The organism is Wolbachia endosymbiont (group B) of Apotomis betuletana (assembly GCF_947250475.1).
Taxonomy (GTDB): domain Bacteria; phylum Pseudomonadota; class Alphaproteobacteria; order Rickettsiales; family Anaplasmataceae; genus Wolbachia.
The window spans coordinates 1-57,671 of record NZ_OX366320.1 but is presented as its reverse complement, the minus strand read 5'-3'; the positions used below and the strand labels follow the sequence as shown (position 1 = coordinate 57,671).

General features: G+C 34.2%; 47 protein-coding genes, 2 tRNA genes and 2 pseudogenes (1 of these 51 running past the window's edge). 19 read left to right on the top strand and 32 right to left on the bottom strand.

Going from position 1 to position 57,671, the window contains the following annotated elements; genetic code table 11:
- Positions 1–63 carry the 5' portion of an isocitrate dehydrogenase gene (icd, locus tag OOK82_RS00250; protein ID WP_264686630.1) on the bottom strand. 1,365 nt of this gene lie to the left of the window's left edge, so the window shows 63 of its 1,428 coding nt (coding positions 1–63); it begins with the start codon at positions 61–63; the stop codon falls past the left edge of the window.
- 137 nt (positions 64–200) lie between these two features.
- Between icd and OOK82_RS00245 the strand changes: the two genes are divergently transcribed.
- Entirely contained in the window at positions 201–692 is a 492-nt protein-coding gene (locus OOK82_RS00245) for an RDD family protein (protein ID WP_264704258.1), read from the top strand.
- 74 nt (positions 693–766) lie between these two features.
- Here OOK82_RS00245 and OOK82_RS07735 read toward each other — a convergent pair.
- From OOK82_RS07735 to serS, 3 genes and pseudogenes are all read right to left on the bottom strand, one after another.
- Positions 767–832, bottom strand: a pseudogene (locus OOK82_RS07735) (WPE palindromic element domain-containing protein); the annotation flags it as partial.
- A 183-nt stretch (positions 833–1,015) separates the two neighbouring features.
- The gene (purD, locus tag OOK82_RS00240) at positions 1,016–2,287 is read right to left on the bottom strand and encodes a phosphoribosylamine--glycine ligase (RefSeq protein ID WP_108784496.1); all 1,272 of its coding nucleotides are present in this window, start codon (positions 2,285–2,287) and stop codon (positions 1,016–1,018) included.
- Between the two features lie 31 nt (positions 2,288–2,318).
- On the bottom strand, positions 2,319–3,599 hold the full coding sequence (gene serS / locus OOK82_RS00235; RefSeq protein WP_064085932.1) for a serine--tRNA ligase: 1,281 nt from the start codon (positions 3,597–3,599) through the stop codon (positions 2,319–2,321).
- A 127-nt stretch (positions 3,600–3,726) separates the two neighbouring features.
- Here serS and OOK82_RS00230 point away from each other — a divergent pair, with 127 nt between their 5' ends.
- The gene (locus OOK82_RS00230) at positions 3,727–5,214 is read left to right on the top strand and encodes a hypothetical protein (RefSeq protein ID WP_264704257.1); all 1,488 of its coding nucleotides are present in this window, start codon (positions 3,727–3,729) and stop codon (positions 5,212–5,214) included.
- 12 nt (positions 5,215–5,226) lie between these two features.
- Positions 5,227–6,177, top strand: a complete 951-nt coding sequence (dusB, locus tag OOK82_RS00225) for a tRNA dihydrouridine synthase DusB (protein WP_010402373.1) — start codon at positions 5,227–5,229, stop codon at positions 6,175–6,177.
- A gap of 34 nt (positions 6,178–6,211) precedes the next feature.
- Here the strand turns inward: dusB and OOK82_RS00220 are convergent, their stop codons facing one another.
- From OOK82_RS00220 to rpsL, 12 genes are all read right to left on the bottom strand, one after another.
- The gene (locus OOK82_RS00220; RefSeq protein WP_264704256.1) at positions 6,212–14,731 is read right to left on the bottom strand and encodes a DNA-directed RNA polymerase subunit beta/beta'; all 8,520 of its coding nucleotides are present in this window, start codon (positions 14,729–14,731) and stop codon (positions 6,212–6,214) included.
- Positions 14,732–14,789: 58 nt separating this feature from the next.
- A complete protein-coding gene (rplL, locus tag OOK82_RS00215) occupies positions 14,790–15,191 on the bottom strand; it encodes a 50S ribosomal protein L7/L12 (protein WP_007301986.1) in 402 nt (133 codons plus the stop codon).
- A 26-nt stretch (positions 15,192–15,217) separates the two neighbouring features.
- A complete protein-coding gene (rplJ, locus tag OOK82_RS00210; protein WP_007301987.1) occupies positions 15,218–15,736 on the bottom strand; it encodes a 50S ribosomal protein L10 in 519 nt (172 codons plus the stop codon).
- 12 nt (positions 15,737–15,748) lie between these two features.
- Complete coding sequence (gene rplA, locus OOK82_RS00205; protein ID WP_019236646.1) at positions 15,749–16,402, bottom strand: 50S ribosomal protein L1; 654 nt, start codon at positions 16,400–16,402, stop codon at positions 15,749–15,751.
- A gap of 4 nt (positions 16,403–16,406) precedes the next feature.
- Positions 16,407–16,847 carry a 50S ribosomal protein L11 gene (locus OOK82_RS00200; protein ID WP_010406829.1) on the bottom strand — a complete coding sequence of 147 codons (441 nt, stop codon included), beginning with the start codon at positions 16,845–16,847 and terminating at the stop codon, positions 16,407–16,409.
- Positions 16,848–16,849: 2 nt separating this feature from the next.
- Positions 16,850–17,686, bottom strand: a complete 837-nt coding sequence (gene nusG / locus OOK82_RS00195; protein ID WP_010406831.1) for a transcription termination/antitermination protein NusG — start codon at positions 17,684–17,686, stop codon at positions 16,850–16,852.
- Entirely contained in the window at positions 17,676–17,876 is a 201-nt protein-coding gene (gene secE / locus OOK82_RS00190; RefSeq protein WP_007301991.1) for a preprotein translocase subunit SecE, read from the bottom strand. The genes nusG and secE overlap by 11 nt, the downstream gene beginning before the upstream one ends.
- 19 nt (positions 17,877–17,895) lie before the next feature.
- Positions 17,896–17,968, bottom strand: a tRNA-Trp gene (locus OOK82_RS00185).
- Positions 17,969–17,980: 12 nt separating this feature from the next.
- Positions 17,981–19,153: an elongation factor Tu gene (gene tuf / locus OOK82_RS00180; protein ID WP_264686636.1), complete on the bottom strand. Its 1,173-nt coding sequence runs from the start codon at positions 19,151–19,153 to the stop codon at positions 17,981–17,983.
- Between the two features lie 12 nt (positions 19,154–19,165).
- Positions 19,166–21,241 (bottom strand): elongation factor G, encoded by a 2,076-nt coding sequence (gene fusA / locus OOK82_RS00175; RefSeq protein ID WP_264704255.1) that lies wholly within the window; start codon positions 21,239–21,241, stop codon positions 19,166–19,168.
- A 21-nt stretch (positions 21,242–21,262) separates the two neighbouring features.
- The gene (gene rpsG / locus OOK82_RS00170; RefSeq protein WP_006014699.1) at positions 21,263–21,739 is read right to left on the bottom strand and encodes a 30S ribosomal protein S7; all 477 of its coding nucleotides are present in this window, start codon (positions 21,737–21,739) and stop codon (positions 21,263–21,265) included.
- Between the two features lie 5 nt (positions 21,740–21,744).
- Positions 21,745–22,119 carry a 30S ribosomal protein S12 gene (gene rpsL, locus OOK82_RS00165; protein WP_010406837.1) on the bottom strand — a complete coding sequence of 125 codons (375 nt, stop codon included), beginning with the start codon at positions 22,117–22,119 and terminating at the stop codon, positions 21,745–21,747.
- A 442-nt stretch (positions 22,120–22,561) separates the two neighbouring features.
- Between rpsL and prmC the strand changes: the two genes are divergently transcribed.
- Together prmC and OOK82_RS07645 are read left to right on the top strand one after the other, a co-directional pair.
- Complete coding sequence (prmC, locus tag OOK82_RS00160; protein ID WP_017532120.1) at positions 22,562–23,413, top strand: peptide chain release factor N(5)-glutamine methyltransferase; 852 nt, start codon at positions 22,562–22,564, stop codon at positions 23,411–23,413.
- 81 nt (positions 23,414–23,494) lie between these two features.
- Positions 23,495–23,918: pseudogene (locus tag OOK82_RS07645) on the top strand (transposase); the annotation flags it as partial.
- 211 nt (positions 23,919–24,129) lie between these two features.
- Here OOK82_RS07645 and OOK82_RS00150 read toward each other — a convergent pair.
- Complete coding sequence (locus tag OOK82_RS00150) at positions 24,130–24,729, bottom strand: BON domain-containing protein (RefSeq protein WP_010406846.1); 600 nt, start codon at positions 24,727–24,729, stop codon at positions 24,130–24,132.
- Positions 24,730–24,985: 256 nt separating this feature from the next.
- Between OOK82_RS00150 and OOK82_RS00145 the strand changes: the two genes are divergently transcribed.
- From OOK82_RS00145 to lon, 5 genes are all read left to right on the top strand, one after another.
- Positions 24,986–25,067, top strand: a tRNA-Leu gene (locus OOK82_RS00145).
- A gap of 155 nt (positions 25,068–25,222) precedes the next feature.
- Positions 25,223–26,566 (top strand): trigger factor, encoded by a 1,344-nt coding sequence (gene tig, locus OOK82_RS00140; protein ID WP_264704254.1) that lies wholly within the window; start codon positions 25,223–25,225, stop codon positions 26,564–26,566.
- Between the two features lie 11 nt (positions 26,567–26,577).
- Complete coding sequence (clpP, locus tag OOK82_RS00135) at positions 26,578–27,204, top strand: ATP-dependent Clp endopeptidase proteolytic subunit ClpP (RefSeq protein WP_139686893.1); 627 nt, start codon at positions 26,578–26,580, stop codon at positions 27,202–27,204.
- Positions 27,204–28,481, top strand: a complete 1,278-nt coding sequence (gene clpX, locus OOK82_RS00130; protein ID WP_264704253.1) for an ATP-dependent Clp protease ATP-binding subunit ClpX — start codon at positions 27,204–27,206, stop codon at positions 28,479–28,481. The genes clpP and clpX overlap by 1 nt, the downstream gene beginning before the upstream one ends.
- Before the next feature lie 15 nt (positions 28,482–28,496).
- Positions 28,497–30,953 carry an endopeptidase La gene (lon, locus tag OOK82_RS00125; RefSeq protein ID WP_264686639.1) on the top strand — a complete coding sequence of 819 codons (2,457 nt, stop codon included), beginning with the start codon at positions 28,497–28,499 and terminating at the stop codon, positions 30,951–30,953.
- 99 nt (positions 30,954–31,052) lie between these two features.
- On the opposite strand, the gene OOK82_RS00120 is transcribed toward lon, so the two are convergent.
- Together OOK82_RS00120 and OOK82_RS00115 are read right to left on the bottom strand one after the other, a co-directional pair.
- Positions 31,053–32,609, bottom strand: a complete 1,557-nt coding sequence (locus OOK82_RS00120; RefSeq protein ID WP_264686640.1) for a penicillin-binding transpeptidase domain-containing protein — start codon at positions 32,607–32,609, stop codon at positions 31,053–31,055.
- Positions 32,610–32,629: 20 nt separating this feature from the next.
- On the bottom strand, positions 32,630–33,400 hold the full coding sequence (locus tag OOK82_RS00115; RefSeq protein ID WP_264686641.1) for a polysaccharide deacetylase family protein: 771 nt from the start codon (positions 33,398–33,400) through the stop codon (positions 32,630–32,632).
- Positions 33,401–33,520: 120 nt separating this feature from the next.
- Here OOK82_RS00115 and OOK82_RS00110 point away from each other — a divergent pair, with 120 nt between their 5' ends.
- From OOK82_RS00110 to OOK82_RS00095, 4 genes are all read left to right on the top strand, one after another.
- The gene (locus tag OOK82_RS00110; RefSeq protein ID WP_264337643.1) at positions 33,521–33,643 is read left to right on the top strand and encodes a hypothetical protein; all 123 of its coding nucleotides are present in this window, start codon (positions 33,521–33,523) and stop codon (positions 33,641–33,643) included.
- Between the two features lie 84 nt (positions 33,644–33,727).
- Positions 33,728–34,387 carry a JAB domain-containing protein gene (locus tag OOK82_RS00105; RefSeq protein ID WP_012673223.1) on the top strand — a complete coding sequence of 220 codons (660 nt, stop codon included), beginning with the start codon at positions 33,728–33,730 and terminating at the stop codon, positions 34,385–34,387.
- A 103-nt stretch (positions 34,388–34,490) separates the two neighbouring features.
- Positions 34,491–34,823, top strand: coding sequence for a helix-turn-helix domain-containing protein (locus OOK82_RS00100; protein ID WP_041582615.1), 333 nt, complete (start codon positions 34,491–34,493; stop codon positions 34,821–34,823).
- Between the two features lie 34 nt (positions 34,824–34,857).
- Complete coding sequence (locus tag OOK82_RS00095; RefSeq protein ID WP_041582616.1) at positions 34,858–35,229, top strand: helix-turn-helix domain-containing protein; 372 nt, start codon at positions 34,858–34,860, stop codon at positions 35,227–35,229.
- A gap of 136 nt (positions 35,230–35,365) precedes the next feature.
- Here the strand turns inward: OOK82_RS00095 and OOK82_RS00090 are convergent, their stop codons facing one another.
- The 3 genes from OOK82_RS00090 to OOK82_RS00080 form a co-directional block, all read right to left on the bottom strand.
- On the bottom strand, positions 35,366–35,626 hold the full coding sequence (locus tag OOK82_RS00090) for a hypothetical protein (RefSeq protein WP_264686642.1): 261 nt from the start codon (positions 35,624–35,626) through the stop codon (positions 35,366–35,368).
- A 19-nt stretch (positions 35,627–35,645) separates the two neighbouring features.
- Complete coding sequence (locus OOK82_RS00085) at positions 35,646–37,331, bottom strand: recombinase family protein (RefSeq protein WP_264704252.1); 1,686 nt, start codon at positions 37,329–37,331, stop codon at positions 35,646–35,648.
- Between the two features lie 268 nt (positions 37,332–37,599).
- Positions 37,600–38,403, bottom strand: coding sequence for a hypothetical protein (locus OOK82_RS00080; protein WP_264704251.1), 804 nt, complete (start codon positions 38,401–38,403; stop codon positions 37,600–37,602).
- Positions 38,404–38,601: 198 nt separating this feature from the next.
- Here OOK82_RS00080 and OOK82_RS00075 point away from each other — a divergent pair, with 198 nt between their 5' ends.
- Genes OOK82_RS00075 through OOK82_RS00065 form a run of 3 tightly spaced genes read left to right on the top strand, consistent with a single transcriptional unit; the run spans position 38,602 to position 40,324 of the window.
- Entirely contained in the window at positions 38,602–39,534 is a 933-nt protein-coding gene (locus OOK82_RS00075; protein WP_264704250.1) for a hypothetical protein, read from the top strand.
- 51 nt (positions 39,535–39,585) lie between these two features.
- Positions 39,586–39,918: a helix-turn-helix domain-containing protein gene (locus tag OOK82_RS00070; RefSeq protein WP_264685158.1), complete on the top strand. Its 333-nt coding sequence runs from the start codon at positions 39,586–39,588 to the stop codon at positions 39,916–39,918.
- 40 nt (positions 39,919–39,958) lie between these two features.
- Positions 39,959–40,324 (top strand): helix-turn-helix domain-containing protein, encoded by a 366-nt coding sequence (locus tag OOK82_RS00065; protein WP_264685157.1) that lies wholly within the window; start codon positions 39,959–39,961, stop codon positions 40,322–40,324.
- Positions 40,325–40,643: 319 nt separating this feature from the next.
- On the opposite strand, the gene OOK82_RS00060 is transcribed toward OOK82_RS00065, so the two are convergent.
- The 3 genes from OOK82_RS00060 to OOK82_RS00050 form a co-directional block, all read right to left on the bottom strand.
- Positions 40,644–41,873 carry an IS256 family transposase gene (locus OOK82_RS00060; RefSeq protein ID WP_264704249.1) on the bottom strand — a complete coding sequence of 410 codons (1,230 nt, stop codon included), beginning with the start codon at positions 41,871–41,873 and terminating at the stop codon, positions 40,644–40,646.
- Positions 41,874–42,068: 195 nt separating this feature from the next.
- Positions 42,069–44,159: a PD-(D/E)XK nuclease domain-containing protein gene (locus OOK82_RS00055; protein ID WP_264704248.1), complete on the bottom strand. Its 2,091-nt coding sequence runs from the start codon at positions 44,157–44,159 to the stop codon at positions 42,069–42,071.
- Between the two features lie 8 nt (positions 44,160–44,167).
- The gene (locus tag OOK82_RS00050; protein WP_077188281.1) at positions 44,168–45,640 is read right to left on the bottom strand and encodes a hypothetical protein; all 1,473 of its coding nucleotides are present in this window, start codon (positions 45,638–45,640) and stop codon (positions 44,168–44,170) included.
- 408 nt (positions 45,641–46,048) lie between these two features.
- On the opposite strand from OOK82_RS00050, the gene OOK82_RS00045 reads away from it, so the two are divergent.
- Positions 46,049–46,948 (top strand): DMT family transporter, encoded by a 900-nt coding sequence (locus tag OOK82_RS00045; protein ID WP_264704247.1) that lies wholly within the window; start codon positions 46,049–46,051, stop codon positions 46,946–46,948.
- A 39-nt stretch (positions 46,949–46,987) separates the two neighbouring features.
- On the top strand, positions 46,988–48,295 hold the full coding sequence (locus OOK82_RS00040; RefSeq protein ID WP_264704246.1) for a UDP-glucose dehydrogenase family protein: 1,308 nt from the start codon (positions 46,988–46,990) through the stop codon (positions 48,293–48,295).
- Positions 48,296–48,312: 17 nt separating this feature from the next.
- Here OOK82_RS00040 and OOK82_RS00035 read toward each other — a convergent pair whose 3' ends face one another.
- From OOK82_RS00035 to OOK82_RS00005, 7 genes are all read right to left on the bottom strand, one after another.
- Positions 48,313–49,458: an MFS transporter gene (locus OOK82_RS00035; RefSeq protein WP_406721478.1), complete on the bottom strand. Its 1,146-nt coding sequence runs from the start codon at positions 49,456–49,458 to the stop codon at positions 48,313–48,315.
- A 140-nt stretch (positions 49,459–49,598) separates the two neighbouring features.
- On the bottom strand, positions 49,599–50,642 hold the full coding sequence (locus OOK82_RS00030; protein ID WP_264704244.1) for a threonine aldolase family protein: 1,044 nt from the start codon (positions 50,640–50,642) through the stop codon (positions 49,599–49,601).
- The gene (locus OOK82_RS00025) at positions 50,639–51,688 is read right to left on the bottom strand and encodes a threonine aldolase family protein (protein ID WP_264704650.1); all 1,050 of its coding nucleotides are present in this window, start codon (positions 51,686–51,688) and stop codon (positions 50,639–50,641) included. Before OOK82_RS00025 ends, OOK82_RS00030 begins: the two co-directional genes overlap by 4 nt.
- Position 51,689: 1 nt before the next feature.
- On the bottom strand, positions 51,690–53,465 hold the full coding sequence (locus tag OOK82_RS00020) for an ABC transporter ATP-binding protein (protein WP_264704243.1): 1,776 nt from the start codon (positions 53,463–53,465) through the stop codon (positions 51,690–51,692).
- A complete protein-coding gene (locus OOK82_RS00015; protein WP_264686622.1) occupies positions 53,466–54,455 on the bottom strand; it encodes a phytanoyl-CoA dioxygenase family protein in 990 nt (329 codons plus the stop codon).
- 4 nt (positions 54,456–54,459) lie between these two features.
- A complete protein-coding gene (locus OOK82_RS00010; RefSeq protein WP_264686621.1) occupies positions 54,460–56,136 on the bottom strand; it encodes a WG repeat-containing protein in 1,677 nt (558 codons plus the stop codon).
- Positions 56,097–57,671 (bottom strand): glycosyltransferase (locus OOK82_RS00005; RefSeq protein ID WP_264704242.1); only part of this gene is annotated, 1,575 nt, incomplete at its 5' end. The genes OOK82_RS00005 and OOK82_RS00010, both read right to left, overlap by 40 nt.

The window sequence follows — 57,671 nt, the reverse complement described above, 5'->3', positions numbered from 1 at the left end:
CACCGCTTCCATAATTTCTGGTCCGATACCATCACCATACGCAACTGTGACTGATGTTGACATAACTTCCTTAACTGTAAATGATTTAATGTTAATTCAAATAATATAGTGGCACAAGCAGCTAGTACTGTACAAGTTGACATATTTACAGTTATTTAATAACATGTTCTTATGTCAGTTAGTAATGCGGGTGGGGTTGTATGGATACTAAAATAAGCTATGCAAGAGTTACGAGACGCATTTTTGCATTTGCGTTTGATCATATTTTATTAACGGCGATAAAGTATTTTATTGGATTTAACGTTGGATGTACCTTAGGTTCTTTAACACCCAATGCGGTTAAAATAATTTCAGACAACGCAACAATTCTTAATGTAACAGCACTAATATTGGCATTAGCATTTTATGCATTTACGATAATAGAATTCGGCGGAACTCCGGGACAATTATTGCTTCGTATGCAGATAAAAGACAAAAATACACTTGAAAAAATCACTATAACACAAACAATAATCAGAACAGGAACTTTTGGAGTGTTATATTTTATAATTTTTTATACAATATTGAGTATTTCTAGTCTATTTATAATTTTACCAATTATTATAATATTGTTTGCAACATTTGATAAGCATAAACAGTTCCTTAATGACAAAATTGCAAAAACAGTAGTGATAGACTATAAACCTAGTTGATGTTTTTCTTTAGTTGTTATCACCAAGGGTGTTATTCCAGCGCGTGACCCACATCTGTACGAACATTGCAATTAGCAGGTAATTTGCATAATAGACGGTGTCATTCCAGTGCTTGACACTGGAATCCAGTTTTCCATATAATCTCATCGAAAACGTTGTAACCACTTTCTATGCTAGTGTGCTTTCATCAACCTGGATCCCAGTGTCAGCTACTTTCATGACAAGAAAAGAAGCACTGGTTTCACATGAATCTGAACAGATATCATGTTTTTCTTTAGTTTACTGCTTACAAAGTGACTTTTTTTGTTTCTGCATGAGCTAAATTAACTACCAATATCATACCTGAAGAACCCACCTGACCATTCTAGAAAATTTAACGCTGAGTACACTTTACTTTTAGCTTCTTCCACAGTATTTCCTTCTCCTACTATATTTAGCACCCTTCCGCCATCGGAAATCCAATTACCACTTTCATCCAACTTAGTACCAGCATGAAAAACTAGCACACCAGGAATGTTTTCAATTTTATCCAATCCTTTAATTACCTCTCCTTTTTGATAATCACCAGGATAGCCTTTACTTGCAACAACTACACAAACTGTAGTTTTGTGATTAAACTCCACCATTTTTGTATTTAACTTGCCTTCTGCAACTGACAACATCAACTTTAACAAATCACAATTTGGATCAAGTCTAGGTAAAATAGATTGTATTTCCGGATCCCCAAACCTAACATTATACTCAAGAAGCTTTGGACTATCTTTGCAAATCATTAAACCAGCAAAGAGTACGCCTTTATAGGATGTTCCCATGTTAGTCAGTGCTTGAATTGTAGGATATATTATTTTTTGGATAATTTTTTGCTCCATCTCCTTACTTATAATCGAAGGTGATGAGTATGACCCCATGCCTCCAGTATTTTGTCCCTCGTTATTTTCACCAACTCTCTTGTAATCTTTTGCACACCCAAGGGTTACTACCTTCAACCCATCAATAAGAGCAAAAAAACTTACTTCCTCTCCAATTAAAAACTCTTCTATGATTATTTCTTCACCTGACTCACCAAGATTTTTCTCCACTAGCATTGAATCTATTGCTGAAAAAGCTTCATTTTCTGTGTGGCATATTATGACGCCTTTCCCTGCTGCAATTCCATTTGCTTTAATTACAAGCGGAAATTTTATTTTATTACTACGGACAAAATTTTTAGCTAACCTTTCATCAATAAAACGCTCATACTTTGCAGTTGGTATACCATACTGTTTACATAGTTCCTTCGTAAAAGACTTTGATGCCTCAAGTTTTGCAGCTGCTTGACTTGGAGCAAAAACATTTATTCCCTCTGCAGCTAAATCATCAGCAAGTCCATTAATTATCGGTTGCTCTGGACCAATAATTACTAGCTCTATATTTTCTTTCTTGCAAAATTGTATAACATCCACTGAATCTTGAATATTTAGATTCACAAGAACTCCAAAATTTTCCATGGCCGGGCGACCAGGAGTAACATATAACTTAGTCAAGGTAGGAGACTTCTTTAAAGCCCAAAGTAAAGCATGCTCACGCCCACCAGAACCTATAACCAGAACCTTCATCTTTATTTCCTCGCTTTTCTATATGTCAAAATTATTGTTTGCTTATAACAGTATCATTACTCATGTATCTTTGCAACACGTTTGGTATTGTAACTGACCCATCGGAATTTTGATAGTTCTCCATTATGGCAACAATTGTTCTTCCTATGGCTAAAGCTGAGCCGTTTAAAGTGTGAACGTATTTTTTTGTTTTTCTGTCAGTTTCTAAGAAGTATTTAGTGTTCATTCTTCTTGCCTGGAACGTACCGCAATTTGAGCAGCTTGATATTTCTCTGTACTTATTTTGCTCAGGTAACCATACCTCTATATCATAAGTCTTTTGTGCAGCAAAGCCCATATCACCACTACAAAGCAGCATTATTCTATACGGTAGTTCTAATTTTTTTAATATTTCCTCAGCAGCATTTGTCATGCGTTCAAGCTCATCATTTGACTGGTCTTCAGTTGTGATGCTTACCAACTCCACTTTACCAAATTGGTGTTGCCTTATCATACCTCTTGTATCTCGTCCTGCGCTACCAGCTTCTTTACGAAAACATTCTGAATATGCAGTAAAACGAATAGGCAGTTCTTTTTCTTCTATTATTTTGTCAGCAACTAAATTTGTTAAAACTACTTCACTTGTGGGAATTAATCTTAATTTATCGGTAGTTAAATATGAATCATCAAAAAATTTTGGTAGTTGACCAACATTATACATCGCCCTATCCTTTACTAAAACTGGATGATGCACTTCAGTATAACCAAATTCATTAACATGTGTTTCCAGCATAAAATTTATTAATGCTCGTCCAAGCTTAGCTAACTGTCCTTTTAGTATTGTAAACCTTGATCCAGAAATTTTTGCTGCTTGTTCAAAATCCATCAAGCCTAACCTTTCTCCGAGTTCATAATGAAATTTTGGCATAAAACTAAATTGCCTTTTTTCTCCATATTTTCTGATTTCTACGTTGGAGCTCTCATCTTCACCTATTGGTACATTTTGTGCAGAAATATTTGGTAAGTTAGATAAAATATCCACTAACTTATTTTTTTCTGTTTGCTCCTTGAGGCTGATTGTCTCTATCTCACTTGTGATGCTTTTTGATAACTTTACTTGTTCTTCACATGGGCTTTTGTTCATTTTAAGCCTCTTTATTTCTTCCGTGACCTCGTTTCGTTGCTTATTTAAAGCTTGCAATTTAGTAGTCAGTGATCTTTTTTTATGGTCAATCTCTAATATTTCTTCTGTAGTAAATTCTTTCACCCCTCTGCTTTTTATTGCTTTTTCAAATCCTTTAGGGTTTTTGCGTATATGTTCTATATCATGCATATGTTGTGCTATTACTAACATCATTACTCTACTTCAAAAGCTTTGAATGCTCAATATTTTTACATATAAATGCTAATATTGATTTTACCTTCATAATTTGCTAGAATTGATAAACGTGAAATATAATATGTTAGCCATCATAGAAAGATACAATAAATCTAAAGAGAGTACTCACTTCACTAAACTTAAGGCTAGTGGAAGATTTGCTGTCTACGCTTTTTGTATATATTTGGCGACTACATTTACCATTGGCTGTTTGGGATTAATAATGGGATCTTTCCTCTTAACCTTACCACTTGCTATGCTCATCTCCAACCCTATAGCTTGGATCTTAATGGGAATAGTGCTTGCAGCGACATACAAGATGGTTATTGAACCTTTATTTTACTTGGTAAAAGGTTATGTTGATGAAAAAGGAACTGTAAAGGAAGAAAAGAGTCCAAAAGAGCAAAAATTCACAAGAAGTAAATCACTGGATAGTGGACTAGATACTATATCAAGACAAACAAATGATTCGGATAAGAGGGTACGTAGAAATTCCTATTCTCCATCTACAGATAGTGGTATTGTACCAGGAAGTGAACCTGCCTCAAGTAACAATAGTCGTAGAAATTCTAATGCTTCAGGAGATAGTGGTTTGGGTGGCAAAGAGTTTCATGAAAATTTACAAACTCTTATGCATCAGACAAATAGAGAAAATTACTATTACTGGCTACAAGAACATGATATTTCTCATATTGCAAGAGCTGTATATAACTATTCAGAAAATTCAAGTGGCAATGTAGTTTTTTGTATTCCTGGTGATGTGAGTACTTTAAACTCAAAACTGAAAGAGTATAAAATAGAACAAGGGAACACAAAAAAAATCTTTGCCTCGATTATTAATTTAGGAGGAAATCACTGGGTAACACTGATAGTCACATGTAATGGTAACAGACAATTTAGAGCTTATTATTGTGACTCATTTGGTAATAAATTACCAAATGAGGTTGAAGGAAAGGTAAAAGACGATATAAGTCTTGCTAATGAGATTGCTGAGAAGTGTCTAGTACCCTTAAGTAATGAGGTGGGAAGTTTAATACGGGAAAGAGAAAATAATCCAGATAATGCTAGCCTTAAAGAGAAAAAAGATGATGTTGAAAAAACATTAGGTCATGCAAGAGAAGATAGAAATAAGTTAGTTAGTAAGCCAATTGATACTAGTTATATAGTGGGCATATTGCAGGAAACCTTAGAGATAGGAAATGATAGCATAAAGAGTTCTGCGGTTGATCAGCAAAAAGATGGCTGTAATTGTGGAGTATTTGCTTTAGAAAATGCTCATAGGATTACGGAAATGCTCAACGAGGATAAATCATTTGATGAAATTGACAGAGAGTTATCAAAGTACAAGCCTAAGCCAGAAGAATTGCAAGAAAAAAGAAGAGAGTTCGCAAAAGCACTTATGGAGGATGAAGAGTGGAAAGAATCCATTGCTGAAGGTGGAATTTTACATGATGCTCTACAGCAGCTTAGTCTTGAAGATAGTAAGAAAGAGGAGGCACAATCTACCATAAGTTCGATTATTCAAAATGTTACTACAACGTGTGCAAGACGTTTGGGCTTAAGTAATTAATCTATAAAATCTATGTCCCTACAAATAGGAAGTTTGACGATTGATTCTCCAGTTATTTTAGCGCCAATGTCTGGAGTGACTGACTATCCATTTAGGAGTATTGTAAAGAAACTTGGTGCAAGTTTGCTAGTCTCAGAAATGATTGCAAGCAGAGCTATGATCATGCAAACTCGCCAGAGCATGCAAAAAGCAAAAGTCGATGAACTAACCGCTGTACAACTTGCTGGTTGTGAGCCTGATGTTATGGCGGAAGCTGCAAAGTTAAATGAGGGCATGGGTGCAAAAATCATAGATATAAATTTTGGTTGTCCAGTTAAAAAAGTTGTAAACGGTTACGCAGGGTCAGCACTTATGCGTGATGAAAAAAAGGCTGCTGAGATAATAGAAGCTGTAGTCAAGGCAGTGAGTGTGCCAGTTACAGTAAAAATGCGTACTGGATGGAATGACGAAAATCGTAATGCTCCGCGCTTGGCAAAAATTGCAGAAGATTTGGGAGCAAAGATGATTACTGTACATGGAAGGACAAGGGCACAGCTTTATAATGGTCAAGCAGATTGGAAATTCGTTAGAAATGTTAAAGAGCAGGTAAAAATTCCAGTTATAGTAAATGGAGATATTAAGAGTTTGAATGATGTTCAAAGTGCACTTAAAGAATCTGGGGCAGATGGAGTAATGATAGGTCGTGGTGCTTACGGCAAACCTTGGCTGATTAATCAAGCAATAAACTTTTTGAGTGGAAATAAAGTTTCTGAGCCAACAGCCTCAGAGAGATTAAGCATAATACTCAAGCATTATGACAGTATTCTTGAGTACTATGGAAGCGATACAGGAATAAAGATGGCCCGCAAACATATAGGATGGTACAGTAGCGGGCTTCAAAACTCATCTGAATTTCGTGTAAGAGTAAATAACATAATAGACAGCACAGAGGTGAAAGAAAATATAATTGATTTTTTTAGTTAAAAACAGATTAAACATACTACCTCATTAGATATATTCAATTTGACTGATCATAGTGCGATGCCACCACACTCTCTTCTTCATCAGAATGTAATTGATAACTATTATCACTCAGCAATTTTTCGTCATAAGTCTCAATATCAAAATATTTTTCATATTTATCTATATTTTCACAAAGCGAAAGTGCTTTCACCTTATTCATAATCAGACCCGTACCAGCAGGAATTAACCTTCCTACTATAACATTTTCTTTTAACCCACTCAAAGGATCACTCTTTCCGCAAAATGCTGCTTCCGTAAGTACTTTTGTTGTTTCTTGGAAAGAGGCAGCAGAAATAAAGGAATTAGTTTCAAGGCTTGCTCTAGTAATTCCCTGCAGAATAGGAAGATAATGAGCAGGTCGTTTTCCAGAGTTATTCATAGCATCATTTTCTCTATCAATTTCCAGCCTGTCGATATTTTCTCCAATTAAGTACATAGTATCACCAGGATCGGTAATTTCTACTTTTTGTAGCATTTGCTTTAAGATCACTTCTAAATGCTTGTTATCTATGCGCACACCTTGCAATCTATAAACTTGCTGTATTTCAGAAATCATATAGTGTGCTAACGCTTCTAACCCAAGCACACGTAGAATATCATGAAGATCAGGATCGCCATCCATCAATAAATCACCTTTACGCACAAAATCACCTTCATTGACTATTACATGCTTACTTCTTGATACTAAATACTCAACTTGAGAAGCTTGCTCATCTACAGGTTTAATTACTACACTGCGTTTTCCTCTACGGTCTTTTTCAGAGAACGTTACATAGCCATCTATTTCACTAACGATAGCATGCTCTTTAGGACGACGTGCTTCAAATAATTCTATAACCTTAGGCAAGCCACCAGTAATATCACGAGTTCTAACTGACTCTCTCGGCGTTCTTGTGATAACATCACCTGCATGAACCTTTTGGCCATCCTGTACATTAAGCACTGCACCAACTGGTATAAAGTAACATGCTTCCACACCACTTGAAAGTGTTATTACTTTTTCATTATCATCAAGCAGTGCAATACGAGGACGTAAATTAGCTACACCAGAGTGCAATTTCCAATCTTTTACTACTCTATTTGATATTCCTGTAGATTCATCCATCACTTCAGTGATTGAAATTCCATCTTTTAAATCCTGGTAAGATATTGTACCACTCTTTTCCGTAATAATAGGTAGTGTATACGGATCCCATTCCGCAACTTTATCACCAATTTTTACTAACTCACCCTCATTTACATAAAGTTTAGCACCATAAGGCACACTGTGCTTCAATTTTTCACTACCAAGGCTATCAATTAAAACGACTTCACAGGAACGGCTTATCACAATTTTATTTCCGTTTTTATCTATAATTATATTACTATTGTTTAGTTTTATTCTAGCATTAATAGAAGCTATAATATTTGAGGATTCAATACCTCTAGTCATTACCCCACCTATATGGAAAGTACGCATCGTTAACTGAGTACCTGGCTCTCCAACAGATTGAGCAGCGATAACACCAACTGCTTCACCTATTGAAACAATTTTACCAGTTGCAAGGTCTCTTCCATAACACAAAGAACACACACCAGGACTTATTTCACAAGTTAAAGGCGATCTAATTTTTATAGCATCAAGACCTGCAATGTTGATTTGCTTTACTTTACCTTCATCAATTAATTCCCCTGCTTTTAATAATAATTCTTTGGTTACTGGGTTATATATATCATTTGCAGCTGTTCTACCCAGTACAACACTCTCTAGAGATGCAACTATAGTACTACCTTCAACTATAGCTCTTACAATAAGGCCATTTTTCGTTTTACAGTCATGTTTTGTAACTATGCAATTTTGAGATACATCAACCAAGCGACGAGTTAAGTATCCAGAGTTTGCAGTTTTAAGTGCAGTATCAGCTAAACCTTTACGCGCACCGTGAGTAGAATTAAAGTATTCAAATACATTTAATCCTTCGCGAAAATTAGAAATTATAGGTGTTTCTATAATTTCACCAGAAGGTTTGGTCATTAACCCTCGCATTCCTGCTAACTGCTTCATCTGGGAAGTAGAACCTCTTGCACCTGAGCTAACCATCATATATATTGAATTGTACTTACTATTTTCATCATACACAGATATCGCTTTTAACATATCATTCGCTATTATATCTGTGCACTTAGACCACTCATCTATAACTTTATTATACCTCTCACTTTTAGTGATTAGTCCGTCTTGATACTGTGCAGAAAATTTCTTAATTTCACCCCTTGTATAATCAACGTGTGTAGCTTTAGTTTCAGGTATGACCATATCGCAACGACTAAAAGAAGTACCAGAAAATGTAGCATACTCAAAGCCAAGTGTCATCAATTTATCAGAAAATACCACTGTAGCACTTTGACCGCAGCTACGATATACTAAATCAACAATACTAGTTATTTCCTTAACTGTTAATACCTGATTTATTAAATCGAAGCTTAGATTCTCATGTTTAGGAAAAATCTGCCATAATATTAAACGTCCAGGAGTTGTACAAATAGTTTTATACTGAATGTTTCCATCGCTATTGATGTATTCCATTTTGTACTTTATATGAGAATGAATATGTAGAGTACCGTTGTTTAAGGAATGCTCAACTTCACAAAAAGAACAGAAAAGTAGTAAATCATCCTCCTTAAGTTGCTGTAAAGTTAGGTAGTATATACCAAGCACTATATCTTTACTAGGAACTATAATCGGTCTTCCATTAGAAGGACTTAAAACGTTATTAATTGACATCATCAACACTCTAGCTTCAAGTTGAGCTTCCAATGAAATTGGCACATGTACCGCCATTTGATCACCATCAAAGTCAGCGTTAAATGCTGTACAAACAAGTGGATGAAGCTGTATTGCTTTACCTTCAATAAGGACTGGCTCAAAAGCCTGAATACCAAGCCTATGTAGCGTAGGCGCTCTATTTAGCAAAACAGGATGCTCTTTTATTACTTCTTCAAGCATATCCCAGACTTCTGGCTTTTCTGCTCTTATTAACTTACTAGCAAATTTAATAGTTGGAGCCATTCCATATATTTTAAGCCTTGAGTAAACAAAAGGCTTGAATAACTCAAGAGCCATTCTTTTCGGTAATCCACACTGATTTAGTTTTAAAGTTGGACCAACAACTATTACAGAACGTCCAGAATAATCTACCCTTTTTCCTAAAAGATTCTGACGGAAACGACCTTGCTTTCCTTTCAGCATATCGCTAATAGACTTTTTATATCCAGTAGCGCCAGCTTTATTTACCAGAGCATTACGACGACTATTATCAAAAAGAGAATCAACTGCCTCTTGTAACATTCTTTTCTCATTACGAATCATAATCTCAGGAGGATTCAAACTTAACAATTTTCTCAATCTATTATTTCTATTAATAATAGTTCTATAATGATGATTTAAATCAGAAACTGCAGGTCGACCACTTTCAAGCGATACCAAGGGACGCAAGTCAGGTGGTAAAATAGGTATAGCTGTAAGTATCATCCACTCAGGTCTGTTTCCAGACTTGATAAAATTTTCAACAATACGTAATCTCTTTATAATTTTCTTTCTTCTCATTTCAGAAGCAACAGACTCTAACTCCTGTCTTAAATTCTTCCTAATTTCATGTAAATCAAGGCGTATTAGCAATTCTCTTATAGCTTCAACACCTTGCATAGCTATAAAGCTATCGACCCCATAGCTATCTTTAGCTTCATTATAAGCTTTCTCACTAATAATTTCACCTTTTTCAAAAGAGGAAACAAGAGGATCTATTACAACATAATTATCACTATATAAAATACTTTCGATATCTCTAAGAGACATATCTAATAATGCTCCAATTCTTGAAGGAAGTGACTTCAAAAACCATATATGAGCAACAGGAGATGCAAGCTCTATATGACCCATTCTTTCTCTTCTTACTTTAGAAGATGTAACTTCTACTCCACATTTTTCGCATATACGGCCCCTATGTCTTCTTTTTTTGTACTTTCCACATAAACATTCATCATCATTGACAGGACCAAAAATTTTAGGACAAAATAATCCACCTTTCTCAACTTTGAATGTACGGTAGTTTGCAGTTGAAACATCTGTTATCTCTCCATAAGACATACGTTTAATACTTTCAGGGCTAGCAATGGAAATGCTAACCTCATTAAAAGATTGTGCGATATTAGTGTGAGATATATCTTCAATTACTATGTCATTTTGCTTCAAATCCACATTAAAACACAAGGAACGCAACTCTTTTATCATGACATTAAAGGATTCAGGAATTCCACATTCAAAGTTACTGTCACCTTTTATTACCGATTCATAAATCTTAACCCTGCCATTAATGTCATCAGACTTCACAGTTAACATTTCCTGCAAAGTGTAAGCAGCACCGTAGGCTTGCAGTGCCCAACATTCCATTTCACCAAAACGCTGACCACCAAAATGAGACTTTCCTCCAAGAGGTTGTTGAGTAACCAAACTATAAGGTCCTACTGAACGCGCATGAATTTTACCATCTACTAAGTGATGCAACTTAAGCATGTACATGTAACCAACTGTAACTTTGCGATCAAACTTCTCACCCGAGCAACCATCATATAATACAACTTGCCCAGAGTTATCCAATCCAGCAAGTTCAAATAGCTTTACTATTTGTTCATCTTTTGGACCTTCAAATACAGGTGCAGTAACAGGAATGCCATCACGCAACTTATACGCAAATTCAATGAGGTGATTATCATTAATATCGCGAATGTTATTACAAATAGATAAATTACTGCCACAACTATAAACCTCAATCAGGAAGTGACGTAAACTACTGTGTGCATCTTTACAAGAGTTGAAATAATTCTCTACTAATGTAGTCAATTCATTATTTAATTCATCCTTATTAGGCGTATCTAAAATAGAAGCCGTTATTTCATCATCATTAATATCCTCAAATTTTTTATTATCAAGATATAATGCTGCAAATTTTTCAAAATCATCATCACTGAGAGATCTAATTGCCTCACAAAAAGCACGTTTGATTTTATTGATCTCATCAAGAATATTGCCTACTTTTTCTCCTAATTTTTTACAAGCCCAACCTACATGCGTTTCCAATATTTGACCTACATTCATTCGCGAAGGAACGCCAAGAGGGTTAAGAATAATATCAATAGGAGTACCATCTTCTAAATAAGGCATATCTTCTACTGGAACAACTCGAGAAATCACACCTTTATTTCCATGTCTACCAGCCATTTTATCCCCTGGCTGCAAACTATGTTTTACAGCAATAAAAACTTTTACTGACATCGACACACCTTGAGGCAGATCATAGCCTTCATGCAATTTTTCTACTTTTCGCTTAAAGTTTGCTATCGCATGTGATACTTTTTCATCAAAATCTTTTTTTAAGCTCTCAACTTGCTTAGAAATAGATTGGTTTTTCAATCCTATATCCCACCATCCCTCACGTTCAATAAAATTAATACTTTCTCGATCTTGCGAGCCAGAATTAATAAGAATTTTTCTTAATTCATCATAGAAATATTGATTAATAACATTGATTATATGGTCCCGCTCTTTCTCAAAATCATTTACCTCTTTTTGCTTAATAAGAAACGCCCTTTCGTTTTCTTCTTCCCCTCTGCGTGTAAAGACCTGCACATCAATCACTATCCCTTCAATATCTGGAGATGTATATAAAGAGGAATCCACACAATCAAATGACTTTTCACCAAAAATTGTCATTAACAATTTTGTCTCAGGAGGCAATGAAAGAGAATGCTTAGGTGTAACTTTCCCCACCAAAATATAACCTGGACCAACTCTTGTACCAACCTTTACTATACCACTATCATCCAAGTGATAAAGATTTTCTTCATTAACACCGGGTATGGCACGAGTTATTTTTTCCGACCCTAAAGGAGTGTCATGTACAACACATTCAAATTCTTCTATATGAATAGAAGTAAATAGATCTTTTTTAACAACTTCACTAGAAATAATGATTGAGTCTTCAAAATTATAACCTTGCCAAGACATAAAAGCGACTAGCAAATTTTGGCCAAGTGCCAATTCACCGTTATTAATAGCAGGACCATCAGCTATCACATCACCTTCCTTAACACAATCACCTACATGCACCAGTGGTTTCTGGTTAATACAAGTATTATGGTTAGAACGCTGAAATTTTCTTAGATGATAAATATCCACATCCAAGTAGTTAATTCCTCCTTTGTCAAAAGCACGTATAACTATAGAGTTACTATCTGAGCTGTCAACTATGCCACCACGTTTTGCTAAAACTACAGCACCAGAGCCAGAAGCTACGAAAGACTCCATGCCAGTAGCAACCAAAGGAGCAGTAGGCTTCAATAAAGGTACAGCTTGACGCTGCATATTTGAACCCATTAACGCTCTATTAGCATCATCATTTTCTAAAAATGGAATTAAAGAAGCAGCAACCGATATTACCTGCTTAGGAGATAAATCAATGTAACTTACTTGATTACTATTTACCATTACAAAGGTACCAGCATACCTACAGTATAACATATCATCAACAAAGCAGTTGTTCTCATCAAGCTTTGCGCTGGTATCGGCTATATAATATAAACCTTCATCTATAGCATACAGATACTCAATTTGATCAGTAACAACCTTATTAACTACTTTCCTATAAGGACTTTCAATGAACCCATATTTATTAATACGAGCGTATATAGCTAAGCTATTAATTAAGCCTATATTCTGCCCCTCAGGAGTTTCAATAGGGCAAATTCTTCCGTAATGAGTTGGATGAACATCACGCACTTCAAATCCCGCCCTCTCTCTTGTTAAACCACCAGGACCTAACGCTGACAACCTTCTTTTATGTGTTATTTCAGATAATGGATTAGTCTGATCCATAAATTGAGATAATTGGGAAGAGTTGAAAAAATCTCTTAAGACATTGGTTAACACTTTTGGATTTATAAAATCAGATGGAGAGACTTTATCTAAACTAGAAGTAGACATAGAATCAACTACTGCCCGTCCCAATTTTAATAATCCAGTTCTAAATTGATTTTCTATAAACTCTCCAACTGAACGGACTCTTCTATTTGCTAAATGATCAATATCATCTACAGATCCTTGACCATCACGTAACAATACTATTTTTCTTATAATTTCAATAATGTCTTCATGTGTTAAAGTAGTTAAATTTTCCTCATAATTTAACCCAAGGCAAGAGTTAAGTTTTAATCTACCAATGTTAGACAAATCATAATATTCCGAACTGAAGAAAAGATTACGAAAAAACTCCTCTACTATCTTTAAAACAGGAACTTCACCAGGACGCAAAACCTTATATATTTCATATAGAGCGTTCTCATAAGACATGTTTTCATCTAAGAAAAGTGTGTTTAATATGTAAGGTCCAACAGAAACATTATCTATGTTCAACACTGATATTTTATCTATAGATAATAATTCAAGCTTTTTTATATCCTCTAATTTTATAGATTCACCAGCAGATAAGACTTTTGTAGAACTAGCACTATCTATTAAATCTTCTGCAAGAAATAAACCACATATAGAATCATAAGGAATTAGATACTCTTTCAATCCGTTATCATATAGATTTTTAGCTAATTTTGAAGTAATACGAACATTAGCTTTAAGTAACACATTGCCTTCAACATTCTTTAAATCAAAAGGAAGCCTCACTCCCTTGAATTTATCAGGGGAAAAAGGTACTCTCCAGCCACTTTTATGTTTTATATACTCTATTTTTTCATAAAATTTATTAAGTATGTCATTATTTGATAAGCCCAAAGCCTTTAATAAAACTGATATTGGCAACTTTCTCTTTCTATCAATACGAAAATACAAATGATCTTTAACATCAAACTCAATATCAAGCCAAGAACCCCTATAAGGAATCACTCTAGCAGAATAGATCAATTTGCCAGAATTGTAAGTTTTTCCCTTATCACTATCAAAAAAGACTCCAGGAGATCTATGCATTTGTGAAACGATAACTTTCTCTACGCCATTGATGATGAAAGTACCTTTATCAGTCATCATAGGCAGTTCACAAAAGCGAACCTCCTGCTCTTCAGCAGATTTTATAACAGTTGCAAGCTTAGAATGATCATCATCTTCTTTAATCTCTTGATATTTTTCAAGAGAAACACCATCCTGCATAATAACAAGACGTATAGAAGCAATAACCTGAGCAGAAAAAGTTATACCACGTTTTATACATTCAGACTCACTATACTTAAGATCATCTACCCTACAATTCAAAAATTCGATAGTAGCCCTATGCAAAGGATCAGATATTGGAAAAATTGTATGAAAGATAGCTTCAAGTCTTTCATTACTCTCATTATTAGGAGTAAAGGAATTATATGACCCCTTTTGGACTTTAACCAAATCCAACAAAGAATCTTTTAAATCAATCGACCTGGAATAAGAAACTCTAGGAACAAAAGCACTAGAAGCACACATATAAGAAGAATCAACCATTAAAATACCTTCACTAATTAAAAGAGCTATATCAACATAAAATTAATATACTAACATTTTATTCAAGCTCAACTTTAGTTGCTCCTGCTTCAATAAGTTTTTGCTTTATTTTTTCTGCTTCGTCTTTAGAAACATTAGCAGTCAAATCTTTTGGTAAAGACTCAACTAATTCTTTCGCTTCTTTTAAATTCAATGTAGAATTAACTTCTCTAATAGCTTTAATCACTCCTATTTTTTTGCTTGCATCAATCTCTTTGATTACAACTTTATATTCAGCTTTTTCTTGAGCAACAGGAGCATTAGCATTATCACTAATAGGCACCCCAGCACCAACAGCTCCACCAAGAAAAGAACCACTAGGCAACCCTATTTTTTCTTCTAGAACTTTTACAAGTTCAGAAGCTTCTAATAGATTTAAAGATAATATTTTATCAACCAAATCACTTGTTACATTATTCATACTGACCACCTTATTTAACAACAAATTTATTTTTTAGAACTATAGTAATCCAAAACTCTCATAAGCCTCATAGAAGATGAATTAATAGACAATGCTAACCGAGCAGGAATATCATAAGATATTAAACGCATAATTTTAACACGCAATTCATCCAGAGAGGGAAGCTTAGCCAATTTGTTAACATCTTCCACTGTTAACAATTCATTTATATGAGCCGCACAAATCACAGACATTTTTTCTTTGTTAGCATTAATAAAATCAACTATTAACTTTGCAGCTTCTACTATAGCACTAGAATATATAATAGCAACAGAACCAGAAAATTTACCTGATAAATAAGAAAATTTACCAGTCCTTTCCAAAGCCAAGCAAGCTAGAGTATTTTTAACTACTAACATCCCACCCATTACAGATTTTAGACTATTCCTAAGAATTAATGAATTGCTAACATTCATAGACTTGAAATTTACCAATATTAAGAAATCATTATTTACAAACACATTCATTATGTTTTGTATAAATTCATCCTTATCTTTACGCTTCACAATTTCGCTCCCTTAAATTATATCTTCTACTTTGTTTATTTTATGAGCTTTACCCATAGTTGAATTTAAAAAAACGCTTTTAAAGTAAACTCCTTTCACAGAAGCAGGTTTATTGTCTCTAATTACTTTAAGAAAGGCTTTTAAATTTTCCAGCAAATCATCAATATCAAATTTAATACTTCCTAATTTACCATGAATAACCCCATTTTTATCCGTCCTGAATTTTATTTGACCAGACTTAATGGTTTTAGTAGCTTCCGCAATGTTAGAAGTCACAGTACCAAATTTAGGGTTAGGCATCAGCCCTTTAGCACCCAATACTTTTGCAATAGGAGTGATTTTTGCCATGAAATCAGGAGTAGTGATGCACCAATCAACATTCAACTTTCTACCTTTTTTTATCTCTTCAATTAAATCTTCTCCTCCTGTAATATCAGCACCAGCTTTTTCAGCTTCTAATAAATGTTTATCTTGAGCAAAAACAGCTACTTTAATATTCTTCCCGATACCTTTAGGCAACACTACTGTACCACGCACCTGCTCTTCAGATTTACGTGAATCTACACCTAAATTGACTGCGATATCAACTGATTCATTAAATTTTGCTGAAGCAGACTCAACAATCTTCTCCAAACACCGCTTAGAATCATCATTATATGTACTCATTTACCTAACCTTCCACAACTTCTATACCCATAGATTTTGCAGTGCCTATAACCATCTTCACTGCTGAATCTTCATTATCCACTTTCATATCAACCATCTTACACTTTGCCACTTTAATGATAGCAGACATAGATAATTTAGCCACTAATTCTTTACCAGAATTACCAGAACCTTTACTTAATTTAGCTTCCTGCTTAAGCAAATAAGCCACAGGCGGACCGCTGACAGTAAAATCATGAGAGCGATCATCCTTTATGGAAATTCTCACTGTTACTAAATCACCTACTTTATAACTAGCGTTAGCAGCGCTAGTAGCTTTATTAAAAGCTTCACAAAATTTAGGAACAGGTATACCACGCGGGCCAAGTACTGAAGCAATTTTCGGTCCTGGAACTGCTTTTCCAGCTTCCATAAGCAAGTTAATCTTAGCAACTACATTACTCATAATTAATCCTCTATTTTCTCTACTTGAGCCAAATCAAGCTCTATTATTGTTGGCTTACCTAAGATTGATACTTCAATATTAATAATTTTTTTCTCATCATTTACCATATCTACCTTACCAGTAAAATTTTGAAAAAGACCATCATTAATTTTTACTTTTTCACCTTTCTCATAACCATAACTCAACTTTTTCGTTTCTTGAGCATTGTAAAGCGCACTACACATTGAGCGAATCTCATTATCCTCAATCACCTTTGGAACATTACCATTTTTTAAAAATCCATAAACCTTAAGAGATTTTGGTATATTATTAATAAAATTTAATACCTCATCGCATAAATTCATGTATAAAAAGACATAACCAGGAAAGGACTTCCTTCGTTTAGCATTTTTTTTAGATTTTAAATCCATCTCACTTAATTCTTCACAAGGAATAAAAACCCTATTAAAATAATTATTAATATTCAATCTCATAGAATTTTCTAATATATATTGGCGCACTTTCTCTTCATAATTAGAGGCAACTCTTAAAATGTACCACTTATATCTATTAAATTCCTTACGTTTTAAAATTACCTCATCATCTGAAATCATCTCAAAATGACCAGACTCATCACCACAAAACCCAGTCATTTGATTCAAAATATTTTTGCTTTCATCACACAGATGCATACATATATATACTTCACATAACTCTTTTATATCAGATTTTACATCACATACTGTCTGATAAGGAATAAACACCTCCTTAAAGTAAACAGTATTGGTTGCCAACTCGCATATATCCTTCTCATACCCGTAATCGACTTTAATGATATACCATTTATACTTATATTCCATAAATAATTCCAAATAAAGTCTTAATTACGTAAAGAGACATAAAATCTACGAAGCAAAAGAAAATCGAAAAGCATAATATAACAGTTATTACAATAAACAAAGATGACAATACCTGCTGTTTTTTTATCCAAGCAATTCTCCTTATTTCTTGCTTTATATCGCAAAAAAAAACATACAGGTTTTTTAACATTTCTACCATAATATTAATGCAGGAGCGATAGGAATTGAACCTACAACCTCTGGTTTTGGAGACCAGCGCTCTACCAATTGAGCTACACTCCTATAATTCAAAGTTTACTCTAAAATTTCCGAAACAACGCCAGAACCAACAGTTCTACCACCTTCTCTTATCGCAAAACGTAATCCTTTATCCATTGCTATTGGTACTTGCAACTCCACTTCTATACTTACATTGTCCCCTGGCATTACCATCTCCTTTCCATCTAGCAATTTTATGCTCCCAGTTACATCCGTTGTCCTTAAATAAAACTGTGGCTGATAATTTCCAAAAAATGGTGTATGCCTTCCTCCTTCTTCTTTCTTCAATATATACACCTCCGCATTAAATTTCTTATGCGGGGTTATTGTCCCTGGTTTTGCCAATACTTGCCCTCTCTCCACTTCTTCTCTCTTTGTTCCTCTTAGTAGTATTCCTACATTGAGTCCTGCACTTCCCTTATCTAGCAACTTCTTAAACATCTCAACACCAGTACATGTCGTCTTTTGCGTCGCTTTCAGACCTATTATCTCTATATCATCCCCTGTCTTTATCTCCCCCTTCTCTATTCTTCCTGTTACTACCGTCCCTCGGCCCGATATTGAAAATACATCTTCTATTGGCAACAAAAACGGCAAATCTACAGGCCTTGGAGGTACTGCCACATACTCATCTAACTTCTCCATCAATTTATCTATTGATTTCTTTCCATACTCACTATTATCATCCTCTAATGCTTTTAACGCAGACCCAACTATCACAGGCACTTCATCACCTGGAAATCCATACTTACTCAGCAACTCTCTCACTTCCATTTCTACCAAATCTATCATATCAGCATCAGCAACATCAGCTTTATTTATATATACCACGATATATCCAACACCCACCTGTTTTGCCAGCAATATATGCTCTCTCGTTTGTGGCATCGGCCCATCAACCCCTGACACTACCAATATCGCTGCATCCATCTGTGCTGCACCTACTATCATATTCTTTACATAATCAGCATGTCCAGGGCAATCAACGTGTGCATAGTGTCTCTTTTCTGTTTGATATTCAACATGCGCTGTTGCTATTGTTATACCTCTCTTTCTCTCTTCTGGCGCTTTATCTATTTGATCATATGCTACAAAATTACCATAATGCTTTGTTATCGCCGCTGTTAACGTTGTCTTCCCATGATCCACATGTCCTATCGTTCCCACGTTTACATGCGGCTTTCCAAATGCTTCTACTATCGCTGTCATAATTACTAACCTTTAATTATACTTTAACTTTAACTCATCAACCACATATTGTGGCACTTGTTCATAACAAGAAAAATGCATACTATACTGAGCTCTTCCCTGAGATATAGAACGCAAAACATTTATATAACCAAACATATTTGCAAGAGGAACCGAAGCAGTAATTATTTTGCTATTATTACCTAAATCCAGCATATCAACAACACTGCCTCTTCTACTATTTATATCACCCATAACATCACCCATATATTCTTCAGGAGTAATGATTTCCACTTTCATTATAGGTTCTAGCATTTTTGGACCAGCTTTATTTGCCATTTCCTTAAAAGCACCTTTAGCAGCAAGTTCAAAAGCCAAAGGACTAGAATCAACATCATGAAAAGCACCATCAAGAAGAGTAGCCTTAAAATCAATCAATGGAAAGCCGGAAATTATACCACCTTCTTTTATCAACTCCAAGCCATTTTGCACTCCAGGTATATACTCTTTTGGAATAGCACCGCCTACAATTTTACTTTCAAACTGAAAGCCAAAACCAGGCTCAAGAGGTTCGAATTTTATTTTAACTTTAGCAAACTGACCAGCACCACCTGATTGTTTTTTATGAGTGTAATCAATTTCAACAGATTTAGTGATAGTTTCACGATATGCAACTTGAGGCGCACCAACGTTAGCTTCAACATTAAACTCGCGCTTCATTCTATCAACAATAATCTCAAGATGCAGCTCACCCATACCTTTCAATATAGTCTGCCCACTCTCTGCATTTACTGACATCCTTAAAGAAGGATCTTCTGCAACCAATCTATTCAAAGCAACACCTAATTTTTCCTGATCTGAGGTGGTTTTCGGTTCTATAGCAATTTCAATAACAGGATCAGGAAATTCCATACGCTCTAATAGTATAGGAAAATCAGATGAACATAAAGTATCACCAGTAATTGTTTTCTTTAATCCAACTAAGGCAACTATATCACCAACTTTAGCTTCGTTTATATCTTCTCTGTTATTTGCATGCATAAGCAACATTCTACCAATTCCTTCAGTCTCATTCTTTCCAGCATTTAACACAGCAGATTTAGATTTTAACTTACCGGAATAAATACGAATAAACGTCAAGCTACCTACAAATTTATCCGTCATCACTTTAAACGCAAGAGCAACGAATTTCTCTTTTTCTGAAGGTTTGATCTCAATTTTCTTTTCTGAATCTTTAGGATCAGTTCCAATAATTACATCAACATCAATAGGAGAGGGTAAAAAATCAACCACACCATCTAAAAGTGATTGCACGCCTTTGTTTTTAAAAGCTGACCCACATAATACAGGGACAAATTTTCCTTTAATGGTCCCGCTTCTCACACACTTTTTCAACAAATCAATTGGCAGATCGTTAGATTCAAAGTAAGTATTTATCGCCTCATCATCCATTTCAGCTGCAGCATCTAATAAAAGATTTCGATACTCTTGAGCCTTATCAAGCAAATCAGAAGGAATATCTTCATAAGAAAATTTAGCGCCTAATGTTTCTTCTTGCCATATAATAGCTTTCATAGAAATAAGATCGATTATGCCTTTAAAATCTTTCTCACTTCCTATTGGCAACTGAATAACTAAAGGTGATGCGCCAAGCTTCGTTTTTATCATATCGACACATCGATAAAAATTTGCCCCGATTCTATCCATTTTATTAACAAAGCAGATACGAGGAACGTTATATTTATCAGCTTGACGCCAAACTGTCTCAGACTGAGGCTCAACTCCAGCAACTCCATCAAATACAGCAACCGCACCATCCAAAACCCTCAAAGATCTCTCAACTTCAATAGTGAAGTCAACATGACCAGGAGTATCTATTATATTAATCCTATGATCATTCCAAAAACATGTTGTTGCAGCAGAGGTAATTGTAATGCCACGCTCCTTCTCTTGCTCCATCCAATCCATAGAAGCTGCACCATCGTGCACTTCACCAATCCTATTTTGTTTGCCAGTATAAAATAAAATACGCTCTGTTGTGGTGGTCTTGCCAGCATCTATATGAGCCATTATTCCTATATTTCTATACCTAGATATTAAAACTTCCATACCACAATCAATCAGCTAATATTAAAAACGAAGATGAGAAAATGCCTTATTAGCTTCAGCCATTTTATACTTTTCTTCACACATCTTAAATGCACCACCACATTTATTATAAGCATCTAATATTTCAGACTGCAAACAATAAACAGTAGTTCTACCGCTCTTTTTTCGAGCAGCAGAAGTTGCTCTAGCAATCCACCTTAATGCCAAAGAAATTGCTCTATCTTGACGAATTTCAACAGGGACTTGATAAGTTGCACCACCAATACGCCGAGAGCGTACTTCTATAGAAGGGGTAACATTTTCTACTGCTGTTTCAAAAATTGATAAGGCATCTTTGCCTATTTTCTTTTCAGCTAAGGACAAAGCACTATAAGCAATCTTTTCTGCAATAGATTTTTTACCACATTTCATAATTATATTAATAAAACGCATAAGCAAGACACTACCATAACGAGAGTCAGGGCTTGTTCTTTTTTTTGCTTTATTACGACGTGCCATAAATTTTAACCAGATTTCTTTACACCATATTTTGAACGAGCTTTCTTTCGATTTTGCACACCACGTAGATCAAGAGCACCTCTTATTATGTGATAACGTACACCCGGCAAATCCTTAACTCGCCCACCACGTATTAAAACAACAGAATGCTCTTGTAAATTATGACCTTCGCCAGGTATATAAGCCGTCACTTCACCGTATCCACTAATCTTTACTCTAGCTACCTTACGTAGTGCTGAATTAGGCTTTCTAGGAGTTGTAGTATATACCTTAGTGCAAACACCCCTTCTTTGAGGATTGCATTTTCCCAAAGCTGGCACCTTCTTCTTGCGAGTTAACCCTGATCTACCTTTACATATTAATTGATTTATCGTAGGCATATACTGTAAACTTAAAACTCTAAAAACAACTAAGTCTTAGTTATAAAATAATAAACCTCAATAGTCAATATAAAAATAAACATTACTACTCTAATAATCTCAGCCTAATTGCTTTGAAAGCTACTGATAATTATATGCTAAAGCGCATATTGGTTTTAATATTAAGAAATTATCACTTGCTGTGGTCGAATTAATATAGATATGGAACAAGTAATATACTGTGATGGCTATCAAAGAATATGCAGAAAATAATGCTTATAATAGAGCCAAGAGCTTCTAACATTAATGCAAAAATACCAACCGAACTAACCGAATTACCAGTAAAGCCGGATGATTTTTACAATCCTACTCTTGACACTTAGATTTAATGCAGCTACCCTAAGTTCAAAATTCTATACTCAATTTTGCTGTTCTTGCATACAAGGAACACGTTTTTAGAATAATGAAAACAATCAGCGCTTTAATTAAAGAAGGGTCAAAGCTACTATCATCACATAGAATTGAATCACCACATTTGGATTGTGAAATCATCATGCAGTACGTACTTGGAGTAGAAAGATCATTCACAATCATGAATCACATCAATCAGGTACCAAGAAACAAAGAACTTCTATTCTGGAAATTAACAAAAAAAAGAGCAGAAAGATATCCAATATCGCAAATAATAGGTAATCGTGAATTCTGGAGTAAAAATTTTATAGTTAACCAACATGTTCTAGATCCAAGACCAGATAGTGAGACAGTAATTTCAACAGTGTTAAAATATTACCAAAATAAGAAGCAAAAAATAAAAATTGCAGATTTTGGCACAGGCACAGGCTGTTTGTTGATCTCCGTACTTAGTGAGTATGAATATGCTATTGGAGTTGGTTTTGAAAAAAGCCTGGAAGCATACAAAATTACCTACCAGAACACAAAGAAACATAATCTTCTCAACAGAGCTAAAATATTTCCAAATTCGTGGATAGAATGCAGAGATTTATTTGATCTCATAATAAGCAATCCTCCATATATTAAAAGAAGTAAGTTAAAAGATCTGCAAGCTGAAGTGCAAAAAGAGCCAAGAATTGCTCTTGATGGCGGTATCGATGGATTGAGCTGTTACCTGAGTATTTTTCCAATATTGAAAAAGTGCCTTAAAAAAGATGGGTTTGCGATATTGGAAATAGGCGAAGATCAAAGCAATATTGACAAAATAATACCCTTATATGGACTGGCTTTTCAGGAATACGTATACGACTTGGCTGGAATGAAAAGATGCATTGTTGTAAAGCAAGATAAAGAACATGACTAGTAGAACGCTAGCTTTCTAAGAACCTGTTCATAATCTCAAGAAAGGCATAAAGTAAGAAATAGAGTGTATAAATTAGGATATATGAGGAGTGTATACCCAAGTGACATAAGTCGAGAGAAGTTTGAGATTATTTCACCAGATCTGGAGTCTTGTGGAAAAAACAAAACCAAGAAAACTTGATTTGTATGATATATTTTGCGAAGTGTTGTACGCCCTAAAAAGTGGTTATCAGTGGAGGATGCTACCAAAAGAGTTTCCAAAATGGCGCAATTGTTATGATTATTTCAAAAATGGAGTGAAAAAGTAAAAGGAAATAAAAAAAAGTATTTTGGAGTGCATGTTAAAAAAAATAGTTAGTGTGGTCCGACAAAACAATGTTTGGAAAGAAAAAATCAGCTTTTGCATAATTGACACTCAGAGTGTAAAGAACGCAGACACTGATGAAGAAAAAGGCTATGACGCTGGTAAAAAAATCTCAGGAATAAAACGCCATATCGCACGAGATATAGATGTTTGCTATTTATTCTTAAGCTTGGGAGTGTTAAATAGCATTTTACTTTTTTTAGTATGTAGAGATTTTCTAGGAATTATTCTATTGAATTCTATGATATTATTTTTTGTAACATTGTTATACATACCATAAGAGTGAACTGACGAAATTTGTAAAGGAATTTTATGGCTTAGCTACATGGTACTAACACTCAAGTAAATTTTCATCAATGACGCAATTTGCTATGTCTATATCTCACATAGCTTACAACTTGCTTTACTCCTTTTACTTTTCTTGCAATTGCTATTACAGCTTTTAATTCCGCCTTATTTTGAGCTATACCCATCAAATAAACGACTCTATCAACTGTATTAACGCTATAATTAATTGATTTAATATTTCTTTTTCCCAGAAGCCTCGTGCTTATCTCTGCTGTTATCATACCATCTACAGTAACATCTAGCATAGAAGCCATTTTAATTGGTGTGACTCTTATTTCATTTATCACTTCTTTAATCTCTTTTTGCTGCCAAGCTATTTTCTCTGCTGTGAGTTGCTTTTCATGATTATCAACATTTCCAATGAGTAATACTCTTCCTTCACTCACTTTAACTTTTATAGATGAGAACAGTCCGTGTTTTAAGAGTCCCTTATTGATTCTTATTACTATAGTTGTATCATCAATAATGTTTCCCAAGGATTTATCTTGCATTGTTATTGCTGTAGCCGCTGCAGTTGCTGTTACCACTATACCACTCACAAGAGTCGTACAGCCACTCTGTGTAATCAGAAAAATTGCGAGTAAGAAGCTTGCTATTAATCTCATTATTAATTTCCAGAGTTTAGAGCTTTAATTAAAGAATATTAATAAGCTTTTTTTATTGTGTAAATACTATAAATTGAATAAGCCTTGAATATTTCTAAGACAGTACTTATCTCAATAATGTTAGTTAAAGTAATTCAGGCTTAGATTCATAGTGGAGTTAACCAGTATTATAAGTTCAGTCTGTGGTACTAAAATCTAATCTTTAAATTGCATAAGATGAAAGAAGTGGTTATCTATAAGTTAATGAAGGGTTCTTGCGGATATGGCGAAATTGGTAGACGTGCCAGGTTTAGGTCCTGGTGAGCTTGCTCGTGGGGGTTCAAGTCCCTCTATCCGCACTTAAAGTCATGTAACTCAGGTTTTAAGAGAAAATTTATAATCACTAAGTACACTTTTGTTTGTATAAGAACCTGTTCTTAAGGATTGTATTTAACTTAAATTCTGGTAAAATGGCTTTATTAAAACATAAATAAAATATTGATAACAGGTTGTAATGTCTAGTAATATAACTCAAAATGCAGTCGAAGCAGATACATTAAGTAATATATATACCTATAAGGAACTTAGTGTAGATAAACTAAAGTATGAGTATGAAATCACAGTTAGTAGTGATTATATAGAACAAAAGATAAACTCTAGATTACAAGAAATAGCGAAGGATGCAAAATTGCCTGGATTTAGATCCGGAAAGATGCCTTACGATCTTGTTGTTACAAATTATAAAAACGAAGCTTTGGAATATGTGATAAAAGATACGATTGACTATTGCTCAAGTGATTTAATGAAAAAAATCGAAGTTAAGTCTCACATCCATCCTAAGGTTGATATTATGTCATTACCAAACCTGGATAAAAAGGATGAAAAAGGCGACTTTCTGTACAAATTATCTTTTGAATCGATGCCAAAAGTGCCAGTAATAGATCTTGATAAAATAAATTTGAAGAAAGTTAAGGCAAAAATCAAAGAGGGAGACATAAAAGAATTTATTGATTCTATAAAAACAAAATTTCCTAACTTTGTCTCTGTTGATGATGCTTCTTATCAAGCAAAAAACGAGGATAAACTGATAATTGACTTTGAAGGGCGAATTAGAAATAAGCTCTTTCAAGGTGGAAGTGGCAAAAATTTTACTGTTAATTTAGGATCTGGAACATTTATAAATGGTTTTGAAGATCAATTAATTGGCATGAAAAAAGGGGAAACAAAAAGCTTTAAGTTGAGATTTCCTGAAGATTACCAGGTAATTTCCCTTGCGGGGCAGGAGGCTGCTTTTTCTGTTCGAGTTAATGATATTCAGATTGCCGAAGATTTGCAAAGTGATAATGAAATAGCTAGGAGAATTGGTTTTGAAGATCATTCTTCGCTAATAAATCATGTAAAAGAAGTAATTGATAATCAGTGTAAAGAAATGGGAGATCTCTTAATTAAGAAAGAGCTATTTGATTGTTTGGATGCTAGTTATAGTTTTGATTTGCCTATAGAAGTAGTAAAACAGGAACAGCAGAGAGTGGAAAGAGAGTTGAATGCTAAAGATGATTCTTGTAAAGAAGCTGAAAGACGTGTAAAGCTTGCAATGCTATTTATGGAGTTCAGTAAAGAACATGAAATATCATTAACTCAAAGTGATATTATGAATGTTATTGTAAATCAATATGTCAGTAAAGATGTATCATTTGACAGAGTATTTAAACATTTTAAATCAGACGGACAATTTCAGGAATTCGTTAGAGGGCAAGCGCTTGAGTATAAAGTGACAGATTATATGATAGAAAAAGCTAGTAAAGAAGAACAGATTGTTTCTGTGAAAGAATTAAAGGAATTATTTGATAATATTTGATAGGAAAAGGTATGACTCTTATACCAATTGTAGTTGAACAAACTAGTCGCGGTGAGCGGGCTTATGACATATATTCAAGGCTAGTAAAAGAAAGAATAATTTTCGTAACTGGCCCTATTGAAGACAACATGGCCAGCGTAATAGTAGCACAGCTTTTATTTTTAGAATCGGAAAATCCTGATAAAGACATTCATATGTATATTAATTCGCCAGGCGGTGTTGTAACTGCTGGTTTATCAATCTACGATACAATGCAGTACATAAGTCCAGACGTTTCAACTTTATGTATAGGTCAAGCTGCATCTATGGGTTCTTTGTTGCTTGCAGCTGGTGCGAAAGGTAAGCGCCACTCTCTACCTCATTCAAGAATTATGATACATCAACCATCTGGTGGTTATCAAGGTCAAGCAACTGATATAGAAATACATGCTAAGGAAATTTTGCGAATTAAGAAAAAGCTAAATCAAATTTATGAAAAACATACTGGGCATTCACTCAAGAAGATTGAAGGAATGATGGAAAGAGATAAATTTTTGGATCCTATAGAAGCAATGAAACTTGGCTTGATTGATAAAGTAATAGCTGAGCGTAAAGATATGAAGATTGAAAATATTAAAGTTAAACAAAAGGTAGTTTAATGGATAACAATAATGATTTACACTACTGTTCTTTTTGTAACAAGGCACAAAACGAAGTAGATAAATTGATTACTAACTCTTCAGATGGTTTAAAGGTGTTCATTTGTAATGAATGCATAGAGTTATCCCATAAAGCAATAAGTCAAAAGAAAGAGAGAGCTTTTAATTCAGATCATATATCTGATATGAAGCTATTACTAAAGAAACCTGAAGATATAAAAAATTTTCTTAGTAAGCATGTTGTAGGTCAGGAACATGCGCAACACGTTTTATCTGTGGCTATGTATAACCATTGTCAATCCATGATGCAACTTCATTCTATAAGTGATATTGAAATTGAGAAGTCAAATATAATGCTTATTGGCCCTACTGGTTCTGGTAAGACTTTGCTAGCAAAAACACTTGCTAAAGTTTCAGATGTGCCATTTGCTATGGCCGATGCGACAACTTTGACTGAGGCAGGTTATGTAGGTGATGATGTAGAAAGCGTGTTGTCACGTCTATTACAAGCTGCAAATTATGATGTTGCAAAGGCACAGCATGGTATAGTGTTTATCGATGAAATAGATAAGATCACAAGAAAGTCTGAAAGCGCTTCAATAACCCGTGATGTTTCAGGTGAAGGGGTCCAACAAGCTCTACTAAAAATCATGGAAGGTACGGTTGCTTATGTTCCTCCACAAGGAGGGCGAAAACACCCGCAACAAGAGTTTATACAAGTAGACACTAGTAACATACTATTTATTTGTGGAGGAGCTTTTGAAGGCCTAAATAAAATTATTGAGGCAAGAAAAAAGGGAACATCAGTTGGCTTTGGAGCAGATATAAGTCAGTCTAAAACACAAAAGAAAAAAAATGCTTTACGCGATGCTCAACCTGAGGACTTAATCAAATTCGGTTTGATACCCGAATTTGTAGGACGGGTTCCAATAACTGCTGTTCTAGATGAGCTGGATCACGAGGATTTAATACATGTGTTGACAGAGCCAAGAAATGCGCTAGTAAAACAATATAAAGCATTGCTTGCATTTAGTAAAGTAAACCTTGAGTTTTCAGATGAAGCAATATCAGCTATTGCTAAAAAAGCTATAAGCTATAAAACAGGTGCAAGGATGTTACGTGCTATCTTAGAGTCACTTTTGCTTGATGTTATGTATACAGCTGGCAATGGAGGTTTTGAAGGTAGCGCTATAACGGTTACTAAGAAAATGGTAGAATTAGGCAAAGCGACGATTAATCATAATAATAAGGGTAGTGTTATAACGGTTAATGATTAATTTGAGGCATATATTATGAGTATTGGACGTGCTGTAAACTTTAATTCTACTGTATTACCAGTATTACCTCTAAGAGATGTAGTAATTTTTCCAAATATAATGTTGCCTTTATTCGTAGGTAGAGAAAAATCTGTTCATGCACTAGAGTATGCAATAAGTAGCAGTAGTCACCAAAACGAGATTTTTCTCATAGCACAAAAAGATGGTTCTATTGATAATCCAGAGCCAGAGAATCTTTATGAAGTAGGCGTGTTAGCAAACATTATACAACCATTAATAAAACTGCCTGACAATGCAGTAAAAGTCATGATTCATGGGGTAAGAAGGGGAAGAGTTATAGAATATATTAGCTCTCACACTTTGTTACAGGCCAGAGTAGCGTTAGATGGTCATTATGAGTATGGAGAAAATGAAGATAATATTGATTTAGAAGCTTTAAGGCGTTCTGTTATAGATGCATTCGACAATTGGTGTAAACTAAGCAAGAAAAGTCGACCCGAGATTATTATTGACCCCATTGATCAAGTTAAAGAGGTTAATCAAATTGTAGATATGATAGCTTCGCACTTAAATATAAAGGTATCAGATAAGCAAAACATACTTGAAGTTTATAACCCAAAAGAGCGTTTAAAAAAAGTTTTTGCTCTTATTGAGAGAGAAATAAGTATTTTGAGTGCACAAAACCGCTTGTATAAGACAATTAAATCACAGGTTGAAAGTACTCAAAAAGTTTACTACCTTAATGAGCAATTAAAAGCTATACAGAAAGAATTAGGTGAGTTTGAAAATGGAGATGAAGGGAATATACTCAATGAATTTGAAAAAAAGATAAATGAAACAAAGCTTTCTGAGGAAGCAAAAGAGAAAGCCATAACTGACTTAAAGAGATATAAGAAAATGAATCCCATTTCTCCTGAAGCAACAGTTATATCTAGTTACTTGCATTGGTTGCTTGATTTGCCATGGGGAAAGTACAAAGATGCAAAAATTAACTTAAATGCGGCTAAAAAAATCTTAGATGAAAATCATTATGGCATAGAGAAAGTAAAAGATAGAATAATAGAATTTTTAGCAGTATTAAAGAGAGTAAAAGAGATAAAGGGTCCTATACTTTGCTTAGTTGGACCACCTGGTGTTGGTAAAACTTCTTTAGCTAAGTCTATGGCAAAAGCAGTAGGAAGAGATTTTGTTCGCATATCTCTTGGTGGTATACGTGATGAGTCTGAAATACGAGGACACAGAAAAACTTATATTGGCTCAATGCCTGGTAAAGTCATTCAACACATGAAAAAAGCTAATTCATGCAACCCGCTTTTTCTGCTTGATGAAATAGATAAGATGGGTTCTGATTCGCGTGGTGATCCTGCATCTGCATTACTTGAGGTTTTGGATACTGAGCACAATAAACACTTTACGGATCATTACTTGGAAGTTGAATTTGATCTTTCAAGTGTAATGTTTGTAGCTACGGCAAACAGCTTAAATTTGCCACATCCTTTGCGTGATAGGATGGAAATTATACAATTATCTGGATATAGCGAAGATGAGAAGATCAGTATTGCTACGCATCACCTTATTCCAAAATTAAAAAAAGAGCATGGTTTGCATCAGAAGGAGTGGAAAATAACTAATGAAGCATTATACGAGTTGATACGTTTATATACACGTGAGAGCGGCGTGCGAAGCATGGAAAGGGAACTTGCAAAGCTCATGAGAAAAGCAGTTAAAGCAATATTAACTGATAAAAATAAGAAAATATCCGTAGAGGTTGGTAATTTACAAGATTACCTAGGGGTACGTAAGTATACCTTTGGCATTGCAGAAAATGAGAGTTTGGTAGGGGTAGTAACTGGTCTCGCCTATACTGAAACAGGTGGTGATATTTTAATGATAGAGTCAGTCCTAATTCCGGGCAAGGGGGAAATAAAATACACAGGAAAGCTTGGAGAGGTTATGCAAGAGTCTATAAAAGCTGCGTATAGTTATGTGCGATCAAATTGTTTATTTTTCGGTATAAAACCCGAAAAATTTCAAAATAATGATATACATTTGCATGTACCTGAGGGTGCTGTGCCAAAAGATGGTCCCTCTGCTGGCAGTGCAGTATGTACATCTATTGTTTCTCTTATGACAAATATACCAGTTAACAAAAGTGTTGCTATGACAGGTGAAGTAACATTGCGTGGTAGAGTGTTGGCTATTGGGGGTTTGAGAGAAAAATTGCTTGCTGCGCTAAGAGGATCAATCAAAACTGTGATTATACCAAGTGAAAATGAGAAAGATATGCAAGAGATTCCTGCAAATATAAAAGAAGAAATCAATGTAATTTTTGCTGAGAATATTGATGAAGTTATAAAAGTTGCTTTGATGCACCCTATTACTTCAATTGATGATAATAACGAAATTAGTGTGTCTACCTCCATAGAAAATAAGGATAATACCTTCCCTTCATCAGAAACATTAAAGCACTAAATTGAAAAGGTTTATGCAATTTTCGTTTCTTTTTTTTAACCTCAAAGCTCTGATTTGAATATATAAATTACAAGTAACATATATGGCAATTTCATAAGTTCATTTTTCAAGCATATATTGCAATATCTCACTAGCAATTGCAACATCTTGGCGTGGAGTTTTACCATGTTCTATAAACACTGAGATTGCATAGCGCGGATCATGGTAGGGGCCATAAGCGATAAACAATTTATGACTTTCACCTTTAGAGTTTATCTCTGGTGTTCCGGTTTTGCCAGCAATTTGTATACTGCCTAGTCCTTTTCTATAGTTAGAATTCACCACGTCAAACATAGCTTTTCGAACCACACTAAGATGCTCATGATTCACATCAATATCAAGAAAGTCTTGCCCTGATTTACTCATCTCAATGTGGGGAATTACCTCCTTTCCTGTTGCAACCCTCGCTGCAAGAACCGCAAGCTGTAATGGCGTTGTAAGTAAATACCCTTGTCCTATAACTAAGTTAATGGTATCACCTAAATACCACTCTGAATATAGCTTGCGTGCACGCCAATTCATGTCAGGCAACAATCCCGGAGCTTCTTCCTTAAACATTCCAATTAATGGTCCACTTCCTATACCAAATTTGCTAGCCATTTCTAGTAGAGAATCTACATTTATTTTTTTTCCTATATTATAAAAGTAAGTGTTGCATGAGAGAGCCATTGCCTCATTTAAAGATACATATCCATGAACTTTGCTTTTCATGCAACGAAATTTCCGCTCACCTATCTTCATATATCCCCTACACGAGAATTTTTCTTCTGGTGTTATTATTCCATCTTTTAAACCCGCAAGCGCATCTATTATTTTAAATATTGAACCAGGTGGAATTTGATATGATAATGCACGGTTTACAAGCGGTAACGAAGGAATATTTAAACTTTCCCAAGTTTCATTTGATAATCTGCTAGTGAAAAGATTATTATCGTAAGAAGGTGAGTTATACAATGCTAAAATTTCTCCGTTATTTACATCAATTACCACTGTGGAACCTTGGTGGTCTTTAAATATCTCTGCGATTTTTTTCTGTAAATCAACATCAATTGTCAGCTGTACATCTTGTCCGTCTTGTTGAGGTATGCTAGACAACTCTCTCATGATACGCTTCTTAGAATTTATTTCCTGCTCAGACTTGCCTGTCCTGCCTTTTAATATATCATCATATGTATATTCAATGCCACTAACCCCTGCTTCGTTTATGCCTTGCTGTCTTTTCGTGTATCCGATTATATGAGAACATATCGAACCAAATGGGTAGTAACGTTTATAAAGAGCAGTTATTCTTCTTTCTGATGATTTTATCGCATCAGGTTTAATTTCTGATAACATCTGAAAATCAACTTCCCTAGTAAAGGTTTTTTGCCCATCAAATAAAACAATATACGAAATTTTGTTTACTGCGAGTTCAACGCTATTCCTATCCAAAATCCTGCCTCGTTTAGGCACAATAGTAACAACTTTTATCCTATTATTATTGGATAGCACTTCATATTTTTGTCTATCTCGTACTTGTAAAGTATACAACCTATAACTAAAAATAGCAGAAATAGTAAGCTGAATACCACCTAATATGAATGCCCTGCGGTTGAAGACCTTGTTTTTTGTCCACATAGAATTCCTTTAGAACGCACTCATCCTCCTTTTATTGGCACATTTCTAGCTTTCACTACATCACAAACCCTTTCTTCCCACTCACTTAAGGTAACAAGTTTGTAACCCGATTTTTTTAGTATTTCAATAATCTGAGGTAAAGCTTCAACTGTATTTGATTTGTTATCGTGATCATGGAACAATATAATCGCTCCATTATGTACATTGCTTAAAACTCTTTCAACCAAAATCTCTGATTTATCACCTTGCCAATCCAGAGAATCGACTGTCCATAATATGGAATACATATTTAATCGATTAGTATTTTCGATCAAATTATCGTTATGACATCCATATGGTGGGCGAAACCATTTTACATTCTGTTCTGTTGCATTTTTAATTGCCACATTTGTCTTTTCCAGCTCTTGCAATTGTTCCTCACTTGAAAGTGATGTCAACTTCCTATGCGACCAAGAGTGATTGCCTAACTCATGACCTGCTTCATGGATTTTCTTTACTATCTCATATGTTTTTTTATTTATACGTCCACCAAGCACAAAAAATGTCGCTTTTGTTTTATTGCTCTCCAGAATATTAATAATATCTCCTGCTCTATTATAAGACGGTCCATCATCAAACGTAAGTGCAACGAACTTATCTTTGTTATTCAATAATTTCTTTATATTACTTAAATTTCTATATGATAGATCCAAATCACAACTGAGCCCACGATATGGTAAGTTAAAGTTACAATCACTACAGAAAACTGCGCTTGAATATAGCAAAAGAAAAGCGATTATTCTTATAAACATATATAATCAGCAAAGTGATAGAGTACTACACTTTTTTGCTAAATTAAACCACTTTTAACAGCTACTGTTTACTTCGTTACTTTGTCAATATATTATATTAATAACTTTATATAATATAGTATGATTGCAAATATAAATACCGTTGCTCTTCAGGGAACCAGCACAGTAAATGTTAATGCACAAATTCACATGGCAAATGGTATTCCAGCTTTTAAAGCAACAAGGACAACATTGCAAATTTAGAGTTCAAAAGGGTTATTCCTCGAGAACTACTGCGTCAGAAAGCTGGCGTTGAATTTGTATATAATGTTGACCTTGGAGGTTTTTATGAATAATAGTGAGAGAAAAGAAAAATTGGAAACTCGCATTTTATCAAGTAGAGGCAGGTCTTTACTTGACCATGAGCTACTGGAACGTACTCTATCTGAATGTGAAGAAGGAAGAGAAGTGGCCAAAAAGCTAATAGAGCTCTTTAGTAGTTTAGGAAGGGTAATTAACGCTGACTTTCATGAGCTAAAAAATGTTACAGGAATGAATGATGGAGCAATAGCAAGTATCTTTTGTCTGAAAGAGATTTTCGATAGGATACTGAAAGGTAAGTTAAAAAAGCTGTCGATTCTTGATAACAGAGAAGAGCTACTAAAATACTTTAAAACAGCAATAGGGCAGTCACGAAAGGAAAGCTTGCGAGTAATATACTTAGATCGAAGTGGTCATTTGATATACGAGTATATTCAAGACTGTGGAACTATAGACAGAGTACCTCTATATGTGAGAGAAATAATCAAACAGGGATTACTGATCGATGCATCATCTATTGCAATTTCACATAATCATCCAAGTGGAGATACAGAACCATCAAAGGAGGATGAGGATAACACACTTACATTAGCTGCAACCTGCGAAAATGTAGGAATGAAATTAATAGATCACATAATCGTAACACAGAAGAGCCACTTTAGTTTTTATGATAGTGGTTTATTGTAATCTGTAGACCGGAAGGAAAGTTCTCCAACTTTCCTTCTTTTTTTCTACTTCATAAATTAAAAAATTCAATATAAGCTTGAGCAGCTAAAATTAGTAATGAAAGGTGGAATTAGGCAAAAAAATAAAAGAACTTAGATTATACTGTGGTTTAACACAAACTGAGTTGGGAAAGAAAATAGGCGTTTCGTATAGACAAATACAAAGGTACGAAAATAGTTCAAACCAAATTTTGGCCAGTAGGCTATACGACTTAGCAAAAGCACTATCGATTAATGTGGCTGATTTTTTTACTGATGTGCATGTCGACTCACATGAAACTTATGATGAAGAAATACTAAAATTAGTCAAAGGATATAATGAAATTAAAAGCAAAAGGTTACGTAGCGTAGTTTATATATTGGTAAAATCTTTTTCTCAAAGTTACAATGAGAGTTAGTATTGCTTCAATACCTCAGTTAATATATTAATAAATGATTGTACAAGATGAACAACATCCTATTGATAAACAAATAGGTGAAAGAATAAGGAAGAGAAGGTTAATATGCGGTTTTAGCCAAAGAGACTTAGGAAAAAAGCTCGGAATTTCATTTCAGCATATACAAGGATATGAAACTGGAGAGGTAAGGCTTGTAATTGATAGATTGTATAATTTGGCAGAAGCTTTGTCCGTTGATATGTCATATTTTTTTACCAAAGCTTCTGAAGACTTACACGATAAGGCCTTTTGTAGCGATGTGGGTAGTGAAGAAATATCAAGGCTAGTGAGGGAATACAGGAAAATTAAGGATGAAACGTTGCGTGATATTGTGCATTCAGTGATAAAAGCGCTTGCCAATAAATAATATTGCCTGAATATATCTTCAATCCACTTCTACAAGCAATGCTAGTTAAGGTAAATTTTTTATGGTAATTTTGATTAAATTTCAAGAACTACTTTACTTTGCAATAATTATGGCTATGTAAAAACATAGCCACCAATCAAGAACGTCCTACAGATGTCGTTTTGGTATCTTTTAATTTGCTCACCCAAGAAAAGGTCTCACTACTTTTAGAATTTTGGTCGCCCCACCTTCCACATCTAGTAAAGCTGCCTTTTTCCACTACTTCTTTAACAGACATTCCACCAAATAAACAACCCTTTCCTACGATTTCTCCTATTTCTTGCAACTCGTTCCACATTTCTTCATCTTCTACCTCAACTTGTACTTGATGATAGTCTTCTGTGTCATGATATATCATTAAATTTAGCTCTCCTAGGCTAGTGCAAAGTGTTACTGTAAATACACCTACGACAATGTTGCAAATTTTTATTTTCCTTTCCATTATGTCCAGAAGAGTTCGGTAGCTCTTTTACGCGAAATACCACATTTACGTCCTCAAGGTTAATTTCAATTCTCTTGACCAATGTTCTGATAATATCACGTTTAGTTAACCAGTCTGCGTTATCAAGGTTTAACGTAATATTGGAAGAAAAGTCTTCTAAATTGGCCACAACCAGAGTTACCTCCTGTTCTAATTCCTTTTGATAAAATATCTTTTTCTTCTCTTCTTTAATTGTTTTTAAGCTTTGTTTCATTGCTTTAATTCGTGGTTCAAATTCCTCTTGATTGATATATTCTTGAGCATAACTATCGATAAGTCTAGCAATACCACGTTTTAATTTATTTTCTTGTTTCTCTAGCAGGTCACTTTTTTGATCCAATGATGATTTTTTTAGTTCTGAAAGCCTACGCTTGTATTCTTCTAAAATCCTGTTTGGATTTTTCAATAACTGCTTAACCTCTTCCCACACAGCTGTTTCTAATGCATCTGAGCGAATGGGTTTATTGTCACAAATCTTATTACCACCAAAACGGTAAGAATCTTTACCACTACAACGGTAATATGCATAATGACCACCTTCTTCTTCTCGTCTACTTCTCATGCAAGTTCCGTAACATCCGTAATTACAACGCTTACATATGACTAAACCTTGTAGTAAGTACTTTGCTCCTCTTTTTCTTGTCCTTGCTACTTTTCTATTTTCAGCTAATTGTTCTTGAACAATATCAAATATATCTTCATCTACTATATTTGGCACTTTAATATAAATCCAATTTGCTTTTTCAACAGGATAGACAGAGTGGTTACTTTTTGGCTGCTCACAAGAGCCTTTCTGTGGTCTTACTTGCTTTAATCTTACTCCTAACCTTCTTCTACCAAAAGCTGCTTGTCCTTTGTAAGCAGGGTTTTTCAACATACTCCAAATTGTACCTTTATTCCAGCGTTCTTTTCCTTTTTGTGTCTTAATGGACATAGTATTTAGCCGACGACATACTTCCCCAATACTTGTTCTTTCTCTGCCTATCCACAAAAATACTTTACGAACGACATCAGCTTCTTTTTCGTTAATCTCAAATAAAGCTTGTCCTCCTCCCATATGCTTATCTATATAACGATAACCATAAGGAGCTCCTCCCATTACATTTACATAGCCTTTGTTAGCTGCATAGATTTTACCACGACGACTTCGTTCCATAATTTTCGCACGTTCATATTCTGCTATCATACCTTGCATTTGTAACAGTAATTGAGATTCTGGGTTACCGTTAATCTCATAATTTAAAAAAACCACTTTTGCTCCTGCTTTTTCAAATTCTTCAATCAGCACCATTTGATATGCATATTTTCTAGATAAACGATCAGGAGAATGAATGTAAATCTTATCAATTTTACCTTCTGTTACTTTATCACGTAATTTTTCTAAATCAGGGCGGACTAAATGAGATCCACTGTAGCCGTTATCAATAAATTTATACTCACTTAACAATCTGTATCCGTCCAGATTAATTTGCTTCTCTAAAGCTGCAATTTGACTTTCTATCGTATTTCCTTCTACTTGTTTCCCCGAAGAAACTCTCGCATATAAACATACTGTTACCATTTGACCCTCCTTGAATCCCATTTTTATGTTTTAAGTTTTTTTGACTTATTTCCTTTGACACTACCTTTTCATAAGCATCTGATAAGCATTGTTCTGCTAACCGATTAGGTTCATAGCTACAGCTAATTTGGATAGCTAATCTCTTGTTTCTCATGACTTTTCCTTGAAATAATATGTTCATATCATTCCTTAAAGCCGATGGTTAATTGATTATTAGCGCTATAAGTAAATCGGACTCTTGGTTCTGGACACAGAAGTTTTCGAGAAATGGTTTTCTCTAGTTTTATTTTTATGTTTTTTGCAACATTGTCGGTAGTGTAAAAGCGCTGTTATCGGATATATCTACGTAATTTCTTTTACCGTCTTTCCCAGTTTTGACCTCAACTTCACCATCACCTATTTTTATGATATTGCCACCGAGATTTAAATCTCCCTTGCTCAGGCCCAAGTTTTTTGCGCCTTCTACAACTTTGGCAACATCAACTATGCAGCTATGTGAAAATTCCATATAGAAGGTCTTATTATCAATTTCTACATTTTCAACAGTTCCTTCTATAGTAGCGTTCTCTCCAACTTCCCTGAGCTTTTTGAGCCTACTATATATTTGTGGCTCAATTTCTTTTTGCACTTTTTCAGCTATTTTCTTATCAACTTGTACATTAAAATCTGCTCCATGTAAGGCTAACTTCCTGATTATATCTTCTTGTTTATTTCCTTTGAACTCATCACGATACATCTTAAACATTGTAACGTTAGCAAAGCTAAAGCCATCCTCATTGGCAGCATTTATTCTTATTCCTAAATCCAAAACTTCATCGACAATTTTACTTAATTTGTCTATATTTTCAGCTGCAATAGCTTTTTCCAAGAATTCATTTAGTTTCATATTTTCATATTCACTTAGCCTTATCTTGCATAAAGCTGATCGAAATGGATTGAGCTCCTCAGGATATGTTAAGACAGGTAATTTACTAATCTTTTTATTTGCTGTTGGAGCAGCTTTTATAAAATTAGGTAATAACCCTTCTTTTGCTATTCGCTCTACCGCTTTTAACATTTTACTAGACAATTTTTTACCATTTATTTTTTTCATTGTAACCCTCACTTAATTTCATTACTATTCGATCATATCGTGATAAATATTATTTAATTGTTAATATTATACGACTTATTGATTTACTGTATATTATAATAACAAGTTTTGCGGGCATCTACACTAGAAAAACACATCCTATAAAAATTATTTCAGTTTCAACAAAAATGGGGTATCGTAATCGTAAAATTGAAAAAAATGGATATCCTATCTTACTCTACTGAAAAGCTGAAAAAGCATTGTCAGCTACTTGATGATGAAGAAAAAATAGTTCTATATGAGCAGCTGCTAGACAAGGCTAAAGACATACTTGAAAATTCAAGAGATAATGTTTCTGAACTGAAAAAGATCAGTAAAGCTGCTTTAGCAATAGAGGAAACTACCGATAAGCAGTTACTAGAAAAGTTTAATGATGACCACCCGCTAAGAGAATTGGATATTCTGATCTATTCTCCTCAAGGAAACACTGACGTAGCAAACTATTTATTCAGTATAGATAACTCATCAGAGCTTTATGATTTAAAAAAAGATAAGGATAAAGCTCTTTATAATGCAGTTAAGTCAAATGATGTTGAGCTCATAAAAAAGCTGCTCATGATTCTTGTACCTGAAAAAGTAAGTAATTTTGATACGAAATATTTGGAAGAATTAAAAATATCGTTATCAGGAATTCACAAAGAATTTCAATTATCACAAGATATGAAAAATTATCTTGTGAAGACGATAAAGTTCTATAGTTTTTTATGTAGTAATTTTAGCTTATTAGTTGCAAATCCTACTGATGTAAAAGCTATGATCAATCTGTTTGCTACCCAACCAAATATTGATTACCAAATAGATAAGCTTCTGCTTTCTTTTATTGTGAAAGATGTTGAGGAAAAAAAGCTGAATTCTGAAATCAAACACATGATAGAGCTTCTTGAGCAGCATGAAAGATTTGTTGAGCTCGAATATAAGGTTAGAAGATTAAGATCAGAGTTTGCATGTGGCAAAAGCAGATACTCGGCTGAAGTAATACGAAATAGCATTGCAGAACGAGAAAAAGAGATGAGGGAAATTGAGAAAAAATACGTAAGGCCAAACGATTTAATTAGCGAGAGGCAGAAATTATTAAAGCAATTACTTTGCTAGCTTTTTTTCCACTTCATAAAATTTGTTGTAAATTTGAATAAGAGGTGAAAAGTGCAATTAGGTAAAAAAATAAAACAACTTAGGTTAGATCGTGCTTTGACACAGACCGAATTGGGAAAGAGAATAGGTGTTTCGTATAGACAGATACAAAAGTACGAAAATGGTTCAAATTGTGTTTTGGCCAGTAGATTATATGATTTAGCAAAAGCACTATCGATAGATGTTGCTAACTTTTTTACTGATATGCACACTGACTCACATGAAGCTTATGATGAAGAAATACTAAAGTTAGTCAAAGGATATAATGAAATTAAAGGCAAAAGGTTACGTAGTGTAGTTTATACATTGGTAAAATCTTTTTCTCAAAGTTATAATGAAAGTTAGTACTACTTTAATATACAAGTTAAGGTATTAATAAGTGATTGTGCAAGATAAACAACATCCTATTGATAAACAAATAGGTGAAAGAATAAGGAAAAGAAGGCTAATGTGTGGTTTTAGTCAAAGAGACTTAGGAAAAAAGCTTGAAATTTCATTCCAGCATGTACAAGGATATGAAAGCGGAGAGATTAGGCTTGTAGTTGATAGGTTATATAAATTAGCAGAAGTACTATCGGTTGATATGTCGTATTTTTTTACCAAAGCCTCTGAAGACTTACATGATAAGGCCTTCAATAGCGATGTAGGCAGCGAAGAAATATCAAGGCTAGTGAGGGAATATAGAAAAATTGAGGATGAAACTTTGTGTGACATTGTTCATTTAGTGATTAAGGCTCTTGCTCACAAATAATACAGGTTTTAAAGTACAAATACCTGGATATTTTCATAACATGAAGAAGTTTTCAATAAACCATTGCGTCAAGTTAAGGAAAAGTAGAATAAGGAAAAAAGAAGATGAAAAAAAACTATTTTATATATTAAGTTAGTAATTTATAAACTTTTCTAAAATAATTGCAACCGTTCACAGAGATAAGGTAGTGCAAGAAAAGGTTGTAGCAGAAAACGCTTCTAAGAAACTCCCTCAACCAGTTCATCTTTTTGAACTAAGATGTAGCCAAATTCCTGTGCTTTTTTGGGGAATGTTCAAAAAAGTGTGTCAAAGCGAATTTTTAGTTCAACTCAATTTTTAACCTATCAGGAAAAAAGATATCAAGTTGAGATATAGTTAGAGCCCAATTAGGCAAAGCCATAGCCCATTTTTGCTCTATCTTTTTTATAGCACAATATACCAATTTGTACAAGGCATTTGTACTGGTAAATGAACCTTTGGTTTTAGTAAATTTTCTGATTTGTCTGTGCAACCCCTCAATTGGATTGGTGGTATAAATTAGCCTTCTAACAGGGCCAGAATACTTAAAATAACTAGACAAATTTTCCCAATTGTTTTGCCACGATTTTATGACTAAAGGATATTTTTCACCCCATTTTTCCTCCAGTTCAAGTAAATAATTTTCGGCGATTTCTCTACTTGTAGCACGGTATATTTTTTTCAAATCATTCATAAAAACTTTTATATCTTTGCTGGATACGTATTTTAGTGAATTTCTTATTTGGTGCACAATGCATAACTGTACCTCAGCATTGGGAAATACGCTATTTATAGCTGTAGGGAAGCTTTTCAGACCGTCAACACAAGCTATCAAAATGTCTTCTACTCCTCTCTCTTTTAAGTCATTTAATACGCCTAGCCAGAAGTTAGCTCCCTCACTTTCTGCTAAGTAAAAACCCAGTACTTCTTTTCTGCCATTTTGGTCTATTCCTAATATATTGTACATGCATTTACTTATGCAATGTCCATTCTCTTTGACCTTAAAAAACATCCCATCCATAAATACTATCGGGTATACTGATTGTAGGGGACGACTCCTCCATTCATTGATTATAGGCAGTAATTTATCTGTAATTCCAGATATCTCTGCTGCAGATATTTTATGGTCATAGATTTCTTCCACATAGGATGCTATATCCCTGTATCCCACACCGCTTGCAAACATGTTCAAGACCTTTGTTTCAAGTTCTGTTGTTTGCCTTTTTTTCACTATCTGTGGTTCGAAACTTCCCTCTCTATCTCTTGGTGTCAATAGTTCAAATGAACCTGCACTCGTCTTCAAAGTTTTGCCATTCTTTCCGTTTCTTCGATTCTTTTCTTCTCTTTCATTGGATAAATGATGCTCTATTTCACCTTCTAGACTTGCTTCCAGCAGCCTTTTTACAAATGGTGTTAATGCTCCATCTCTCCCCATCAATGGTTTACCTTCCCTTATTGATGACAGTATATTTGCTTCCAGCTCTTTGTAATCTACCAGGCCAGTCGTTCCATTTTCTATTTTGTAACTCATATATCAAACCTCTATTTTTTGTTTCTATTTTATTTTTATTTCTCGGTTTGACACACTTTTTTGAACATTCCCAAACATCAAATTTTCTTGCTCAAAGACCTTGCTTTTTCTCCAACCTTACTCAAACGTACTCTAGCTTAATGCATAATTTTACCCATAAACAACCTTATCTTTGGTACTTTTATTAGTTACAAGTCATCTAGAAAACCCAGATGCTCTACGAAGCCCACCAATCAATATCAGATCCTGCTCTTGTCCTACAGCATTTAATATAGCGTATAACAAAACCATCGCATCTCCCCCAGTAATACGCTTGCATCCTCCACAAAATTCGTATTCACTTAACTGTCGATTTGCCTCCACCCTTTTTCGTTCAACTTGTTCTGCGGTGTTAGCATACTTCAACTCTATTCCAATTGGATGAGTATCATCATTTTCCGCAGATTTTGATAATACTAGGTCTATTTTCCTTCCTCTCTGTAGCTGGAACTCAATAATTACCTTGGCAGGATTATCGCAACTTTGAAATATCCCACGCAACAAAGCCTGAAATTTAGCTTCATTGTTCACGAGTAGACGGTTTCCATTTAATAACGGAGACAACAGACGAGAAATCTCATTAAATAAAACTTCATACCTAGCCCTGTACTCACCATTAACATTACCATCATTACCAAAATTAGGCTCAGCACTCATCAACTGATCTGCAAGTTGATGTAAATTCCTAACATTACCCATTTGTTCTGAAAACCTTCCCTCGAAATAACCTTCACTATGAGAACGTGAGTAAGCACGTAGTGATTCGAATTTCTTTGCAGAAGCCACTTCCAGATGACCCTGGACATCTACTTCACAAAGTACTTGACGCACCTTAGCATCATCTGTGGCTTGAGGCAGTAACGACAGGTTCAATGCCTTGTCTGGTAAAGTCTGCCACTTTAAACGACGAAAAATGTGAAGCACAACAAAACCAATATTTGATAAAAATAGAGCTAAAGTTAACGCATGGCTTACAATATCTGCTGCATCTCCCCTACCACCTGTACGTTTCATTTTCTCTCCCTGAGAGTGGTTAAATAGATACTTGGTAACCCTTACCTCCCGCCCATCATTTGTTTCTAAGTCCCTCCTTGTAGATAAAACATTTCCAAAAACAAACGATGACGTACAGGAAAAAGTGTTACAATGAGGCGATTGAGTGAACTCTGATGCTATGGGTTGTAAAAAACGTTTTACATTTCCCCTAACTCCATTTCCATGAGGATGTAGTAAACCCGGTATTAAGGAAAGACCACCTTCTGAAAAGGCCTGCACAGAAGTTCGGAGACCAGCACCTCCACGTAATTGAAAATTTAACGCTACACAAACAGCACTTGGTGATGAGGTATGAATAGGCAAAGACGAAACAGAACAACTTTTAGCATAATCTTTAGCTTGCTCTAATCCTTCCTCATCACCAACCTTCAACTCAATTATAATTGGAACCGAATCATTTGTCTGATCAACACCACGAACAAGCAAAACAACATCTGCATAACCTTTTCCTATAAGTAGCTCTGGGTAGAAATCAGCCACAGCTCGGTATCTAAAATTTACTAAAAACCCACACAGAAAACCGTGGTAATCAGACTCTGCACGAAACACTAAGCTATCTTCATGTTCATCATGGATATCAATAACATATTCCAAAATTCTTTTAACATTAGTACGCACTTCTCCTGTATCATCATTTGCCAACTCACTCATCAGGTCTAACAATTCACCTTGTTCTCTGATTGGGTTAATTTCATGAAAAATTGGAGCTCCAGGTTCATCACGTTGAGGAAATCTATCTATTTCATGAATAAACCTACATTCTTCTCCAAACCGAAATATTTTATACTCTTCCCAATCCAGATCCTCATCTTCCTGTAATTCTTGTGGAAGATTCTCTTCTACCTGCTGCTTCTCTTCTGCACTAAACCTTGACCCAGGGCTGTTCTCATTATCAGCAACAGTATAACACCTGACTATTCTTCTATTTTCTTTATTAGTGAGAACAGCAACTTTTAGATTTCCATAATTGTCAAAACGAAAATAGACTCTTTCATCTTCAACTAATATACCTGCATCATGTGCAGTAGAAAACATACCAAAAAAGAATGTAGGAAAAAAGCCAGGCTTATTAGCCGAATGCAAAAAAGATGGACAGTTGTTTAAAAAACCTACAAATTGTCTACTAAACTCATCACAACCTCCACTTAATAAAGCCCTAACTAATTCACGATCTTCATTATTACCATGCATAAATACTCCTATTTGTTAACAACTGCAGCAGGCGAAATACTAACATTAGTACCCACTAACGTAGATTGAGGACCTTCAGTGCTAGCAGAGAATAAATTCAAATTTCTCGCTGACTTACACAACTCTTCTATTAAATTGCAGGAGCTAGTTGCATCTATCATCTTAGAATTCCTTGTTTTATCTAAACTATTTGCTATCCTCTCTTTTAATGATTTAAAGCTTTTGTCTGAACAACAATCTTTAGCAAACTTTAAAATACTCAAGACCAAATCAACTTTTTCACCATCGCCAGCACTTTGAGTATCCTTGCTGTTCTCCTGATCTACAATCAAATTTGAAATTGCATTTTCCATTGCAACAAAAGCAATCCTATCTTTAAAAGGATCGACAACATTTATTTTATTTTGGTTAAATACACTAGATTCCCAAAGACTGCTAATAGCTGACCTTGCTTCATTCCTGTTATCCAAGTCATAATCTTTAGAAACTACAACAAATGAAAGCGATGAGAGAAGATGTGCATATCCTCTAGGTGAAAGCATTTTCTCTACTTCAGATCTTGAACATCCCTCGCTCAAGTACTGGATAACATACTTAGTTGTGCAAAGAAAACCGTGCTCTACTAAGTAACTAAGAGGACGATAGATCACACCCCTATCTTTCTTATTCGGTAGCCCAAGTAGTGACTTATGATCTACTTTTGCGCTTATGACTTTACCTAGAAGGGAACTTAAGGTAGAAGCAAGTTTATAGCTAGATTGCAATGGAGATAATTTTGCAATAGCAGAAACTAGCAATTTTTCTCTCTCTTCTTTCACTAATTTTTCTTCAGAACACAGACGATTATAGAAGTGTTCCACTCCCTTACTCCACTTGAAATCTACAGCCTTATTAAATCCATCTTCTGCTTCTATATTTTCTCTAAGGTTACCTGATTCTTGATCAATCCAGAAATTGAAAACAGGATCACGTCTTCCCATGGAACTTAACAATTCAACTCTTGCAAGCTTATCACTGCAAGCTAAATTCCTATCTTCCTCACATGCACCTTTATGAGATAAGTCAGATCTAAAAGACTCTAACGCCTTGTCAAATAATTGCTTAATTTCACTCTCTACACACTCAATACATGCTATTTTATATATAGCAAATGGATTCAACACACCTGATTTAGCTAATTCTCCTACCAATTTAGCAACATCTAGTGTCGCACCTGACCAACAAGATTCATCACGAAACGCATTACATAAGAGGTCCGATTGCTCAACGGTTAGACCCTCTACTGTTACAGGGTGAGCCTTGACCCATTCCTCAATAGCTGAAGTTCTATCACCTTTAACAACATCCTTCAGCTTACTTATTACTTTGCTAGAGATAATCTCTTTATTTTTTTTAGGATCAGAACTGAGACGAGATCTTTTGCTTGGGCCTGCATTACCCTTCAAATCTTCCGTTCCACGTTTAGTTTTACTTTTTGGCATCTAATTACCTCAAAATCAAATATTCAATGAAGGTATTATACAAGCATTAGAATAATATATAAATCGAAAAATTAGTGTGCACCTAAATTTAAGCAGTAATTATAGACCTGCTGCAAAAGAGGAGATATTAAAGAGAGATGTAGCAAGAGGGAATGAGCTTAAATTATCAAATTAACGTTATTCTACTTTACCTCACTAGCATTTTCCTTACCTTGAGCCTTACTATTACTCACAAATATAAACGTTCGTTACATAGCTCTTAATATGTCTAAAGAGACGAAATTTCCCGAATTATTTATAATGAACCCTTACGATCACATTCTGGGGACGTACATCAGAAAACTTTTATATTATTAGTTTTGTAGTAAAATTATATGAGTACATCGTATCTATTAAATCAGAAGCTTTATGGATTACAGATTGAGAGCTTATTTGTTTGGGGTTATCTGGTTTATACTTAGCTTACTTAGTAGTGTAGCTAATGATACTATATCAAAATATCTAAGTTTACATCTTCAGAGTTTTGAAATAATTTTTTTCCGCTTTCTGTTTACCACTATTACCCTTGTACCTTTTATGTTTTACTATGGAATGGAAGCTTTTAAAACAAGTCAAATATCTATTCAAATAACTAGAGGTGCATTGTTGTTTTGTGGAATGTTCTTATGGACCTATGGATTGAGTATTTTCCCCATAGTAACTGCAACGATTATAAGTTTTTCTATACCATTATTTGTTATACTTCTTGCAATCCCTTTACTAAACGAAAATATAATTTGGCAAAGATGGATAGTAACTATTATTGGTTTTGTTGGTATTGCTATTACCACCAAAGCTCATAGTGAAGACTTTAATCCTAAAATTCTTATTTTTATTGTATCTGCGTTAATCTTTGCTATATTAGACATACTTAATAAGAAACTTGTGATAAAAGAGTCAGTAATAAGTATGTTATTTTATTCAGCTCTAACGACAACTATTTTTTCTACTCCACCTTTGTTATTTTATTGGCATATGCCTTCCTTGTTGGAATTAATATTACTGCTGATTCTGGGAATTAATTCAAATCTAATTTTGCTCTTTATGTTAAAAGCTTTTACTCTTACTGATGCTACTGCACTTGCACCTTATAGGTACATAGAGCTAATAATTTCTGCAATAGTAACATACGTTATATTTAATGAATTACCTGATAAAAGTGCTTTATATGGTACTTTGATATTAATACCATCAACCTTATTTATAATTTATTCGAAAGGTAAGGCAATTAAGCAAAATAATGTAACAACAAAAGTTTATAATTGTTAATGGTATTTATTTAAGCTACATTTTTAAGGTGATAGTAAAATGCACATAACTATTATAGGAGTAGGGTATGTAGGATTAGTATCTGGTACAATGTTATCGGAGCAGGGCCATAAAGTTGATTGCATTGACATAAATACTGAGAAGATTGAACTTTTGAAATCAGGGAAAATTCCCTTATATGAACCTGGATTAGCAGATTATTTAGAGAATAATATAAAGTCACAAAGGATAAGATTTTTTGATTCGTATTCTCAAATAAATCCCAATGCAGAAGTAGTATTTGTAACTGTAGATACTCCATCAGACTCCCTAGGAAATGCAAATTTAAAGAATGTATATAATGCAGTAAGTGAAGTTTCTGAGAGAGTTAATCAAGATTGCTTAATAGTGATAAAGTCAACTGTTCCTCCTGGTACTGCAGAAAATATACATAATTATTTATCTAATAAGGGCTATAACTTTGATTTAGGAGTTAATCCAGAGTTTCTCAAGCAAGGCTCTGCAGTATCAGATTTTTTATACCCAGATAGGATAATAATAGGAGTAAAAACTAAGCTAGCTAGGGCAAAACTAGAAGTTATATATAGATCATTTATAGATAAGAATATTCCGTTAATAGTCACTGATACAGTTACTGCTGAAATGATTAAATATGCTTCTAATGCCTTTCTAGCAACAAAGGTTGCTTTTATCAATGAGATGGCAGGTTTATGTGAGCTATTAGGAGCAGACATTGACCTTTTAGCTAACAGTATGGGAATGGACCATAGAATAGGTAAGGAATTTCTCAAAGCTGGTCCAGGATTTGGAGGATCATGTTTTCCTAAAGATTTGTCAGCTTTAATAAGGCTTGCTGAAGACCACAATGTTAAGCTACAAATTTTAAATTCAGTTAAGGAATCTAACTATAATCATATAACAAACATTGCTAAAAAGGTAGAATATGTATTAAATGGAGTCCAAAATAAAAAAATAGCGATATGGGGGCTAACTTTTAAGTCTGGTACTGATGATGTAAGAAATAGCCCAGCTATAGATATTGCACAATTGTTAGTGAATAACAAGGCTAAAGTTACTGCATATGATCCAATGGGGATGGATAATGCTAGGCAAGTTCTAAAGGATATAGAGTACGCAGACAATGCTATAGGGGCTGCAAGGGACGCGGAAGCCTTGTTATTGTTAACGGAGTGGAAAGAATTTAAAAATCAAGATTTTGCAAGTTTAAAGAGTATTATGGCTGCACCTAATGTTTTTGATTTCCGTAATTTATTAGATAGTGAGCTGTTACTAAGATATGGTTACCATGTTTATTCCTTGGGTAAAAAATCTATCTACAAAGTTTAACTGTTGAGAAATGTTTTTTACACCGCTTTACTTAGTTTTTTAAGGCCTTTGCTTGATAGTATGGAAAAGCAAACGAGTGCAACAACAGAGCAAATGGAAAAAAATGAAAACATAATACTGTTACCACAGTGCTTAACAAGCACTCCTAAGAGCACGCATGAAAATATTGAACTTGCAATATACCCAAATAATCCTGTTAAGCTTACAATTGCACATACATTATTTTGTGGAGCAATTTCTACAGCTATAACACCTGTCAGTACTTGCACTCCAAATATAAAGAATCCTGATAAGATTGCACCAAGGTTCATAAGAATTATATTTTGACCAAAGTTCATTGCAATAAAAGTGAGTGCTATACCCAACATATAAAGTGATGCCAGCAAGCTTCTATTTTGAAAGAAGTACATATCACTAATTCTTCCTGTGATTAAAGTTCCAAGGATTCCACCTAAATCATATACGCCTGTTATTAGTGAGGATTGTACAAGAGAAATTTGTAATTTATCCTTTAAAATTATAGGAAACCAAAAGAAGATTCCCATTTTTATAATATAAGCACAAAAAGTAGCACAACATAGAAACCATATAGAACTTTTCACTTTGATACCTATCTGAGATTTTTGCACCTTATAATAGGTAGTAAAGTTGGCACTTTCTTTGTAATATGCTTTTAATATTATATAAATTCCAAAAAGTAAGCATAAGAGACCAGAGTACAAAAATGCACTTTTTGCATCATAAATTTTAATTATGCTTGGTAATATAATCAAAGTAACACAAGAACCAAGTTGCTGAGATGCGCTCATAACTCCCCATGATGATGCAATTGAAGAGATGCTAGAGTTTGTAACCATAAACTTGGTAATAGCTGGCCAACCTAACCCTTGTGTCCAAGCTAATAATATTAATGTTAACAGTAATAAAGTTAGATTATTATATGATAAAGTTATACCAATGGTTAATAATCCAGTTGCAATATTGCATAGCCCAAACATAAATAATGGATTATTTTTGGAGTCCATGATTATTCCATTAACGAATTTTGATACTCCATAAAAAAAAGAAAAGCAGGCAAAAAAATAGCTTAATTTTACATGGTCAGTATCTATTAACAGTGGTAGAGCAATTGGTATACTTTGTCTTGATAAATAAAGCAGCATATATCCACAGAAGAATAGCAAATATTGAAAGAAGACAAAGTTCACACCTATTCCCAAATAGCTCTATGCAGATGCTAGCATAATACTATATTGGTATAATATTGTTTGACAAGAAGTTTGCAAACAATTAGTGCAGAAAATTACTTACTTAGTATCTTTCTTATAGCAGATACAGTAGTATTAATATCTTCATAGCTTATATCTCTATGTGTTATAGCTCTGATTTTACCTCTTATGTTAGCCATTCTAATTCCATAATTTGTAACTAGTACGTTTATTAATTCTTGAGTAGATATACAATTAGTACGTAATGAAAAATACGCTATATTAGTTTTGTATAGGTCGATATCAATTATAACTTGATCTATGGAGTCTAGGCCTTCTATAAGGTGCTTCATCTTTTTATGATCTTCCTCTAAACAATTTATATTATTATGTAAAGCATATAAACATGCAGCTGAAATAATGCCAGCTTGGTGCATACCTCCGCCAATTTGAAACTTATAGTACCAAGCTTTTTCAATAAACTCTTCACTTCCAAGCAATATTGCGCCCATTGGAGCACCTAATCCTTTACTAAAATCAATGAATACCGAATCAAAATAACTTGCATACTCTTTTGGAGATATTTTAGTATGAGCACAAGCGTTGAACAGTCTTGCTCCATCTAAATGAGTGAATACGTCATTCTCTTTGCAGAGACTTGAGATCTCTTGAATATATTCTAAAGGCCACACAGCTCCACCACCAAAATTTGTCGTTTGTTCGATAGAAACAAGCCCAACTCTCGGAATATTTCTTAAACTAGGACGAGTAATAAACTCAACAATTTGTTCTCCAGTAAATATTCCTCTCGTACCTTTGATGGGCAAAGGAGTGGCATGTGCCTGGGCTGCGATCAAGCCAGATTGTACTATGAGTGGATGTGAAGTTTCATCAAGCAGCAAGTAATCACCAGGTCTTTGAATGTGTACTTTATAAGCAATTACATTGGACATCGTTCCTGAAATCAAAAAGATTCCTGCAGGTTTACCTAATATTTTACATGCGGTTGCCACTAATTCGTTTACAGTTGGATCTTCACATGCAGCTTCGTTTCCAACTTTTGCTTTAGCCATCGCTTCCCTCATTTTAGCTGAAGGGTCAGTGTTTGAATCGCTAAAGAAATCTATTTTTATTCTCATATTAAATTTAACACAACCTCCTTTATAATTTCAGCAGCTTTCATGATGTCTGTTTCCTTTGTGCCAAGATGGGTAACTGCTCTTATATGAGACTCGAGCCAAGGAAAAAGTAATAAACCATAAGCTTGGCACTTACTCAAGAAAACCTCATTAGTTACATTTAGTGCTTTTATACTAAAGCTTACTATATTAGTTTCTGGATAAGGTAGTACCAGTTTTATGTGTGGAATTTCCTTAATCTTGTCTGCAAACAGTTTGGTGAGTTTATTGTCTTCTTTAAGCCTAGAAATATTGTTCTGTAGTACATACTTTGCTGCATTAGCACAATACCCTATCTGATGATAACCACTACCTAGCCAAACCTGTAGCTTTTTAGCCCTTTCAATTATCTCTCTTTTACCCATAAGCATTGAACCAAAAGGAGCGCCAAGTCCTTTAGTAAAAGAAAAGCTCATTGTATCCACATATTTAGCATAATCTGCTAAAGCAATATTTGTTTCGATATGAGCATTAAATATTCTTGCACCGTCTAAATGAAGATTTACATTGTGAGCTTTTAAAAAGTGATATAACTCAACTTGTTTTTCAAAAGGATAAATTTTACCATTAAACCCATTTATACTATTTTCTATAGAAACAAGACTCACCTGAGCAAAAATTTTATACCTCGGCTTAGAATTAATAGCATATTCTACTTCATCAACATCTAAGATTCCGCTATTATTTCTAATACAATTAAATACGATATTATTTACTTTTGCATTGCCTGCGCTATCGAAAAAATTAACGTGATAATTATAATGAGTTATTAGTTCATCACCAGGACTTGTTTGACTGGCAATGGCTAATCTATTTGCAAGCATACCGCTGGTTACAAATAATGCTTCTTCTACTTTGAATAATTGTTTGCAATATTCTGATAAGTCATTACAGCTTTTGTCTTCACCATAAGCAAAATCTCCAACAGTTGCATTACTTATTGCATGTATAACGTTGGAGCTCTGCAGAGTTGTAGTGTCACTTCTCAGATCAATAATTTTTTCCATCTTATTTTTTGCCATTCAAACAACCAATTTGAGCATTCCAAAGTTCTTTATAAAGACCGTGCTTAGAAACTAGTTCAGCGTGTTTACCATCTTGGACAATTTTTCCTTTGTTAAATACTAGAATTCGGTCCATGTGTAAAAGTGTAGAAATACGGTGTGCTATAGTAATCGTAGTTTTATTTTTCATCAGTTTAAATAAACTCATTTGAATTGTTTTTTCTGTTATAGAATCTAACTGACTAGTTGGTTCATCGAGAAATAATATTGGAGCGTTTTTTAAAAATGCCCTGGCTATTATTATTCTTTGTCTTTCTCCTCCAGATAGCTTGATGCCTTTTTCTCCAACTGTAGTTCCATATTGATCTGGTAGAGTCATAATGAAATCGTGAATACCAGCCAGCTTTGCAGCTCTCATTATTTCTTCTATAGTAGATTGAAGTTTACCATATATGATGTTTGCTAAAATAGTATCATGAAATAACAATGGGTCTTGAGGTATTACAGATATTTGTTGCCTCAAAGAACTCTGTGTAACTTCTGATACTATTTGATTATCAATCTGTATATTACCTTTTTTAACATCAAATAGCCTTAGAATTAAGTTTATAAAAGTAGATTTACCACCTCCAGAATAACCAACTAGACCTACCTTTTCGCAAGGATTAATGGTAACTGAGAAATCTTGAAATAATGGCTCCTTACCTTCATAAGAAAAAGAAACATTGTTAAACGTTATTCTTCCACTTAATAAATTTAATTCTTTAGCATTTTCCTTATCTTGAATTTCTGGTACGGTAGTCAAGATTGGCAATGCATCTGAAACTTTGCCGAAATGAGTAGAAAATTGGGTAAGATTCCTAGTTAGATGGTTAAGAAACTCTATAATCGATATATTAATTCCAAGTACAAGAACAATATCTCCTATTGCGATTTTGTTCAATTGATAATCATGAATTAAAAAATACAAGTTTACTGCTTGGAGTATATCGAATGAATAGCCATATATAAACCAAAGACAAAAGTATGCCCATTGTAATTTTCTCTCTGCAATAGTTCTTTTCTTGCATATTTGAAAAAATTTGTGTCTCTCATGTGCTTGCTGAGAAAATAACCTTACTGATATAACATTTAAAATACTATCTGCTATACTAGCTATTACTTGTGAATTTTGTTTAGAGTAATTATCAGCTAGTTCAGTAAGTACACGAAAGCTGAAAATCGATACTAAAATAAAAATGCTTACCCAAGTGAATGTAGCGATTGCAAATTTTATGTTTACTAATGATAAGGTATAAATAGCTAAGACTAATGCTATGCTGTAACCGAAAAAACAATCTATAAGCAATCTTATTAACTCTATCACACTATCCATTAAGTTACTGACCTTATGTACTAAGCTTCCAGATAAATTGTTCTGATAATAGGAATGGTCGTGTTGGAGTAGCCTACAAAAAGACATATCAGCTATCTTTTGACGCATTAAGGTAAACATTCGAATGTCAACAAAATAGCCATAGAATCTAAAAGCAGTAGTGATAAGTAATGCCATACCAAGATAAGCGCTTACAGGTAATAAAAGATTTTCAATTACATTACCTTCCTGATATTTTACAGCTGTATCTAGAATATTTTTTACTAAATACTTTCTAAAAGACAAATCAACAGCTACCACCAGGGCAACTAAAGACATTATAAGTACATTAAGTTTGAATTTAGATACTATATTCAGGATGAACATCAATACACATTTGAAGCTATCAACTCTACTTCTGTTCATTTATAATGCTAGCTCCACTACGTTGACTTTTTTATTGAGAAATACAAGTAGTGAAAACCATAAATTTTTGTATATTTTTCCTGAGATGTCTCCAGCATCATGTAGTGCTGATGCTTGATTGAGAATAAGTAGCTTATATAAATCTCGCTTAGCCTTAGTAGTGTCGATCTCAGAAATATTTGTAGTTGTGTCTGTAATAAAGGCTAACCAGCTCTTGATAAGTTCTTCCATGTTTTTTGCTTTTATACTTTCCTGGTAGCCAAATAATGACAAGCATTCTCTCAGTATAGATTCTGTTAACTCACCACAATTGAGTATACCAAAAACTGAAGGCTGAGGTTTTGGCACATAGGGAAGGTTTTGATCTTTTACAATCCACCTTGTTACATAAGCAAATCTATCTTTAGCATCTGTATTCTTATCACTACCATGCCATAACCGTGAATCAAAAATTATTGCATCTCCTGCTGAAATAGGTAGTGACTTAATTTTGTAATTTTCTCGGTTATTTGAGTACTGATCAAAAAAATATGGGTACCAAAAATCAACTAAAGGCTGTATTTTCCATTTATGACTGTTTTCTATAATTTGTAGTGCACCTGAAGTTTCACTGACATTATTCAAAGCTAACCAAACGGAAAAGTGGTAAGGATCATCGAAACTATAGGAGATGTCTTGATGGAAGGGAACTGCATCTATTAAATCAGCAGTTTTACATATAACATTTGATTTTTTCTGCAGTATCTGACACTGAAGTGACTTTTCAAGGTAATTTTTAATAATTTTATCTAATGCTTGAGAGATAATTCTAGTTACTTGAGATAACATGCCCCATCTGCCGGTACAGTTTAAGTAGTCAGAAGTTGAAACACTTAATTCTTGGGATAGCTTTGATATTTTATTTGTTATATCACTTAAAGACTGAGTTATTAGCTTTAAAGGAACCAGATTTTTGATAATAAAAAAACCATTTTTTTGTAATGTTTCCATGTGATTAACATCTGACATCAATAACTGATAAGTAATCTGTTAAAGGTAAAACAGCAAAAATTTTGAATCCTTTTACTTGTTTGAGTATTTTTTCCCAATCGTTTAATGTTCTTAGTTTACCTCCTGTTTCAACCATGACATTAATATCTACAGAGCCTCCAGTTGGAGAGCGGTAATCTAAAATAGTTTCTATCAATAAAATACGAGATATTCCTTTGACCAATTTTAAATAAGACAATACTTTATCATCATCATAGTGCTGTAGAAAGCGGCAAAAGACACCTAATTCATAATTTGTAACTGATAGTTCTTCCTGAGTTATAAGTTTGACTTTTAAATTTTCTACTAACTGTCTTGGTACTTTATGTTCGTTATATAGGCCTATAGAACCTTTATTGTGTATATCAGAATAAGCAAGAAATAAAGAGTGTACACCAAATAGCAATATATTCTTAGCATCATCTATATTAATTCTAGAATTAAACTCTTTAGTATCAAACCTAGAATATCCTAGCAATGCTTGGTAAAACGCTATTTTCTTATTTTCTGATGCTTCTCTTTCCTTAAAAGATTCAAATGAAGAGATTGACTTCTGTTTTAGTATATCGGCAATATTTAACCAATTCTTTTCAGCGGCAACTCTTGCCCACATCGTTGCTGCTTTTGGCAAAAATGGTATTCCCTTAAAACACTTACCTTTTGATGATAGTTGCCATAAGTCCTTGTCCTTATCGTAATCAATAAACCCTATTTCCCACAACGCCCTTAACAGCCTTTCTAGATTTGGTACGATAATGTTTAACTTTTTAGATAAAACTGGCGTAGTTGCAGGTAAAATATTTAACAAATCAAGTTCAATAGCAACGCTTGTTAGGTAAGTTTTCCAAAAGGCTGAAAGTTCTGCAGAAATCCTATGCACTTGAGATTCTTTACCTAAATCAAAAATACTAAACTTTACATTTCCGGTAATATCGATTTGTCCTAACACACCTTCAAAAGTTTCAACTTTTGCCATCCCATTATAAAATGCTTCTACCATTTTAAATCTCTGCTGGTAAACAGGATCACCATTAATATCTATATGAAACCAACCATGTTGATCTTCTGCAATAGAATACCCTTTATGAAAAACATTAAGTTTTTTATACCATTTATTATGTACTAACTTTCCATGATGATTAATATGTGTAGCTTTACTATCCTTATAGACTACAGCGATACCATCCTTAAAATCTCCAACATAATCATATTCCTCCTGATAAATCCTGTTGCCATTTAAATTAATATGAAAACATTTATCATGTCTTCTAACTACACAAGCATCTTCCTGATAATTTCCAATCCATTGATACGACTGTTTGTATACTCTACATCCAGATGAATCAATATGGTAACACCCTGTATCATCTTCTACAGCCGCTCTATTAAAGTAGAATCCAAAAGTTTTTAGAAATCTATGATGATAAACTGCTTCTCCTCTCACATTGATATGATAAGCGCCTATCTGATCATAAACCGGTGCAAGAACGGGCTCATGAAATTTACCAACCTTTATAAACCTATTTTCATACAAAGGATTTCCTAGCAACTCGTGAAACCTCTCACACGGTGAAATTTTAATAGATCTAAGATTATCTTTGATTAATTGATCAAAGGTTTTCTCATGTTGCATGTTTTGCATAATTTGTAATTTAAATAATTCTTTTGTAAGCTTAGGTACTCACTACTCTGCCATATTTCCTCGAGTTTAACCTCATTAACATTACCAAAATTTCCTAATGTCTTACGGAGTTCATCTGGGGCACAGCAAGGACTAAACTTTCCTTCATTGTTTATCCATGCTTCTTTACCTAAAAATGGGCATTGACCACCTGGAGCCAAATCCTTAATACCTTCTTGAGAAAGGATTGTGAAATTTTCTAATTTTATCTTTTTACCATTTGGCAATAGCATATTATCTCTAAGTTCGTATAACCTTCTCACCTCCGTGTTCCATCTACTAATTGCTAATTCATCTCTTCTCATAGATAGATCCTTAATTTCCTCAAAATGTGCCCAAAGATGATGTCCTTTAACTCTATCTATGCCATTTTTTATGGCCATCTTAACTATGTCATAGAGTTCATGTAAATTACTTTCCAAAAATGTTAATTGTAAAGTAACGGTACACCTTTCACCTGTATCGCTAAAGTATTTATCTCTAACTTCAAGGAAAGTTTTTAAATTTTCTGTCACTACTTCCCATTTTGAACCTTTCATGATTCTTTCATGAGTTTCTTTAGTTGCCCCATTCCAGGAAATCTTAACATCAGATAAAATTGGTACCAATAGTTCAGCCCATTTTCTAGCTCCTTTAATAGGAAAAGAACCATTGGTTGTGAGGTTAAGCTTAAGGCTGAACTCATGGCACAAATTGATTATTTCATCAAAGCTTTTATACATTAAAGGCTCACCCATAGTAGAAGGAATGATTTCCCTTAAAGGTGTGCCAGCTGCTTCCTTAATTACTTTTCTGATAGTTTCTATCGACAGTATCTTAGGTTTTATTCCTTTAGCTTTCTTTTCTTCTTTAACTTTGCTGTATGGTGAAAAACATTCGCACATTATACAAGCAAAATTACAGTAATCTGGATTAGTATCAAAAGTAATTCTCCAAGGACCGGGTTTAACAGCTACTGATTTGCCTTTCTTTTCAATAGCATTACGGTAAATCTTGTTAAGTTTTTCAGTATGCTCACTTATAGAAGGTATATTTCCATTTTCAGTATAAGGATAGCCTTTTTGGGTAAGTTTATTGTATAACTCCTGATTTGTAGATAGGACTTGCATTTTTTCTGACAAACTACTTGCATCTCTGCGCTTAAATAATAGTCCATCTCTTACATATTCTGCCATACCACCATAATCGGCTGTTATAACTGGTATTCTAAGTTGCTGTGCTTCATGTATTACTAACGGTGAATTTTCACCCCAAATTGAAGGAACGACTATTGCATCGACTTTATTAAATACGTCAGTAACTATATTCTTATTATCATAACTTCCCATCCACTCTATTCTTTCTTTAACAACAGGTGAAAACTGATCGGCAATTGCTTTTAAAGCTTTAGTTTCTTCTCTTGCTGCTCCCCAGATTCTAAGTTTTGCTTTAGATGGTAAGTGAGAAAAAGCCTTTAGTAATAGGTCAACACCTTTTTCGGGAGTATGAGTACCAAT

Bases quoted from the DNA above. Each gene is read 5' to 3' on its own strand.
- OOK82_RS00110 (WP_264337643.1), top strand. From the start codon at position 33,521: ATGATTGCAAATATAAATACCGTTGCTCTTCAGGGAACCAGCACAGTA.
- OOK82_RS00045 (WP_264704247.1), top strand. From the start codon at position 46,049: ATGGATTACAGATTGAGAGCTTATTTGTTTGGGGTTATCTGGTTTATA.
- OOK82_RS00015 (WP_264686622.1), bottom strand. From the start codon at position 54,455: ATGGAAACATTACAAAAAAATGGTTTTTTTATTATCAAAAATCTGGTT.
- OOK82_RS00085 (WP_264704252.1), bottom strand. From the start codon at position 37,331: ATGGGATTCAAGGAGGGTCAAATGGTAACAGTATGTTTATATGCGAGA.
- OOK82_RS00030 (WP_264704244.1), bottom strand. From the start codon at position 50,642: ATGAGAATAAAAATAGATTTCTTTAGCGATTCAAACACTGACCCTTCA.
- OOK82_RS00220 (WP_264704256.1), bottom strand. From the start codon at position 14,731: ATGGTTGATTCTTCTTATATGTGTGCTTCTAGTGCTTTTGTTCCTAGA.
- rpsG (WP_006014699.1), bottom strand. From the start codon at position 21,739: ATGGCACGTCGTAATAAAGCAAAAAAAAGAACAAGCCCTGACTCTCGT.
- OOK82_RS00105 (WP_012673223.1), top strand. From the start codon at position 33,728: ATGAATAATAGTGAGAGAAAAGAAAAATTGGAAACTCGCATTTTATCA.
- tig (WP_264704254.1), top strand. From the start codon at position 25,223: ATGTCTAGTAATATAACTCAAAATGCAGTCGAAGCAGATACATTAAGT.
- OOK82_RS00115 (WP_264686641.1), bottom strand. From the start codon at position 33,400: ATGTTTATAAGAATAATCGCTTTTCTTTTGCTATATTCAAGCGCAGTT.
- OOK82_RS00025 (WP_264704650.1), bottom strand. From the start codon at position 51,688: ATGGAAAAAATTATTGATCTGAGAAGTGACACTACAACTCTGCAGAGC.
- rplL (WP_007301986.1), bottom strand. From the start codon at position 15,191: ATGAATAATGTAACAAGTGATTTGGTTGATAAAATATTATCTTTAAAT.
- lon (WP_264686639.1), top strand. From the start codon at position 28,497: ATGAGTATTGGACGTGCTGTAAACTTTAATTCTACTGTATTACCAGTA.
- OOK82_RS00245 (WP_264704258.1), top strand. From the start codon at position 201: ATGGATACTAAAATAAGCTATGCAAGAGTTACGAGACGCATTTTTGCA.
- OOK82_RS00020 (WP_264704243.1), bottom strand. From the start codon at position 53,465: ATGAACAGAAGTAGAGTTGATAGCTTCAAATGTGTATTGATGTTCATC.
- nusG (WP_010406831.1), bottom strand. From the start codon at position 17,686: ATGGAATATAAGTATAAATGGTATATCATTAAAGTCGATTACGGGTAT.
- OOK82_RS00035 (WP_406721478.1), bottom strand. From the start codon at position 49,458: ATGCTGCTTTATTTATCAAGACAAAGTATACCAATTGCTCTACCACTG.
- OOK82_RS00090 (WP_264686642.1), bottom strand. From the start codon at position 35,626: ATGATATATCATGACACAGAAGACTATCATCAAGTACAAGTTGAGGTA.
- prmC (WP_017532120.1), top strand. From the start codon at position 22,562: ATGAAAACAATCAGCGCTTTAATTAAAGAAGGGTCAAAGCTACTATCA.
- OOK82_RS00055 (WP_264704248.1), bottom strand. From the start codon at position 44,159: ATGCATGGTAATAATGAAGATCGTGAATTAGTTAGGGCTTTATTAAGT.
- tuf (WP_264686636.1), bottom strand. From the start codon at position 19,153: ATGACAGCGATAGTAGAAGCATTTGGAAAGCCGCATGTAAACGTGGGA.
- OOK82_RS00230 (WP_264704257.1), top strand. From the start codon at position 3,727: ATGTTAGCCATCATAGAAAGATACAATAAATCTAAAGAGAGTACTCAC.
- OOK82_RS00040 (WP_264704246.1), top strand. From the start codon at position 46,988: ATGCACATAACTATTATAGGAGTAGGGTATGTAGGATTAGTATCTGGT.
- OOK82_RS00050 (WP_077188281.1), bottom strand. From the start codon at position 45,640: ATGCCAAAAAGTAAAACTAAACGTGGAACGGAAGATTTGAAGGGTAAT.
- rpsL (WP_010406837.1), bottom strand. From the start codon at position 22,119: ATGCCTACGATAAATCAATTAATATGTAAAGGTAGATCAGGGTTAACT.
- OOK82_RS00120 (WP_264686640.1), bottom strand. From the start codon at position 32,609: ATGTGGACAAAAAACAAGGTCTTCAACCGCAGGGCATTCATATTAGGT.
- OOK82_RS00200 (WP_010406829.1), bottom strand. From the start codon at position 16,847: ATGAGTAATGTAGTTGCTAAGATTAACTTGCTTATGGAAGCTGGAAAA.
- OOK82_RS00080 (WP_264704251.1), bottom strand. From the start codon at position 38,403: ATGAAAAAAATAAATGGTAAAAAATTGTCTAGTAAAATGTTAAAAGCG.
- dusB (WP_010402373.1), top strand. From the start codon at position 5,227: ATGTCCCTACAAATAGGAAGTTTGACGATTGATTCTCCAGTTATTTTA.
- OOK82_RS00060 (WP_264704249.1), bottom strand. From the start codon at position 41,873: ATGAGTTACAAAATAGAAAATGGAACGACTGGCCTGGTAGATTACAAA.
- OOK82_RS00075 (WP_264704250.1), top strand. From the start codon at position 38,602: ATGGATATCCTATCTTACTCTACTGAAAAGCTGAAAAAGCATTGTCAG.
- fusA (WP_264704255.1), bottom strand. From the start codon at position 21,241: ATGGAAGTTTTAATATCTAGGTATAGAAATATAGGAATAATGGCTCAT.
- rplA (WP_019236646.1), bottom strand. From the start codon at position 16,402: ATGAGTACATATAATGATGATTCTAAGCGGTGTTTGGAGAAGATTGTT.
- clpX (WP_264704253.1), top strand. From the start codon at position 27,204: ATGGATAACAATAATGATTTACACTACTGTTCTTTTTGTAACAAGGCA.
- OOK82_RS00150 (WP_010406846.1), bottom strand. From the start codon at position 24,729: ATGAGATTAATAGCAAGCTTCTTACTCGCAATTTTTCTGATTACACAG.
- OOK82_RS00095 (WP_041582616.1), top strand. From the start codon at position 34,858: ATGATTGTACAAGATGAACAACATCCTATTGATAAACAAATAGGTGAA.
- serS (WP_064085932.1), bottom strand. From the start codon at position 3,599: ATGCATGATATAGAACATATACGCAAAAACCCTAAAGGATTTGAAAAA.
- OOK82_RS00010 (WP_264686621.1), bottom strand. From the start codon at position 56,136: ATGCAAAACATGCAACATGAGAAAACCTTTGATCAATTAATCAAAGAT.
- clpP (WP_139686893.1), top strand. From the start codon at position 26,578: ATGACTCTTATACCAATTGTAGTTGAACAAACTAGTCGCGGTGAGCGG.
- secE (WP_007301991.1), bottom strand. From the start codon at position 17,876: ATGTTAAAAAACCTGTATGTTTTTTTTTGCGATATAAAGCAAGAAATA.
- purD (WP_108784496.1), bottom strand. From the start codon at position 2,287: ATGAAGGTTCTGGTTATAGGTTCTGGTGGGCGTGAGCATGCTTTACTT.